Consider the following 55,443-nt stretch of genomic DNA (forward strand, 5'->3'; position numbering starts at 1 on the left):
GGGTGGGCGCGTCGACGCCGCTGTGACCGTGGTCGTGGGCGGAGTGCGCGTCGTGCCCGGCGGCCTGGTGCCCTCCGTGGTGGGCCGAGGACCGCGAGGCGGCCACTCCTGCTGCACCCTCTCCTTCTCCATCCTCGGAACTTTCCTGACGCACCGTCAATTTGATGGTCGGCCGGTCATCGGGGATCCCGAACAGGTCGCGGTACTTCTTGGCCACCGACACGTTTGCCGTGTACTCGCCGGCCGGCAGGTCCACCACCGACTCGTAGTCCCATGCGGTGGTGTTGGACGCCCAGCCCTTCTCGACGCCCCACACCGAGCCCAGCGTGAACGCGTTGGTGGGGCAGCTCTGCGGATACTTCGACGTGGTCGGGGCGTCCGGCCGGATCCGCCCGGAGGCGTTGTTCGGGCAGAAGGCCTGCTTGGCCTTCGACACCTCTTCGCCGGCCGCGTTCTTGACCGACACCTCCAGGAAGCCGGGCAGACCGGAGAAGTCCTTCACCAGCCCGGCGGGCAGCTTCTTGGTCTGCGTCTTCGTTCCGTTGCGGATGATCTGCTGGGCGACGACGGGGTCCTTGTACGACTTCCGGGTCACCTTGAACTCCAGTGGCGCGCCGTCGACCGTGACGTACGTGCCGAGGTCCAGGAAGACCCCGCCGTCCCCCTCCCAGCGGTCGAGCGTCACGGAGTTCGACGCGGCGATCAGCTTGAGCTTCGGCTTGCCTGCCGTGCCCGCCTCGGCCGCCCCGGCTCCGGGAGCGGCTCCCGCCCCGGCGACGGCGACGGTGAACGCGGCGCCTGCGGCTAACGCCGAACGCTGCAGGCGATTGCGGTGCTGCTGTCTCGTCATCTGTTCCTCGTCTGTGAGTGCCCTGATCAAGTCTGTGAGCATCCTGTGAGAGAGGTGAACAGGGTGTGTGGGTTGCCTGTGCCGACATATGCGTCGTGGCGGGGAACCGGCATCAGGCGGGGCGGAGGGCATACGACAAGGGCCCGCCAGGCGTAGGTGGTCTGTGCCAGGGTTCCGGAGCAGTTCATCAACAGGCCCAGAAGCGAGGCGAGTTGGGTGAGGAGTGATGCGGCGGTGCCGCACCTCAGGCGGGTACCGGCCTCATCGGACTGGCCGACCGCGTGGCCGTGGCGGACGGCAGACTCCGCATCTTCAGCCCTCAGGACGGGCCTACCCTGATGCACGTGGTCGTCCAACGCGCCGCAGCCGCCCTGCGCCAGGAGTGCCCCAGCACCGTCGGACGACGCAGCTCGGTCAGGTCTGCGAGAAGCGCCGCCTGATGCTCCCGGCGGCGCCGACGCGCTCAGCTGGAACTGTCGGGCTCTTCCTTCGCGGCGCGGCGGTACTCGGCGTTGATGCGCTGCGCTTCCTCGAGCTGGTCCTCAAGGATGACGATGCGGCAGGCAGCCTCGATCGGGGTCCCCTGGTCGACGAGTTCGCGGGCGCGGGCGGCGATCCGCAGCTGGTAGCGGGAGTAGCGGCGGTGCCCGCCTTCCGAGCGGAGCGGAGTGATCAGACGGGCCTCACCGATGGCCCGGAGGAAGCCGGGGGTGGTGCCGAGCATTTCGGCGGCCCGACCCATCGTGTACGCGGGGTAGTCGTCGTCGTCCAGACGACCGCTGAGCGGAGTATCTGCTGTCATTTACACCTCGTTGTACGACGCGTCGAGGGGCCCTGGTGCCGTGCGGCACCAGGGCCCCGAAGGGATTGAACACCATCCGTCGGCCCTACTGCTCTGCCGACCTGCTGTTTCCGCTACCCGGCCCGGGAGAGGGCCGGGAGTGCGGGGATCGCGGATTCGTGACCGGGGACCACCTTCCAATCCGGGTCTTGCGGTACCCAGCCGGATGATGCTTCCCGGGCCGGGCGATCCTGATGGCGTCTGCTCCCTCCGTGCTTCCTCTGAGTGATGCGAACTGCTGGTGTTGCTGTCGGCGGCCCCTCAACCTGCGAGCCGCCCAGTGCGACTGTCAGTCCCGTCACCGACCTGCGAACAACCTGGCTTCGGAACTCCACAGTCACCCTGACCTGCGAACTTCATGTACCGCTGCCCGGCAGTTCGTGTCTGCCGGGCCTTCTTGATCGTGTCTACGAAAGGAACCTTAACCAGATCACCAGCCAATGTCTACTCCGGCCAACACAGATTTCAGTGCTCTCGAGACGTAAGTATTTTGCGCCGGCCGACCGTGGCGGCACGGTGGGCCATGCGCCCCAGCGCCCGGTCCCCACCGCTCCGGTACGCCGGCATCGCGTCGGCGCCAGGGGGCACGTACAGGAGTCGGCGCCAGAGGTCACGTACAGGAAATGGGCACAGAGGACCGACCGCTGCATAAAATCAGCTCTCATGTCGAAACCTGACGACCTGCTCGCGGACATCGCCGCCAAGGTGGAGTCCGCGCAAAGCAATCAGATGTCGCTGACCGTGGTGGTCGGCGGAGCTGTCATCACCGGCCGGCTGGCGCCCGAAGCCGTGTGGAGGGAGCGAGTGTCGGAGGTGCTGAAGGACTCGGACCGTCTCGGCCAGTTCTCCGGTGTCTTCGCTGCCGAGTGGTCAGAAGACCGAACCGACCGCCGTGAGACACCCACGCACCTGCACTTCCATCTCGCCCGGATCCTGCAGGGCAGTGTCGGGATCCCCGAGACGGGGGGAATGTACCGAGTCGCGATCAGCGACGTCAGTGCCTGGACCGTGGGCGACTTCAGTTACTCCGAACCCTGAGACGCTCATGACGAGAGCCCTGCCGACGTGTGTCGGCAGGGCTCTCGTCGCTGCTGTGAGGCCGGCTTCCGCCGGTCCTCATGGCTTCAGGAGGCGGGCGTACCAAGCAGGGCCGATGCGGCCTGCAGCGGTGTGAGGGCGGGTGCGGCGGGTGCGCTCTCCTCGCCGTTGCGGCAGGTGAAACCGAGGCGGCTCATGGCGCGGGTCACTTCCCCGCTGGTGAAATCGCGGCGGTCCTGCCGGGTGATGACTTCGCCCACTTGCTTGACGGGATAGTGGCGGCGGCCGATGAGCACGGACTCACCCGTGATGACCTCGGGCTTGATGCCCTTCATGGCGTCCACTACCTCTTGCTTGGAGAACTCGAACGGGAACCGGGCGATGACACAGCGCATGATGCCTCCCAGGGGATGACAGGGGATGGAGTACGAGTACGGGGCTGACCGGCTGAGGCGGGTCAGAGGGAGCGGGCGAGCACGCGCGAGCACGCCCCACGGTCCAGCGGCGCCGAGGATGTCTCGTAGACGACCCGATCCGGTCCGTGTACGGGGAGCTGTCGGTCCTAGGCCGCCGGGTTGGCGGCGGACGGCCCCTGTGCCGTGCGGCGTGCCGCCTCGCCGGTGGGCCGGCCCTGGGCGGGGCGGCCACGGCGGCGGCCCCGGGGCGGGGACGAGGAAGAGGCGCCGCGCCGGGGGCGTTCCGCGGCCGGCACTGTGATGGTGACCGGGACGCCCGAGGGGGCCTGAGCGCCTGTGATGCGGGTCAACTCCGCTTCTCCTGAGTTCACTTGGGTTGTCTGCGGGGTGATGCCGGCGGCGGCCATCAGCCGGCTCATGTCGCGGCGCTGGTTGGGGGTCACCAAGGTGACCACGCTGCCGGACTCGCCGGCACGTGCCGTACGGCCGCCACGGTGCAGATAGTCCTTGTGGTCGCTGGGCGGATCGACGTTCACGACCAGATCGAGGTTGTCGACGTGGATTCCGCGTGCCGCGACATTGGTCGCCACCAGCACCGTCACGTGCCCGGCCTTGAACCGGTTCAGGGTCCGTGTGCGCTGCGGCTGGGACTTGCCGCCGTGCAGGGCGCCGGCGCGGACGCCGCTGTTCAGCAGATGCTCGGTCAGCCGGTCCACCGCGTGCTTGGTGTCCAGGAACATGAGCACCCGGCCCTCGCGTGCCGCGATCTCGGTGGTGGTGCGGTGCTTGTCCGCACCGCGTACGTGGAGTACGTGGTGCTCCATGGTCGTGACCGCACCCGCGGACGGGTCGACGGAGTGGACCACCGGGTCGTGCAGATAGCGGCGGACCAGCAGGTCGACGTTACGGTCCAGGGTGGCCGAGAAGAGCATCCGCTGCCCCTCGGTACGCACTTGGTCGAGCAGCGCGGTGACCTGGGGCATGAAGCCCATGTCGGTCATCTGGTCGGCCTCGTCGAGGACGGTGATGGCGACGCGGTCGAGCCGGCAGTCGCCGCGGTCGATGAGGTCCTTGAGCCGGCCCGGTGTGGCGACGACGACCTCCGCACCGCCACGCAGTGCACTGGCCTGCCTGCCGATCGACATCCCGCCGACCACGGTGGTCAGTCGCAGCCGCAGAGCCCGGGCGTACGGAGTGAGCGCGTCGGTGACCTGTTGGGCGAGCTCGCGCGTGGGTACGAGGACGAGGGCCAGCGGCTGCCGGGGCTCGGCGCGCTGACCGGCCGTACGGGCCAGGACCGCGAGGCCGAAGGCGAGGGTCTTGCCCGAGCCGGTGCGGCCACGGCCGAGTACGTCGCGGCCCGCGAGGGAGTTCGGCAGGGTCGCCGCCTGGATCGGGAACGGTGCGGTCACGCCTTCGTGGCCGAGTGCGGCCAGCAACTGCGCCGGCATGGCGAGATCGGCGAACGTCTCGACGGCACCGAGTGCCGGGGTGATCGTCTTCGGCAGTGCGAACTCGCCCTGAGGCGCGGCCTGTCGGCGTCCGTGACCTTCGGGACGGCGCGGAGCACCGGAGCGGCCGGGCACCGCGGTTCCGGCCCCGGCTCCGTAGCGGCTGCCGCCCCTCTTGGAGCCGGAACCTCCGGCGCGTGTGCGGGCGAAGCGATCGTTTGTACGGGTGCGGTTCATGCGGAACCTTCCTTGATGTGGCACGAATCAAGGAATTCCCGCAGCAAAAGAGCAGCGCAGAGAATCGCGAGAACGAGCCGAAGACAATGCGGGATCGAATGGGATCCCGAAGGGAATGTGCAGGAAATGTGCGGGGGAATTCGCAGGGTGTGCGTGGGATTTGTCTCTCACGAGAATAGTGAGATCCCGGCAGCAGGGGATGCAGCGGGGGATCAATGGATCCATGCCCTGGGCCATGCCCCTGGATCACGCTGCGGCTGAAAGGTACGAGGAGGACGGTTTGCCAGATGGTCCGCGTCCCGAAAATCGATCAGCTGGGGCCCGCACCCCAAGGTGCGGGCCCCAGCTGCGAAGTACGTATCAGCGTCAGGCGGGAACGATGTTCTCGGCCGTCGGGCCCTTCTGGCCCTGCGCGATGTCGAAGGTCACCTTCTGGCCTTCCGACAGCTCACGGAAGCCCTGAGCGGCGATGTTCGAGTAGTGAGCGAAGACATCGGCGCCGCCGCCGTCCTGCTCGATGAAGCCGAAGCCCTTTTCCGCGTTGAACCACTTCACGGTGCCGGTAGCCATATTGAATCTCCTTTGGGGCGGTGTTCGGAGTCCACACTGTGCGGTCTCCGCGTCGTCGCGATGATCACCCCGCCGGAAATTAACCGGAGATGTAAGGGGCTCTACCGGCGTATGAAACCGGCGAGGACACCCCAAGCGTTCGGGAACCACAACTGCAACTGGGATCGACAGTATCACGGTGCGATCGACCGTGTGCGTTGACTAATTCTGCTCCGCCTGCCGAGTGAGGAACCTTCATCGAGCGTGACGTCTATTTCTCATTTCGCGGCCACAGATATTGGCTCACCAGGACCCCAGCGTTTCTGGCCGACGGGCGGCGCACGGCGAATGCTGTAGTGGTCGACGGCACGGCGTACCGCTGGCGGCTGCGGCGCAAACCGACCTCCTTCCAGGGCCTGGCCTGGTCAGCGCACCAGTCCGTCGGCTTCACACCCGCCTATGTCGTTCTGCGGCCCTTGCGCTGTGACAGCCACCGGGCGACCGCCTCCGAGATCGGCTGCCCGGTCTCCAGTTCGACGAAGCCGAACTGGCCGCCCTGATTGCACTCCAGGAACCACCAGATGCTCTCCTCGTCCTCGGCGAAGTCGAAGGCGGCGTACGCCAGTCCGGCAAGGGTGACGTACTCGTGTACCGACCTGCCGATGCGTACGGGCACCGGGACCGCCTCCCAGGCGTGCCCGGTGTCGCCGTAGCGCCCGTCGACCTGGCCGGGTTCGGCGGCCTTCCGCGCGGCGAACAGCTGGGTGCCGACACAGGTCAGACGAATGTCGGCACGCTTGGGTATGTACCGCTGCAGCAGCGCAGGACCGGCTGCGACGGCGGAGAAGTCCGGGTCGGGGCCGACCAGGGTGGTGGGCAGCGCCAGCGCGGGATCACCGGGCGGCGGTCCTGAGGCGGACTTCACCACCACGTCCCCGTGCTCCTTGGCGAACTGCTGTGCCAGGCGCGGGGAGGTGGTGATGGCAGTCGGTGGTACGGCGAAGCCGCTGAGATGAGCCGTCCTCAACTGCCATGGCTTCAACCGGGCTTGGTCGGCGTTGCGCGGATGGTTCATCCATCGCGCAGAGGCGGAGTAGAGCATTCCGAACAGCGCCTGATGGGTCTCGGCGGTCAGCCACACGGATGGGCGGGGCGCGTGAGCGGCCGGTTCGCCGGGCCTGCGTACCCATACGGAGTCCAGGCCTCCCATGCTGAGCACATGTCCGTTCACCGACAGGTGACCCTCGAAGTCGCCACGGGCGTAGTCCGCGGACATCAGGGCCTTGCCTGGCAGGTCGGCAGGGTCGAGCCGCATCACGGCCACCCCCGTCTCGTGCAGCTTGGTCACCACCATGTCGGCGGTGACGTCCTCTTCGGACGTGAGGATCAGTACGGTCATTCGGTTACGGATCGTCAGTCGTCGAAGTGTGTCTGGGAACCGGCGGTGGATGTCGTCGTACCGGCAGCCAGGAGGAGGTCCGGGTCACTGACGGCCGGACGTCCGTCGGGAAGCACGTTCAGTTGAAGCGACTCGTCGAAGCGGTATGGCGTCACCACCGTCGGAAGCGCTCTCGGGAGGGCGTAGTTGAGGGTGAACGGTCGCACTCGAAACCTCCAAGTCGGCACGCTGCCTGCGCGCAGTCCCTCACACGTTCCTTGCGCGAGGAATTCATCACTTCTGTCATCTTTCAGGAAGATCGTCACATCACCCGCTGCCTCACCTGCCTCATCCACATCACTGACATCACGAACACTCAACTTCCCCATGACTTACACATCGAAATGGGTGCTGGAAACGTCACAGGGGCATGCCTGGGGTTGCTGACTCACGTGAGGTACGAGGCCCCGGAGGCGAGGCATCGCTCGCGCGCAGTCCGGCGAACGAATCCGGCAAAGGCGACCGGTCGTATCGGGGCGACCGCCGACGGAGTGACTCGACGTCGACTCCATGGGCGGCGCGGATGAGGCCGTGCGCCCTTGGCGCGACGCCGCCTCGCCCTCAATGGCTCCGCTGGAAGAGCGACACCGACGGCCATGCCTTTCCGACCTGTTCGGCACGCTTTCCCGGCCGGAGTGCGGGCGCTGACATGGTGGCCGGACCATGACGCGGGCACCACGACGGGCGAACGGGACCATCACGCCCCCGAACGGTGAGTGGCCCGGCCGACGGGCGGGTCTACTGGCCCTTCCCGCCGCTTGCCTGGCCGTTGCCGGCCCCATTGTCCGCGCCGTCGGCGTCGTTGGCGTCGTTGCCGGGATTCCCGTTGCCCGACGTGCCGGTGTTCCCTGACATGCCGGTGTTCCCGGACGTGCCGGTGTTCCCCGCCGTGCCCGTGCCGGCGTCCGCGGCGCCCTCGCCGGGTTTGCCCGTGTCGCCGGATCTGCTCGGTGAGGTCGTCGCCCGCGCCAACTGCGCGGCGCAGTACGCGGCGACCTTTCCCTCGCCGCCCGCCGCCGCGACGAGTTGCTGCCAGGCCGTCGCGTCGAGCGCCTCACCGCGGTCCTTGACCTGCTCGTAGGCGCGGCAGTGGGCCTCGGTGTCCTGGGCGGCGGCCGAGCCATCCGTCGGTCCGGCGCCGCCGGAGGAAGCCGACGATGTCTCACCGCCCGGCCGGGCCGGGGCGGACACCGAGGGGTGCGCGGTCTTCCGGTCGGCACCACCGCCGCCCGTGGACGAGCCGGCCGAGCCGATGGCCGCGACCGCGACACCGCCGAGGGTGAGGCTGGCGAACACGGCGGCGAACGTCGTCTTCACAGGGCGCCCGGTACGCCGCTCCGCGGGCAGCCGCCAGTCGTCCCGGCGCCGGGTACGCGCCCGATGCGCGCCCCCGCCGCGGGCGGCCCGGAAGGCGGCCACGGCCCGCTGCTCGGCCTCGGGGGCGAGATCGCCTCCGCGCAGGACGGCGGCCAGCACCGTCTCCAGCGCGGTGTCGTCACGCCGGTCCCACGGGCCGGACACGGCGTCGTCAGGGTGCACACGTCGACGGCCCGGTACTCCGTCGCCGCTCAGCCGTTCACCCATGTCCGCTTCCGTTCCTGTCCGACATGTTCGATTCACCTGGCGTTCCGGGCCCTGGTGCCTGTCCGCCGGCCCACTGCCGCGGGCATCGTTCATTTCGACTCCCCCAGCGTCCGGGAAGTCTCATCCGTCACACCTGCCACCTGGCCCTCGACGCCCAACTGGTGGGCGAGGCGTTTCAGACCTCGGTAGGCGGCGGTGCGCACCGCTCCTGGGCGCTTGCCGAGGACGCGCGCGGCGGCGGTACCGTCCAGGCCGACAACGACCCGCAGGAGCACGGCCTCGGCCTGGTCCTTCGGCAGCCCGCGGACCAGTTCCAGGGCCCGCTCGGTGGAAAGGGTCTCCAGCGCCTGGTCGTCGGTGCTGTGCAGGCTGGGCAGGTCCAGTACGTCCTGTTCGGTCCCTCCCGACCGGGGCCGCACGCGCTGGCGGCGCAGATGGTCCAGTGCCCGGTGCCGGGCGATGGTCGCCGTCCAGCCGCGGAAACCGGCCCCGTCCCCCTTGAACCGTCCGAGGTCACGGGCGATCTCCAGCCAGGCGTCGGACGCCACGTCCTCCGCGTCCTCGCCGACGAATCCGCGCAGATAGCCGAGCAGGCCCGGCTGCACGATCCGGTAGGCGACCGCAAAGGCGGTCTCGTCCCCCTCCTGGGCCAGTGCGACTGCCGTGCCCAATTCCCCGTCGTACGTCTGTACGCGGCGGGGTTGCCGTGCCTGGCCCAAGACTGTCCTCGTTCGTACCTGGTTCACAGCGAGTCCGTTTCGTCCGACGAGCCCGTTGGCATCGACGGCCCCATGGAGACCAGCGCGCGTTCGCACAGAAGTGTCACAACGCATCACGCGTCCCTCACGTCGTCGCCGGCGCCCCTGTCGCCTGGCCGACGAAGCCGCGAGGGCCGTCGGCAGCTCCAAGAAGACGGCGGCGTAGGGACGTTGAGCCGCTCCGTATGCCGGGGCCGGACGGCTTCACGGCTCAGCAACGCCCGGCGGATCCGGCGTTCGGACACCGGTGCGCGATCCGCGTCGTCCCGGCCGGGTGACGTATCGCTCCGGCCGTGCGCTGTGTGAGTGCCGAGTCCACGCCGGACAGGCCGAGGGTGATCGCTGATCGCCAGGCCGGACGTCGGTGCCACGACCACTCCCGGAACCCTCTCCGTGCCGCTCTTGACTCCCCCGGAGAGCGACATGGAGAGGGACGGGGCGGCCGGACCCCAACCACTGCACGGGGCTCCGGCCGCCCCGCACACCGTTCGGACCGACGGCGGGCGGTCGGGCGCGAATCGCGGAGCTCCGGAACGCGGCGTTCGCCGGGCGGCGTGATGCTGCGGCGTCCCCGTGCGCTCCTTCTGGTGATGAGCATCTACTTCCATCTGCGAGCGGTGCCGCCCCCGGCACTGCGCAACAGCGCGACCTGGCTGGAACGGCTGTTCGGGGACGGCTGGGATACCGTCCGGCACGGCCTCGATCGGCACCACGAGGAGGTGCTGGACAAGCGTTATCTGGATCAGGAACTCCTCTACGCAGGCGGCGCTTCCCCGCATCGCGCGGGGGAGCGACCCCAGGCCCAGGTGGTGCTCGGTGGCCGGCCGGTGTTCCACCCCGATCGGTACAAGCCGCCGTTCCTCGTGCTGACGGCGGGCCAGGCGCACCGGGTGGCCAGGTTCCTGACGATGGTCGACTTCGATGCGCTGTGGGTCTTGTCCCGCGACGAACTGCTGCCGCGCTACGGCGGCGTGACCGCAGAGCCCGACACGCGGGGCATTTTCGCGGCGGCGCACCGGGAGCTGACGGAGTTCTATACGCAGACGGCCGAGTGCGGAGACGCGGTGGTGAAGTGGCTGCCGACTTGAGGCACGTGGCACGCGGAACCTGCTGATCCTCAGCCGGGGGCGCGATGTGGGCCCACGACCACTCCTCCCGAGGCAACTCGCACGGGCACTCGCCCAGGGGTTGGGAAGTGGAAGCCGGATCGCGCCGCCTTCTGGCGGAAGCCTCCGCGCATCAACTGGCTGAGGCGCCGCGCTAGGTCGAGGCACTCGGCGACAGGCCGGTGCGGCGGCCAACGAGCGTGCGGTCCCAGTCAAGCCCTCGTGCCCTCCGCGTGCCCGGTCTCCGGCTGCGCAGCAGCGCGAAAAGGGCGCTGCGGGAGTTCGGCCGGACCGTTGGGGCGCCGTCCTTCTGAGTGAGCGGCCATGGGCATGCTCACCTTGGGGCTTGACTCGGCAGCGTCAGGACGAAGCGCGCGGGGCGGTCTCCCACCGGCCGGTCAGCCCTGCTCCTCAGTGCTCACCGGCCGGTCGTTCCTCAGCTCGTCGAAGAGCTTCTGCGCCTTCCTCTCGTCCCACTTCACGGCATCGCCCTTGGACGTGCGGAACTCACCGGCCACGGGGACATTGAGCTGTGTGCCCTGGCCGGACGCCACGCCCCGCATCCCCTGGAACAGCGACACGAGGGTGCGTAGATCCATGTCCTCGTCCACGACGAGCGTGCCCAGCCCCGCGTCCAGGGCGGGATAGGCGCGGAGCGGATTGAGCGCGGTACCAGGTGCGGCGGCCTTGCGGGCGAGGGCGGAGAGGAACTTCTGCTGGTTCTTGGAGCGCCCCAGGTCGCCCTCGGCCTCCTGGTGCCGCTGGCGGACGAACGCCAGCGACTGGGCGCCGTCCAGGTTGTGACAGCCCTTCGTCAGGTCCAGGTCCGACTTCTTGTCCTTGATGTCCCTGTCCACGCACATCTCCACGCCGCCGACCGCGTTCACGACGCCGACGAAGCCTCCGAAGCCGATCTCCGTGTAATGGTCGATCCGCAGGCCCGTGTTGCGTTCGATGGTCTGTACGAGCAGTCGGGGGCCGCCCATGGAGTAGGCCGCGTTCAGCTTGTCCTTCTGCGCCCGGTGCACCTTGCCCGTCTCGGGGCGGACGAACTCCGGGAGGGTCACCCACGAGTCACGCGGCAGACTCACCATCGTGGTGCCGTGGGCGCCGGTGTGCAGGAGCATCATCGAGTCGGTGCGGCCGCCGGCGCCGGCGCCGGTGTGCAGGTCCTTCTTCTCCTCCTCTGACAGACCGTCACGGCTGTCGGAGCCCACGATGAGATACGTGGTCCCCTTGCCCGGCGGCGGACGGTCCGCGACCTTGCCGAGGTCGACCGATCGATCGAGTTCGACCTCGGCCCAGGCGTAGGTGCCGCCGCCGAGGACGAGCAGCGCGCAGAGCAGGACCGCCACCCGGCGCACGATCCGGCGGAACCGGCTGGGGGGCACCCAGGGAGGCCGGATGCTGCGGTTGTGGCTGCCGATGTCCTGCGGGACGGTACGCCTGTCGCTCTGCGGGACGGTACGTCCGTTGCGCGGGCGCGGGATGCTCGCGTACTCCGGAGCTGGAGGGGCGTTGGATGTGTCCGTGTATCCCGGATTCGGAGGGGCATTGGACGCGCCCGTGTATCCCGGGGCGCCGTAGAGGGCCTCATAGGACATGTCCGTGTATCCCACGGCGCCATAGGACGTGCCCGTGTGTCCCGGAGTGACAGCGGACGTGTTCAAGGGAGGTCCGGAGGACACCTGAATCGGATATGGGCTGCCCGGCTGCCACACCTGTCCCGAGACGACGCGACGCTCCTGGGCGTCTCCGGCCTGCCCGTTGTTGTCGGGCCACGTGCCTGGCCGGTCATTCATGGGTTGAACCACCCCCTGATCACCTCGATGTCAGTTCTCGTGCGGTGACCGGCTGCCTGAGCTGCGCGTCGCCGGCCGTCCCGGAGCGCTGCATGCGGTGCCACTTCAGCCGGGTGCCGCCCAGGAGGGCGACCACGGACTGGAGGACGACCAGATACATCAGCTGCCGGTAGACGAAGAGCTGGAACGGCATTGACCACAGGGTCCGCAGCCGTTCGCCGTCGAGCCGCAGTGCGTATGCGGCGCAGAACAGCTGGATGATCAGGAAGACGAACCACACCCCCGCCGCCCTCACCGGGTCGAGGAACAGCACCGCGTACACCGCGAAGAGGTCGACGACCGGCGCCATCAGCGGCAGGACGAGCTGGAACAGAGTCAGATAGGTCAGCCCGCGGCGGGCGAACCGTCCGGCCGAGCCCACTTCGCGGAGCGCCCCGCGATGCTTCCACATCGCCTGGAGCGTGCCGTAGCACCAGCGGTAGCGCTGCCGCCACAGCTGGCGCAGCGTGGTGGGCACCTCGGTCCAGGCGACGGACGACTCCTCGTAGACCACCCGCCAGCCGGCGCGCCACAGGGCCATCGTGAGGTCGGTGTCTTCGGCGAGGGTGTCCTCGCTGACCCCGCCGACGCCCATGAGCGCGTCCCGGCGGAAGGCGCCGATGGCGCCGGGGACCGTCGGCATGCACTCCAGCACCTCGAACATCCGCCGGTCGAGGTTGAAGCCGAAGACGTACTCCAGGTGCTGCCATCTGCCAAGGAGCCCGCGCCGATTACCCACCTTGGTGTTGCCGCTGACGGCGCCGACGGCGGGGTGCGCGAGCGGCTGGATGAGCCGGTGGATTGCGTCCGGCTCGAAGACGGTGTCGGCGTCGACCATCACCACGATGTCGTTTCTCGCGTATCCCAGGCCCGTGTTGAGCGCTGCCGCCTTGCCCGAGTTGGGCTGCCGGATCACCCTCACCCGGGGGTCGTCGATCCAGGTGGCGAGGTCCGCCGTCTGATCATCCGACCCGTCGTCGATCACGATGATCTCGAGGTACGGGTGCGTGGAGTCGAGCAGCGAATGGATGGTCGACTCGATGCCGGCCTCTTCGTTGTAGGCGGGTATGAGCACGGTCACGGGTGCGTTGACCTCCCGCAGCCGGGGCGCGCTGGGGCGGTGGCGGGTGAGGCGCCGGACGTGGGTACGGGCGAAGACGACCAGCATCAGCAGCCGCAGCACGCCCAGCGCTCCGCCCACGCCCAGCACCCAGATCATGGCGTTCGTGAACGCGTTGCCGGCGGCGGTGGCCCAGATCAGCCCCCTGCCCAGCCACCGCTCTTCGGCGGACACCCGTGTGTCGGCCGGAGCCATCTCGACGGCGGCCGACACGGTGGTGAACTTGTCGGCCTCCGGGTTCTCGAGCAGCTTCTTCATCTCGTGGTACGCCAGGTCCGTCTGGCTGAACTGCCGGACCAGCCCCCGTGCCGGACTACGGCTCGGATGGTCGCCGGCGACCACCACATAGCCGTCCGCGGCGGCGTTGCGGGCCGCTTGCCACTCGGCGCCGCACAACGTGTCCACCTGCGTGGTCAGCGGCATCCGCAGCAGCTTGGTGTGGATGCCCGCCGTACCCGCGAGGGTCTTCTGAGTCAGCGACAGTTCCATCGCGGAGCGCACTCTCGACGCGGCGCCGAGGTCCGCTCCGGTGTACGTGTTCGAGCCGATCTCGTGGCCCTCGTCGCGGATCCGCCGCATCAGGTCCGGATGGCGGGCCGCCTGGGCGCCGTACACGAAGAAGGTGGCGTGCGCTCGGTGCTTGCGCAGCAGGTCGAGGAAGCGCGGAGTCCACACGGGATCGGGGCCTCCGTCGAAGGTGATCGCGACGGTGCCCTTGGGCATCCTGTCGGACGTCACCTTGTCCCCGCTGATGCGCAGGACGGGGCCGCTGTCGCGCACGGACTCGGGCGCGGGTCTCGTGCAGTCGCGCCGCGTCTTGGCGGCGTCGACCTCATGGGTCGTCCAGCCCTCGAAGAGCAGGACGGCGAAGACCACGGGGAGGGTCACGGTCAGCAGGAGCCAGTGCCCGCGGGGTTCGCGGGAGCGCGCGTGCCGACGTCGCGCTGCACGGCTCACGCTGCCACCTCGAGGGTGACATCAATCACAGCGAATTCGAGGTCTATTCGGGGGGAGCGGGGAACGGCCGTGAACGCTCCGAGCCCAGTGCGGTCCGGCGAAAGGAGGGCACCGACGGGGGTGGCCGCCACGGTGCCCGGCCGCGTCGACACCTGTGCGGGTCTGCCGGTACGCCCTCGCTGCACGGCTGCTGTCCTGTGGACTCCCGTACTGCGCCCGAGGCTCTGTCCGGGGCCGTACCCCAGGCCACGTCCAAGAGCGCTCCCAGGCCCGCGCTCAAGCCCGCATGCACGGGTGGCGGGCGTAGGCCCGGCAGTGCGGGCGGAGTGTGCGGCCGCATGCCACACGGTCTTCACAGGCTCATCGAACGCGTTGAGGCCCGGTGAAGGGCGAGGGGTTTTCTCCTGGTTTGTGTTCTGGTCGAGCTCATGCATGGGCGGCGAGTGTAGCCACAGCCGATACCGCGGGTGTGTCCGAAACAGACCGAGCGGCCACCGCGCCACGACGCTGTGACGCTGGGCCCGGTCCGTGCGCTGGACCGAGTAGATATGGGGAAGTGTGCCTTCACGCGCCCTGCTTCCCGGAGCGGATCGGCCGGGCCGCACCCTCCCCTGTCCGATGGTTTTAAGCCATCCGCCCCTGTGTACGGTGCGGGGGCGCCAGGGCAAGCAGAGGGAAGATCACCCTTGACGGCGATCCAGCACTTCCCGGCCGCTGAGGCGGGCTGATCGCCGCGACGGACCTGGTGAAGTGGGCCAGCAAACTCGTCGACAGGACCAACATCGGCCCCCAGAAGATCAACATCGCCAACTGGACCACTCCCGACGTCGAGAAGGCCCAGCAGGTCATCACCATCGCGGGCCCCGACGCCACCCGCTGGACCGCCACCCGGACGATCCTCACCCAGGTCGCCGACCAGGTCCCCTATGTCCCGCTCTTCACCGAGGTCGAGGTCTGCGCCATCGGAAAGGGCCTCGCCTTCGAGAAGTCGGGCATCGCGTCCCTCGGCCTGTCCAACGGCAGCTGGATCTTCTCGCTGAAGTCGACGGCCTGACCCCGGCGTCTGTCTCACGGCATCGCTCCCCGCAGCGCCGGGCCGGGAGCGATGCTGTGATCCCCGACGGGGCACGCACTCGCCGGACCTCGCTGTCACGCAGTCAGACGCGTCACTCCTTCTCCCGATTGAAGTTGTGGAACATGTCCATTGAGGGGTGGGGCATATCGAGAGGCAACGCTGATGCACAGGTCTGCATACGAGCAGATGGAACTCTGCGTGAAGGAGTACATGCCGACGAATAGGCAGCACCGGGTCGTGGATCTGGGGTCGCGTGTGTCAGACAAACAGAGTGTCACGCATAAAGACATGCTGGGGCAGCACGACATCGACTACGTGGGCGTCGATGTGCTCGACGGACAGAATGTGGATGTGGTCATGGTCAAGCCGTACCGCATTCCAGTGAAGTCCAGCAGTGTGGACTTTTTGCTCTCGGGTCAGGCATTCGAGCACATCCCGTTCTTCTGGGTAACGATGATGGAGATCGCACGTGTGCTGAAGCCCAGGGGAATGGCATTCATCACGGCACCGTCGCGCGGCCATGTGCACGATGCACAGGATTGCTGGCGCTATTACCCAGACGGGTTCCGGGCCATGGCTGCGTACTCGGGACTCGAATTGTGTGAGGCCTACACCGATTTCCCGCCGATGACGGGAATTCGGCACAATTACGCGGCCATTGACGCCACACATGCGTACTGGGGTGATTCCGTCGGGGTCTTTCAGAAGCCCCGCCGCTACCGGCGACTGACGATGTTCTTCGTACGCGAACTGACTGTGTGGTGGGCCAACCGCGTTGGAGGCGTCCAGGACACGCCCCTGCTCAAGCCGGTCGAAGGGCGCGCGCTCTGCGGCCGCCCCGCGGACGAGCCGTAGAGATGGCCGCGGTGGAGGTGAACTGGCGGCCGAAGTTCTCGCAGAGCCCGGCTCCTCCCGAGGGCGTGGGTCTGCCCTCGCACGGGCGGCGGGTTCCCGGGGTGCGGCGCGAGAAGCCGGCGCAACTGGCGGGCCAGAGCGATTCGACCGCCGTCGGTGGACGGTCTCGGCCGAGGCGATGGCCTGGGCCGGCGCCAGGGCGGCCGTCACCCGTCTCATGCTGGCGCCGTGCGACAGTGAACTGGGCCGTGAGCTCACCGACGTACGGGCCTCCAGGGTGCGGCTGGTCGATGCCTTCGACGCGGAGCGGCGCCGGATCGAGCGGGACCTTCACGACGGGGCGCAGCAGCGGCTGGTCTCTCTGAACGTGATGCTCGGCCTGACCGCCCTCGACACGGAGCCGGACTCACCTATGGCCGGCCAGCCCGCCAAGGCACAGGAGCAAGTGGCGCTCGTTGTTGACGAGTTGCGTGAGCTCAGCCGCGGCGTCCATCCGAAGGCTCTCACCGACCACGGTCTGGCCGCCGCGGTCGAGAACCTGGCGGGGCGCTCCGCGCTGCCCGTCACGGTCGACATCCGCCTGCCTCGTCGTCTGCCACTCTCCGTGGAGACCACGGCATACTTCGTGATCGCCGAGGCTCTGACCAACGCCGTCCAGCACAGCCATGCCGGGGCCGACCCGCAGGCCGCCGTCACCGTGTGCGTGGCCGTCCTGGTGGTGGCGTGCCCGTGCGCGCTGGGGCTGGCCACGCCGACCGCGCTGATGGCCGCCACCGGGCGCGGCGCGCAGCTCGGTGTCCTGGTCCGGGGCCCGCAGGCCCTGGAGGGCTTGCAGCACATCGACACGGTCGTGCTCGACAAGACCGGCACCCTCACCTCCGGCCACATGACCGTCGCCCGGGTCACGGCCGTGCCGGACGGGCTTGGGCGCGAGGCGGTGCTGCGGCTGGCCGGTGCGGTGGAGCAGGGCTCGGAGCACCCGCTGGGCCGGGCGATCGTCGCGTACGCCACGGGGGTGTCCCCGCGCGACCGTGTTGGAGCGTCGGGTGATGCCCTGACCGGGCAGGGCACGCCGCCGGAAGGCACTCTGCCGGAGGTGAGTGGCTTCGCCGCGACGGCGGGCGAGGGCGTGCGCGGCCAGGTCGAAGGGCGGTTGGTCGAAGTCCTCGCGCCGGACGGCGAGTTGCCCGCCGCCCTCACCGACGCACCGCGGGCGGCGGAGGCCGGCGTCAACACCCCCGTCCTGGTCCGTGTCGACGGGGTCGCCGAGGCGCTGATCGAGGTCGGGGACGTCGTACGCCCCGGCAGTTACCGGGCCGTGGACCGGCTGCGGCGCCTCGGTGTGCGCCCGGTGCTCGCCACCGGCGACCGGGAGGCACCGGCGCGGGCGGTCGCCGCCGCGCTCGGCGCGAATGCCGTAGACGCGCCTACGGCGTCATCCAGCGCAGCCGCGCCTGGGGCGACCTCATCGCCGAGCACCACCCCCGCGCCGTACGCCTGTCCATCCACCCCCAGCCCATCGGCGCCGCCAAGTTCGGCATCCGCCTCCTCGACGCACCCGACGCCTGGACCACCCCCTGGCACTCAGCCGCCCTACGCGATTCCGACGGCAGGTGGACGCTCATGCCGCGGGCGAGGGCGGAGCGGCTCGGCCGCCTGGTCCACCGGAACGGCAGACCGAGTCACTTCGAGGAGGGCTGACATACGCGCCCGTCTCACGACACGGCGTCAGGAACCGGATCCGGGATCGACAGCGCCCAGGCGGACATGGCTTCGAGGACCTCGCGCAGTCCCTCGCCGACAGGAGTCAGCGCATACTCGACGCGCGGCGGGATCTCGGCGTACGCGGTGCGGGTGACGATGCCGTTCTCCTCGAACTGGCGCAGCCGGCTGGTGAGAGTGTGCGGGCTGATGCCGGTCAGAGCGTCACGCAACTCGGTGAACCGCCTGGGGCCCGCGAGGAGTTCCCGCACGATCAGCGTGGCCCACGGACCGTTGAGCAGGGTGAGGAACCGGGAGACCCCGCACTTGTGATCGCAGAGCTTGTTCATTTTTTGAGCGTAGCCCATTAGTGCAGTTGATGTAACCGATGCATCCCATGCACTAATGGAACGCATGACCTACGTGATTCATGGCGCCACCGGCGCCCAAGGCGCCCCCGTCGTCGCCGCCCTCGCCGCTGCGGACAAGCCCGTCGTGGCCCTGACCCGCAATGCGGAGGCCACCGTCGTCGGCGCGCGCGTGGTGGCCGCCGACTACTCCTCCGCCGAAGGCCTGACCGAGATCTACCGTGACGCCGAGGGGGTGTTCGTCCACCTGCCCATCGTCGCGGAAGAGGACCGCCAGGCCTTCGCGCGCAACGTCGTCACCGCCGTCCGCGCGGCCCGGCCAGCCCGCGTGGTGTTCTCCACCAGCGGTTTCGTCGTCGACGGCCCCGGTAGCGGCGATCAGGACGGCACGGCCGGGAATGCGGTCGCGATGCTGGCCGGCGGGCTGGCGGACAGCGGCGTGTCCTACGCGGTGATCGAGCCCCGGCTGTTCTTCGAGAACCTGCTCATGCCGCACGTGGTCGACGCGGTCCGCGAGCAGGGCGTGCTGCGTTATCCGCTCCCCGTCGGCTTCCGCGTCTCGTGGGCCTCGCACCTGGACATCGCCGACGTCGCCGCCGCGCTGTTCGGGCAGCCGGATGTCACCGGTGTGGTCTCCGTCGGGCAGTACCCGGCCATCACCGGACAGGAACTGGCCGAGGCGTTCGGTACCCGGCTCGGGCGGAACGTGTCCTACGAGGCGATCACCCCCGACGCCTTCCGCGCCTCCCTCGCGCCCCTGCTCGGGGAGGGCCCCGCCGCGGACGTCGCGGGCGGCTACCAGGCCATGCAAGCGCTGCCGGACCGCTCGATCGCTCCCGAGCGCTCCGCCCAGAAACTGCTGGGCATCACTCCCCGGACCGCGATCCAGTGGCTGACCGACATCGGTGTGGCATAGCACGCGCCGAAGCGGTGTGTGACGTGTGTCACGCCACCCCATTGGTTACGTTGAGGTGACTGGTTACTGATGGTGAGTATGGAGGTGCAGCGCAGGTGAACCCGTAACGGTAAGGCGTACCGCCTCTACGTCAGGGGCGTAAGGAGTGTTGTCATGACCAGCAAGCACGTCGACATCGCGAGTGAGTACTTCCAGGCCGTGCAGAAGGGCGACCTGGCCAAGGTGGGCGAGCTCCTGGCCGAGGAGATCGTCTGGCACCAGCCGGGCGCCAACCGGTTCTCCGGTGAGCACAAGGGGCGCGACGCCGTCTTCGCGATGCTCGGCGGGATGATGGAGGCCAGCCAGGGCTCCTTCGCCATCGACACGGTCCACACCCTGATGGGCAACGGCGACATGGTGGCCGCCTCCATCCACTTCGCCGGCCGGCGCGATGACGCCTCCATGAGCATGGACGGCGTGGATGTCCTGCGCCTCAAGGACGACAAGATCGTCGAGATGTGGCTGTTCTCCGGCGACCAGGTCGCCGAGGACGCCTTCTGGGGACAGTAGGCCGCCCGCATCCTTCCCAGACAGAAGCCGTCCGGCACTGCGCTACCGTGCCGGACGGCTTGTTGCGTGGGTCGCCGGGCGACCGGCGGCAGGATCTCTCGACTCCGGTACGACTCCGGGCGCGAGTTCAGGACGCCGCCCGCTTACCTTTGGTGACCAGTCACAGTCACTGGCGGGCGTCGTAGCTCTCGCGTGCCGCGAGCACTTCGGTGATGTGGTCCTCGGCCCAACTGCCCAATGCCTGAAGCGGGGCGTGCAGGGTGCGACCCAGTGCGGTGAGCTCGTACTCGACCCTGGGCGGGACCTCCGCGTACACGTGCCGGGTGACGAGTCCGTCCCGTTCAAGGTCCCGGAGGGTCTCGGTGAGGACCTTGGCGCTGATGCCGTCGACGGTGGCGCGCAGCTCGCGGAAGCGCATGCGGCCGGCACTGAGGGCGATGACCACCATGGCCGTCCACTTGTTGGCGATGCGAACGAGCGAGGTGCGGGACGGGCAGGTCGCCGTCATGACGTCGAAGGCCGGCAGTTGTGGCATGCGTGACATCCCCTCATCGGTTACGTGGAGGCGACTGGTTACCGATGGTGAGTATAGGACCCCAGCAGGCAGTACTCGACTGATCCCGGCTGAACTCGACATCGCCGGTAAACCCTCCACAACAGCGCCGGGAACTACCGGTGGGGCCGAGCCGACCAGTGAGCAGAGAGTTCTCACTGGGAGGTAATTAATCCATGGAACGTCGTACTTTCTTGCAGGCGTCCGCGTTTCGGGGTCTGCACGGGCGTGATGGCCTTGTCGGCGGCCGGTTTCACGCGCGGCAGGCCGGCCACCACCCACTCGGACACCAGGGCCGCACTCGCCGCACAGGGCGCGAAGGTGGTCAACGCGCGCGTGGTCGATGACGGCGACCTCGTCACGACCGGTGGTATCACCTCCGGCCTGGACGGCGCGGTCTGGCTGGTCGAGCGGTTCTTGGGCGCGCAGTTCGCCAACCAGGTCGAGACCGTATTGGAGTACGAGCGCCGCGGCACGGTCTGGCGCAACTCGTAGCGCAGGTCAGGTCATCCCTGAAGGAGCGGGGCTGGTCAGGTCAGGACGCGATGATCTGCCATTGCTGCCGCGTCTGTGACGCGTACGGCTGCTGCTCGACGTTGGCTCCGTCGGTGGTGCTGCCCTCGTCGACGCCGAGGGAGAGCCCGCTGTAGCGGTTGATGAGGAGGTAGTTTCCGTCACCGGTGGGCGTGACGGCCCAGTGCTGCTGGGGGGCGTCGGCGTCTTTCCAGATGCCGACGTTGCCGCCGCCCGCGCGAGAGAGGCCTGCGACCTCCAGGAGCTTGCCGCTGGCCACGCCCTTGATCTTGTAGTAGCCGTCGCCGGTGCTGGTGAAGGTCCACTTCTGGTTCGCCCGGTTGAGCCATGGCCACTGCAGGACGCTGGTGCCGTTGGCGGTGCCCGCGCCCTCCACGTCGGCGACCTTGCCGCTGTGCCGGGCGACCAGCCGGTAGACGGTGCCGTCGCCGGGGAGTGTGGTGGACACCAGCGCGGGCTTGGCCGTCCGGCCGCCGATCCGGAGGCCGCCGATGTTGGCGTAACCGCCGGTGGCCGCATTGACCCGGATCCGAACGAAGCCCACGTTGCGGGCGGGCCACTCCACCAGCTTGGTCTTGCCGTTGCCGGCCCAGGTACCGGTGGCGACCTGAGTGAAGGTGACCCCGTCGGTGCTGGTGGAGATGGTGCAGGAGGTGATGTCGCCGTCGGTGGAGTTGCTGCGGTTCCACTGCTTGGGCAGGTACTCCAGGGTAGAGACGTTGCTCCACACGCCGCCCAGGTCGATGGTGATGGACTGCGGCAGCGACAGGCTCCAGGTCGACCAGCAGGTCTCGTAGCGGACGTCGCTGAGTCCGTCGATGGCGTGGAGCGGTCCCTCGCCGGTGTGGAAGGCGGTCGCATACGCGTTGACCGGTGTGACGGGGTGCTCGGCGCGCAGCAGTTGGGTGGGCAGCGGCGGCCGGGAGGTGTCGGGGCTCCATGCGGCGCCGACCTCGGCGAGGCGGTTGACGATGTTGGTGTCCAGCAGGCCGTTGCGGTTGGGCGGGCAGTTGAGGATGAACGAGGTGTACTTGGGTTCCAGGTCGGTGAGGTGGGAGAGGATCGCCGACTTGCTCATGAGGCTCTCGGTCGGGGTAGAGGGGTGCCAGAACCAGCCGTTGCTGATGGTCTGCCCCTGCATTCCGGCGTAGGTGTTGCCCGCCGGCGCCGTGATGCCCAGCGGCTCCTCGAAGAAGATCGCGTCACTGAGGAAGGGCTCGGTCAGTCCGCCGATGTCGATCATGACGCAGTCCGGCTGCAGCTGTTTCACCAGCGAACGGATCCTCTGGTACGAGACGGCCTGCTGCCCCATCTGCCATGCGTAACCGTCGGTCATGAACATATCGATCGTGCCGTAGTTGGTGAGCAACTCGGTGATCTGACCGAGCATGAAGGTCATGTCGCCCGGCTGGATGGCATCGGTGATTTCGAGCCCGGACACCTTGTGCCGGCTCTCCCATGCCTCGACGCCGAAGGTGCGGTCCCAGATCGAGTAGTAGAACCCGACCTTCAGCCCCTTCGCCCGGAAGGCGTCGCAGTACGCCCGCACCACGTCCTGCTTGTAGGGGCTGTTCGCGACGTTCTGGGTGCCATGGGCGCTCGGCCACAGGGCGAAGCCGTCATGGTGCTTGGTGGTCAGGATGCCGTAGCTCATCTTCGCGGCAGCCGCCGCGTCGGCCCACTGTGCGCAGTTGACGCTCGGGGGAGCGAAAAGGGTGGGGCTCTGGTTGGGTTCGGCCCACTCCTGGTTCGTGAACGTGCCCAGGCTGAAGTGGTTGAACATGCCGAACCGCATGTCGACCATCTTGCTCAGGTTGGTCTGTGTGTCCGCGGCGGCCGCCTGCGACAGAAGGCCGGAGAAGCCGGGGACGATCGGCAGGGCGGTCGCGGCGGTTGCCGCACCCGCGGCGCCGAGAAACGTACGGCGATTCATTCTTGATGAGGACATGGCCCACTCCTGTGGATCGATGGCATTGGCTGCGGCGGCGACGTCCCAGGTGGCAGCCGACGTCGGCCTGGGTGCCGGAGGCACGGACGGAGGGCAAGAGAAAGGCCACCCGCACGGCGTGTGTTTCGCCGGAGTGACATCGGACCTATTAAGGGGCTTCAGTGCAGGGTGTGTCTAGAGGGTCGACAGAAGCCTCGCGATCACAGCTGATGACACATCCAAGCTTGAGGATCAAGCAACCAAGGTGCAGGATGCGAAGGCTCGATAGGTCGGGTGAATAGGTGCCTGAGGCTCTTGCTGACGCACCTTCAGACAGGTCAGGCGCGAGCAACACCAGGACCGCCGCCACGCGCCGCCCGCCCGTCCGTGCGGCACGGCCCCCCCCGGTGGTGCGGACGTGGTCACCCCGAGGATGCGAGCCTCTGCCGCAGGGAGTCGTTGTCGTCGTGGTGGACGACCTCCTCGAAGCGCAGCCGCAGACCGTGTTTGTCCAGCAGCTCCGCCACGATCGCGTCGAGCTGTTCGCGATGCTCCTTCGTCCGCGCCTGGACGTACGCCTCGCGGACGTCTTCGGGCTCGTCGGCGAGGACCTGGTCCATGCGCTCGCGGATGTACCGCTTGAGGTTGATGTGCTCCATGAACACCTCACCGACTCCCGCGTCGACGAGCCGGCCGAAGAGGTCGTCCAGGAGCTCGGGCTGGGTGGCGAAGTGGGGCAGGAGCGGACCGACGAAGGCGTAAGTGGGGATGCCTGCCTCTTTGAGTTCGGCCAGGGTGCGCAGGCGGCGGGAGGCGAGCGGGGCGCGTACCTCCAGCCAGCGGCTGACCTTGTCGTCGGTGGTGGTCACGGACATGCCGACCTCGGCGCGGGGCAGGCTGGTGAGCAGGTCGATGTCGCGGGTGACGACAGGTGACTTGGTGAGGATGCGGACCAGGCCCGGGTACTCGACCGCTTTGAGTTCGCGCAGAATGCCGCGGGTGAGCCGGTACTTCGTCTCGTGGCCCTGGTAGGGGTCGGTGACCGAGCTGAGCAGCATCGTGCCCCGCCGCTTGTCCTCCGGCATCTTCGCCAGCTCCTTGCGGGCGAGCTCGACCGCGTTCTTCTTCACGTACAGGTAGTCGCCCCACTCCTTCACCGACCGGCCGAACTGGCGCCCGGCGAAGCTGGCGAAGCAGTAGGCACAGCCCAGCACGCAGCCGGTGTATGGGTTGATGACGTAGTCGTTCGACGGGGTCTTCGACTTCTGGATCAGGGTCTTCGCCTCGATCTCGACCGGCTCCATGACCGCTTCCTTCCTGCCGGCCCGGCCGTCCGCGTCCGACGTGCCGGGTTCCTGTGCTGTCCAAGAAGGGTCGGACGGCCGAAGACCACCGAACCCATACACGGGGAACAATAATCTATGGAAGTTGCTTCCATGGAATGTAAATGCTTTGCTGGGCGTCACCGGGCCGGTTCAGGGTCCGCCGTCCCTGCCCGGGTTCTCGGCCGGGGCCTCGCGAGGTCCGCGGGGTGGTGGTCACTGCCTGGATTCAGCCCTGCCTCCCGCCGGAGCGCGCTGGAGGGCCACGTACCACTGTTTCCCCCGACCAGGAGGCTCCCCTGATGTCAGGCGTCAGCGAAAAGATCCCCGTCCGCGTCTACGGCGGCCCCACCGCCCTCTTCGAGTACGGGGGACTCAGGTTCGTCACCGACCCGACCTTCGACCCGCCCGGCGAGTACCCCATGCCACTCCCCGGCGACCACAAGCTCGTCAAGACCGACCCCTCGCCGGTCACTGCCGCCGACCTCGGCCGCATCGACGCCGTCCTGCTCTCCCACGACGAGCACGACGACAACCTCGACAACGCAGGCCGTGCCCTCCTGCCCGAGGTGCCGGTCGTCTTCACCACGGTCAGCGGCGCCGGCCGCCTGGGTGGCAACGCCCGCGGCCTCGCCTTCTGGCGGACCGCCGAGCTCAAGCGGCCGGACGGCGGAACCGTGACCGTCACCGGCATGCCCGCCCGGCACGGCCCCGTGGGCTGTGAACCGGTCACCGGTGACGTCATCGGCTTCTTGCTCACCTCCGACGACCTGCCCTCGGTCTACGTCAGCGGCGACAACGCCGCCCTGGAGCACGTCGAGGAGATCGCCGAGAAGTTCGCTCCCGTCGACACCGCGATCCTCTTCCTCGGCGGCGCCCGCATGCCCTTCGCCTTCGACAACGCCCTGCTCACCCTCGACAGCGCCCAGGGCGCCGAGGCCGCGAAGACGCTCGGCGCCCGCCGGGTCGTCCCCGCCCACTTCGACAGCTGGGCCCACTTCAAGGAAGGCCGGGCCGAGATCGAAACCGCCTTCACCGAGGCCGGCTTGGCCGACCGCCTCGACTTCGCCCGATAACCCGCCCCGCACCAACCACCCAAAGCCGTATGGGAACTTGGGAACTGTCGTGGCCCACGAGATCGAGCGACCTGGCTGCTTCGGCGACTGCGTCGCCGGCACCGGCGTCTACCCCGCGGTCTTCCGCTCCGCGTCCAGAGCACGTCCGGCTGTCCGCAGCGCACTGAGGACGGCGGTCACCTCCCGCACGGACTGCTCGGGAATCACTGACCCGATACGCAGCTCCAGCTCGTCCTCGAACACCTTCACCGCCCTGTCCACCAGCTTCCGCCCCTCAGGCGTCAGCTCGACGATCGAGGAACGACGGTCGTTCGGATTGGCCCGCCGCTCACACAAGCCCGCCGACTCCAGACGGTCGACCACCTTGCTCGTGCCGCCCACCGTGATGGAGAACTCCTCGGCGATGTCCTGGATACGCGGCCCGGGCCGACGCAACAGCAGGTGCAGCACCTCGAACGACGTCAGAGGCAGGTCGTACTCCGCACGCAACCGCCCCTCGATGCCATTCCACAGCTCGATCTCCAGCGAGACCAGCTCCCGGTACAGCAGCTTCAGATCGGCCATCACTCATCTTCCAAAGAACTATCTTCCAGAGATAATTAATTCTATGTCATGGCGGCCCGCAGCCGAGGGCGGCGGACGCACTCGAAGCCGGAAGGGGACGACCAGCGCGCCCTCGCCTGGGCCGGAAAGCCAAGTGCGGTAGACGTTGATCAGCGTTCAGGTGACGTCGGCCCCCGTCGATCGGCGGGGGCCGGTCGGCCGATCGGCGGGGCACCTCCCGAAGCCCGTCGGATGGTTGACCGCCCCCGCGCTCCGGCAACGTCGTCCCAGTGACTGAGATCGACAGCGCCAAGAAGGCGCCTCCGCGTTCCTTATCCGCACCCGAGTCCGCCACGGCGCATTCCTTATCCGCACCCGCCACAGTGCGTTCCGCACCCGAGTCCGCCACGCCGATGGAACGGCCGACGCCGATGGCACGGCTGGTCGGGGTGGACCTCGCCCGTGCACTGGCCGTGTTCGGAATGTTCGCCGTGCACGTCGGCCCCTTCCCCACGCCCGGGGGCGGCGTCGGCGACTGGTTCCTGGGCCTGGCGAGCGGCCGGGCGTCGGCGCTGTTCGCCACCCTCGCCGGGTTCTCGTTGATGCTGATCGCCGGCCGCCGCGAGCCGAAGACCGGACTGGCCGGCCGGCAGGCGAAGGCCCGGATCGTGATCCGGGCCGTGATCCTGCTGGTGCTGGGCAGCGCGCTGGCGATGACCAACTTCGGCGGCGCCGGAATCCTCAACTTCTACGCGCTGTACTTCCTGCTGGCCCTGCCCCTGCTGCGGTTGCGGGCCAGGACGCTCGCGATCACCGCGGTCGCGCTCGCGGTCCTCACGCCGCAGCTGGCGTTCGGCCTCAAGGCACTGCTCAACGAGTCGATCGTGAACACCATCGACTCGTACGACCCGATCGCGCGACTCTCCGGCGTGGGCGTACTCGACCTCCTGCTCACCGGCCTCTACCCGGCGATCACCTGGATGACGTTCGTGGTCACCGGCATGGCGTTGGGCCGACTGGATCTGACCTCCGGTGCGGTGCAGCGGCGGCTCGCCGTGGTCGGTCCCGCGCTGATCGGGTTCGGATACGGCGTCTCGTGGCTGGCACTCCGCTTGTCCGGCGGCGCTCAGAAGATCACGGCCAAGATGGCTGCCATGAAGGACCCCGGTGCCATGAAGGACCCCGGCATGGCGTCAGGATCGGCATCGGGATCCTTCGACATGCCGGTCGGTGGTGAGCTGTGGGGCCCCGACGCATGGTGGCTGCTGGCAGCCGAGCCGCACACCGGTTCCACGTTCGACCTCATCGGCAGCATCGGCATCGCGATCACCGTGCTCCTGTGCCTGACGGTGGCGCTGGACCGCCTGCCGCGGCTGCGCCGGCTGGCAACTCCGATCATCGCCGTCGGCACGATGTCCCTGACCCTCTACGTGGCCCACATCCTGGTCATCCTCGCCCTGCCCGGCGAAGCGGCCACCCCGCCGCAGTCCGCCTCCGCCGCGCTGCTGCTCTGGTTCATCGTCGGGGCCACCCTGTTCGCGGCGATCTGGTCTCGCCTTTTCCGCCGCGGACCACTGGAGTACCTGCTCAACGGCGCCACCAAAGCGGCGAATTACGTCCGATGAGCCTCGGGCGGGTACCCCGGGAGGGGCCGGCCCGAGGTCGCAACGACACCCTCCGACAACGGGTCTGACTCGGAGACAGGCCTACTTTCTCCCGATCAGGGCCCGCTTCGCGTAGCGGGGCGGCAAGCACCACCCGGTGGGGAACGCTTCGGTCGATGCCGGCACAGTCGGGGATGCCGGGGGTACGGGGAGGTCGGCCGTACACGTGAACCGGGCCCCGTGGTCATGCTCAAGACTCAAGGACACGACGGTCCGTGCCGGGCACTCCTCTGAGGGCTGCGCTGATCACTACGGACCGCAAAAGGGCCCAGGTCACTGACCTGGGCCTTAGTCATGGAGCGGGTGACGAGAATCGAACTCGCGCTCCTTCGAGCCTACCGGCGGGCCTCGCCTGCCGGACTGATCTGAAGCGTCCGTCGCGATCGCAGATCCGACGTTCAGATGCGGCACCGTCAATGTTGGTGACCATACTCTTCTATGTACATCACCAACATTGTGTGGGAGGTGCCACATGTCTGTGACCCAGATCGACATCGATGACGATGCCCTGGAACGGGTCATGGCTCTGTCCAAGGTCAGGACCAAGAAGGAAGCGGTCAATCTCGCTCTGCACTTCTACGCCGAGCAGCAGGAACGTGCGGCGCGCATCAGCCGCCACTTCGAGCGTGCGCGCGAATGGGGTGCCGTCGAGGACGCCGAGCGCCTGCACCAGGCGGAGAAGCACAGCCGGTGATCTACCTGCTCGACACGTCCGGCCTGGTCCGGCTGCTCCGGGACCCAAAACTGCAAGTGGCCTGGCATGACGCCATCGATGCCGGGACCATCGCATCCTGCTACGTACAGCGAGCCGAGTTCCTGTACAGCGCCCGGAACGGCCGCGAGTACGACGAGATCGCGGAGATGTTCACCGACCTCTATCCCGATGCGGCGGTACCGAAGAACGCGGGGCGCTGGATCAGCTCGTGCAACACCGTATGGCCCAGGCCGGGGAGCATCGCAGCGCCTCGGCTGTGGACCTCGTCATCGCCGCCACCGCCGCCCACCATGGTTTGGCCGTTCTCCACGACGATGCCGACTACCGGGCCATCGCCCGGCACGCAACCGACCTGCTTGAACACAACGTCCACGACGTCACCTGAAATGCTTTTCCCCACAGGTTGTGGACGGGAACTCGCGAAGGCCGGCTGTCGGGACTCGAAGCATCACCTCACGTGCGTGGCGGACCGGCGCGCGCCTCGCTGAGCCGACCGTCAGTCCCCGCAACTCGGCCGTGGCGGCCACCACGAGGTCGGCGGCCCCGGCGCTGCGGTGCTGTCCGCGCTGGGTGAGGACTTCCTGGCCCCGTCAGGCGCGGTCGTAAGTGCGGTTGTCGACCGGCACCCAGCCGAAGAGCAGGCGCATGTCCTGGATGCCTCGTACGCGGTCGGCGGCGGAACGCGCGCTGGAGAAGAACTCCAACCCGGTGATGGACGGGCGGCCGTGACCGGGCGACGAACGCGTCAACCACCGCAACGGATACCGCCCCCGCGAGTGGGACACCCGCGCCGGCACCGTCGAACTCGCCGTCTCCCAGCACAGGTCCGGCACCTACTTCCCTCACTGGCCAGGCCCTCGGCGTCAACCAGCTTCCGAAATCCCAGGGACGCGCGAGAAGACCGACCCGCTCGCGGTCGCCAGGACAGATGCAGATCCCGTGGGACCGGCGAGGGCAGTCGGCCTCGCGGCACCACCAGCGGCCTTGTGCCGGCGGAACTCCAATCCGCTCGCGCCGTAAGGGAGATCGCGCGGCCGGGTCACCGCCGAGCCCTTCACCCGGGTGGCGAACACCCCGCAGGCCGGGCAGGCCCTGGCCCTCTCGTCGGCCGTGACCAGGTGAACTCGGCGCCTTCCGTCGGCCAGCCACTCAACCCGCGCGACGGACACCCCGTCGAGGTCGAGCAGCAACGTCGTATCGTTGACCAAGCCCGTGACTCCTGCATGATCGTTCTGCGTCGAGAACAGAGATGATCACGCAGGCCCACGGGCATCCCGCATCCGGGGCCGTACCCGAATACGTCATGACAATCGGCCGGGTGTGGTTCGCTGCTGGGGTGACTCAGGACTTGGAGATGGTCGCATTCGCATCCGCCGAGGCGTTCGAGGCATGGCTCGGTGAGAACCACGCCGTCTCGCGGGGCATCTGGCTCAGGCTTCGCAAGAAGAGCCCCGGAATCGTCGCGCTGGACTACGCCCAGGCGCTCGACGTGGCACTCTGCTACGGCTGGATCGACGGCCAGAAGGCCAAGTTCGACGATCAGTGGTGGCTCCAGCGGTTCACCCCGCGCAAGCCGCGCAGCAAGTGGTCCAAGGTCAACCGGGACAAGGTGGCCGCCCTGATCGAGCAGGGCCGGATGCGTCCGCCGGGGCAGGCCGAGGTCGACCGTGCCAAGGCGGACGGCCGCTGGGAGGCGGCCTACGACGGTGCGAAGACCGCCACGGTGCCGGACGACCTCGCGGCGGCCCTGACCGCCGACCCGGGCGCGGCGGAGTTCTTCGAGACACTGGACCGGCAGAACCGCTACGCGATCCTGTACCGGATCCAGGACGCCAAGAAGGCCGAGACCCGGGCGCGCCGGATCGAGAAGTACGTAGCGATGCTGGCGAAGGGCGAGAAGCTGTACCCGTAGTCACGGAAAGCGGACCATGGCCGTGTCGTGCCCCGGAGTCCCGGCGCGCCTGCGGCCCCGGCAGCAGCCACCAAATGCCCTCACCGAGCGTAACGAAACGTCGGAGGCCCCGAGCAGGCGCACCGCTCAAGATCGAAGACCCAGTTATCCGAAGATGAGAGGGCCTGGCAGCAGCGGTGACTGAAGACCAGCAGGGTGCGCCGACCCACGGGCATGACGATCTCATCAACCCTGGCCAAGCCTCGATTCCGAGTGCTTTGGACCTGGATGAGGGTCTTGGTCTGACGGATCGCTCGCTGTCCTCGACGTCGACGGCTACGGGCCCGCCGACGTGCCTGCGGGATCACGGGATCAGGCGTGTCTTCCTCGTCATCGAACGTGACGATCGGCTCGTCGCAGGTGAGCAGGGATCCGTCGATTCAGCTCGATCACGGTCAGGGCCTCTGAAGCAGGTGCTCGGAGAGCGCCGAACTGAACTAGACAACAAACAACCCCCGGGTCAATGACCTGGGGGTTCAAAGTGGAGCGGGTGACGAGAATCGAACTCGCGCTCTCAGCTTGGGAAGCGATGGCGCTTGCGTGGCTGCATGGCTGTTGACCTGCGCGGCTTCATTGCGTCGGCGCCGCTGCGCAGGCCGGATCGCATCGCTGGTGACCGTGGTTGTCCGCCCTTACGGGCACGCTGTGGGCACGGCACCGGACCAAGTGGTCTGGGAGGGGTTGGCGGATCCTCAGGGGCGTCTGCCGCAGCGCCTTGAGTGACCGAGTGAGATGCGTGGTTGCGGATGTGTACTGAGCGGGTCTGCGGTTGTTGCTGTCTGGCAGCCGAGCACAGGTGGGGGAATGCGGCGGTACAACTCGGAGGACATGGGCCGGATGTTCGGGCCGACGACCTCCCCTCTGAGGCGAAGTTCCCCGCGCCGAAGCGTCCGCTGCCAAAGGGACTTGGCTTCTGCTGCTACTGCTGCGTGCGAATCGCTGTTGGTGCCATTGAGCGGGTGGCCGTGACGGCAGAATGCTTTCCCTGTGTTTCAGTCGCGTTCTTCCCGCTCTTCCATGAACCGAATGCCCTCATGGGTCAGCGAGACGGTCGCGGGTGTCTTGTGCGATGTCCAGTCGACGGTGATCAGGCCCTCGCCGGCCAGGTAGGCACAGGCTGCGGACAGGTCCTCGTCGGGTATACGAAGCTTGTCGCGGAGTGTGGCTCCGCTGACCTCCGGGCGATTGCGTTCGACGGCCTCGTACACAGAATTCATGACCCTCTTCCGGTAGGTCTTGCGTTCACGCAGTGTCGCCATGGCTGTTGTTCTCCGGGTGGGGGCCGCGGTGCGGGCGCGGATGTGGGGCTGGGCTTCTGCGGCCTTCACTGTCCTGTCACGCTTCGTCCGAATATTGGTGGTCCTCGAAGGACGACTGGCTGGTTGCCGGCCAGGACCGTGCAGGCTCCGCGGCGTGCGTCGTGTCGACGGTGAGATACAGACGGGTTGCGCCCTCGCCGCCGGCGGGGTGGCTGCGCTGCTCGTCGAGGAGAAGCAGCGGCGGGCACTTCGGCGACGTGACGAGCGGCCTCCGGCGTCGCCGCGATGGTATGGACCTCGGCGCGGTCCGCGGAGGGCAATGGCTTGTGATCCATGGCGTACCTCCTGCAGGGCGGCGCGCTGAGGATGAACGAGGTCGCCGCTTCAGACGTCTGGGGTCGAAGCGCAGCGCTTTCACAAACGCCCCCTCCTGCAGCGTATGCCCCGTCCTATGGTCCCTGCCCACCGAACCGGGCGCTGGCGTCACGGTGATACCGGGGGGACCGACGCTCGCCGGCACGTGGAGTGACGTCGTAGGGACCGATCCTGGATCTCCGGCCCGGCGCAGACTGGACGGGCTGTGCGGCTGAGGCGGTCGGCCCGCGCCGCGCACGCCCAGCCAGGGGCCCTCCTCGCCCTGTGTTCCCCGGTCGCCCCGATCGAGCGCCCATGTCCGCAACAGGCCCGCGTCGAGACTCGGCAGGACTGCCACCGTGACCGTCAGCTACGTGCGTCGGTGAACCGGCTGGTACGGGGGTGTTATGGGAGCGCCAGACGCCAGATACGCGCCCAGGTGGAGGCGTACTGCCGCAGCAGCGGGCCAGTGGTGTAGGGGATGCCGTATTTCTCGCACAGCTTGCGCACCTGGGGAGCGATCTGGCCGTAGCGGTTGCTGGGCAGGTCGGGGAAGAGATGGTGCTCGATCTGGTGGCTGAGGTTGCCGGTGAGGATGTGCAGGAGAGGGCCGCCTTCGATGTTCGCCGAGCCGAGGGCCTGCCGTACGTACCACTCGCCGCGCGACTCGCCCTCGATCTCGTCCTCGGTGAAGGATTCCGCGCCGGCGGGGAAGTGGCCGCAGAAGATCACGGTGTGTGCCCAGATGTTGCGGGTGAGGTTGGCCGTGAGGTTGCCGAGCAGGCAGGGCAGGGCGGACGGGCCGGCCAGCAGCGGGAAGAGGACGTAGTCCTTGGTGAATTGCCGTGCGCCCTTGCGGGCCATCCCGGCGAGGTCGCCCAGGAACGCGCGCACGGACTTGCGACCCTGGACGACGGCCTCGGGCTCCAGGTCGTACAGGGCGATGGCCCACTCGAAGACCGGGGCCAGCAGCGGCCCGCCGTAGAGGGGCTGGAGGAGATGGACGGGGTGCCAGGGCTGGTCCTCGCTCATCCGCATGGCCACGTAGCCAAGGTCGCGGTCGCGGCCCACCACGTTGGTCCAGGTGTGGTGCAGGTCGTTGTGGGTGTGCTTCCAGGCGGCGGCCGGGGTGGGGAAGTCCCATTCCCAGGTGGTGGAGTGGATGGCCGGGTCGCGCATCCAGTCCCACTGGCCGTGCAGGATGTTGTGGCCGAGCTCCATGTTCTCCAGGATCTTGGCGGTGGTGAGCATCGCCGCCCCGGCCGGCCAGGCGGGCGGGAGCAGGGAAACCGCCAGGGCCGCCCGGCCGCCGGCCTCCAGGGCGCGGTGCACGGTGATGAGGGTATGGATGTAGCGGGCGTCCTCGGCGCCGCGCTCGGCCAGCACCTCGGCGCGGATGCGGTCCAGTTCCTGCCCGAAGGCGTCGGCTTCGGACGGCGCAAGAGCAAGCGCAGCGGCCACTGGTTCTCCCTTCCCAAGGGCTCGAGGCCCGACAGGCATCGAGCCTCGACAGATGTCTCTACAGGTCGATGTGCGCGGGTGGTCTCTACAGGTCGAGGTGTACGGGGCCGCAGGCGGCCGACACGCAGGTCTGGATCACATCGCCCGGTTCGCCGTGTACGTCGCCAGTCCGCAGGTCGCGGACCCGGCCGGCGGACAGCGGGCTGAGGCAGCTGCGGCAGATGCCCATACGGCAGCCGCTGGGCATGACGACACCCGCCGCCTCACCGGCATTCAGCAGGGACGTGGCCGGGCCGGCGTCTGTCTCGACACCGCTGCGGGTGAAGCACACCCGCCCGCCGTGCCTGCCCGATCCCCTGCCGGGCACGGCCGGTGACGGCGGCCGGAACCGTTCCAGGTGCAGCCGGTGCCGGGCATCCGCGTCGCGCCAGGCCCGCTCGGCGAACGCGAGCAGCCCTTCCGGCCCGCAGGCCCAGCTCTCGCGCTTCTCCCAGTCAGGGCACAGCGCGTCCAGGCGTACCCGATCCAGCCGCCCTTCTTGGCGGGTGTGGTGTTCGTGCAGCGTCAACCAGCTCTCGCGGGTGGCCATCGCCCGCAGCTCACCGCCGAAGACGACCCGGTCGGCGTCCGGCGCGCTGTGCACCAGCACGGTGTCCGGACGGCGGCCCGTGCACCCGGCGAGCGCGCGCAGCATGGCCACCACGGGAGTGATGCCGATACCGCCGGTCAGGAACAGCAGGCGCGGAGGCGGCGGGCCGGGCAGCACGAAATCCCCCTGGACAGGACCGAGGCGCAGCCTCTCCCCGCGCCGGACCCGGCGGGCCAGGTGCGGGGACACTCGCCCGTCCGGGACCGCCCGTACGGTGATCGCGAAACGCCCGGAGCCGTCCGGAGGGGTCGTGATCGAGTACGTCCGCCAGTGCAGTGCGCCGTCGATGCCCACTCCCACCGGCACGTACTGCCCGGCCGCGCGATGCCCCGACCAGCCGCGCCCCGCCCGCACCACGAGCGTCGTCGCGTCCGCCGTCTCCGCCCGTACCCGCTCCACCCGGCCCGCCGGCCACCTGGCCGACCACAGGGGATCGACGACGGCCAGAAAGTCGTCAGGCAGCAACGGGGTGGTCAGCCGCCCGGCGCCCTGCCAGACGGGCCGCGCCAGGTGCCGGAGCACACCGACCATTCCGCCTCTCCGTTCCTCGTCACTGTCCGACCACCTACGCTCACGCAGCCGTGGACGACCGGCAAGCCGGGTTGCTCCATCCCTGACGGGCATGACCCTGGCGCGGGCCGGCGGCTGACCCCGCGCTCTGCGCGGCGGCCCGGCGGCCACTCGACATCGAACCCGAGGACGCGGGCGATTCCGTCCGCCCAGCCCTGGCCGAGGCGCCGGCCGAGCAAGTCGTACGGACAACCGACCGCTCGACTCGGTGAGGAGCGCTGCTGGGTGGGGCCTCGCCTCCCGGGACGCCGCGGGATCATCGCAGTGGCCTGCGGATCCACACCTCCCGGGCAGCCGTCTCCCGGTCGGCACCGGCACCGTAATCCGAACCGGAACCAACGTCTGAAGCGATTCGAGGGCCGAGTTCGCCGAGTTTCGACCATCCCCAGGCGCGCAAGGTCCCCTCCGCCGCGGTCTTCCGGCCGCCTTCGCCGGGCCGGTCCACGGCCGCGACGACCAGATCGGCGTCGAGGCGGGCCAGCAACCGCTCGCCGAGGCGGGTCGCGATGCCGCGGCGCCGTTGGGACGGCAGCACCATCAGTTCGGCCAGCAGGAAGGTCCGGCCCGAGGCCGTGAGTTCCTCGATCTCCGTCGGCAGCTCGTCCCGGAAGCCGGACCACCACTCGCCGGTACGAGCCACGCGGAACCCGTAGGCGCAGCCGACCAAGCCCGCCGCGTCGGCGACCACCATGTCGAAGTCGGTGCGTTGCACATCCTGCTCGAACCGGTTCAGAAAGCTCTGGCGGTCACGGTATTCGGCACCCGCGGCACCGCGGTACGCCGTGACGTGGACGTCCGCGACGACGTCCCGCTGCTGCTCGGCCTGCCAACGGGACAGTCTGCGCAAGTACACGTCTGTCATACGAGCCTCTCCCGGCCGTGGGACGAACATCCCCGGATTCGGCATGGTGACAGCAGGAGCCGACGAGGTAAACCGGGCGTCAGGACAGGGGGTCGATCGAGTGTCGGGATCAGGAGTGTGACGCCCTGCCGCTTACGCCTTGGCGCTGTTGCCGCAGACGACTCGGCAGGGCACCGCCCTCGTACTCCCACCCTTCTTCACAGCTCCGTTCGTACGCGTCGTCGTACTCGGCGGCGGTCCGGTGGTCCTCGGCGGCCATGAGAGCGTTCGCGGTGATGCGGTGCCGCGGGTCGGTGGCCGCAGCCATGAGCCGGGGGCCGAGGCGGCTCGGTGGCCGACGGGATCACCAGGAGGTCCCGGTGACCGACGCCGCCTGGCCAGTGTCCGACGGACCGTTGTGAGGCACCGGCTACCGTCGCGAGGACACCTGCCGAACAGCTCAGGCACCGCCGCCGTCGTCGTCAGCGGACGGGACGCCGCCCGGCGCGCCGGAACCCTCGCACCGCGACGACGGCCACAGCGACCGCGAAGAGCACGATGCCGATGACCAGCAGATAGCCCAGACCGTCCGCTGCCGAGCCGATGATTCCCAGTACGACAGCCACAAGGACGAGCAGCAGGAAGAGCACCATCACCCGAACCACCTCCTCGCCGTACTGCGTGCTACGTGTTGGACGGTCAGCGGCGTGCGAGCTTGCGTTCGCCATTGGCGCCCGGCTGGTACGCCATGCCGTAATGCCGGAAGATCGCTTCTTCCTGCTCGGCGGGCAGTACGTCGTCCGTCCCGATCGATGGGGCGTCCCGTACCTGTCCCTTGGTGTAGGAGACCTTGACGTAGTCCGGCCCGAGGACTGCCTCGTCGAGGGGGACGAAGACCAGCCGTTGGCGGGTGGGAAGCCCGGTCCTGACGGTGGCCACGGCCGGTTCGTCGGTGGTCGTGTCCACATAGACGGCTTCGAGCATGCCGATCTTGTGCTGCTTCGGGTCGACCACGTCATGGTCGCGCCACTCGCGGATGTCGGCTGAACGGATCATGTCCCGCTCCCTGTCTGCGCGCCGCCGGTGGTGCAACGGCCCCGGCGTATACACACCGGGGCCGCCCTTCCGGGCCCTTGCACGTGAGCGTGCGCCGACCCACTTGTCATCGTATGACCGAAACGTCCTTCTGGCATAGGCGGTTTCGGGCAATACGGCCCCTGGCTCCGGTGTCCTGAAGTGGCACTGTCGCGTCAGTCGCGTTTCTCCTCATCGGCCTCCATGAGCCGAATCCCCTGATGTGTCAGCGTGACCATCGCGGGTGCATTTCCCCGGGTCCAGTCGGCCGTGATAAGCCCTTCGCCCACCAAATATGTGCAGGCCGCGGCCAGATCCTGCTCGGGGATCCCCAAGTCGTCACGCAGCTTCGCCCCGGTGACGCCGAGGAGGCGATTGCCTTCCGTGGCCTCGTACAGGGTTTTCATGATCGTTTCGCGGTAGTGCTTCCGCTCGTGCAGTGTTGCCATGATTGCCGCCACTCGCGCCGAGCACCGACGAAAAGTCAGCTGGGGTACGAGGAACTCCTGGTATTCACTGTACTCCGGGCCAGACCCCGAGCACCTGCGTTGACCAGCGATTTTCTCGAGTACCGGAGCATTGGGCGGCAGCGTCCGGGCGAGCTTCGTCGTGGCCGGTGCGGAGTATCGTGGACCCAGGAAGCGTCTCTGCTTCCCCGGCGGTGACGCCGACATCGCCCCAGGCGGTCGGCGAACCGGCGAACCCGCAGACAGGCGATGACGATGCCCGACCCCGATCTCTCACGTGAGGCGAAGCTCCTGCCGGACGCGATCCACCAGGCCGTCCGGCCCGGAACAGCCATCCTGCGGTTGCAAACGACACACGACCGCGCGGGAATCCTCGACGGTGCGTGGTGGCCACGGTCCCGCGACATCGGCGCCGAGCTTCCCAGCCTGATCGCCGCGGTGACCGAACACCTCGGGCCTGTCACGCGCGTCGGCCTGGACTCCAGTGCCTGGGAAGAACTGCCGACGCGGTTGATCATCGACGACCGTGTCGTGCACATCGACTCCTCTCCGGTCGGCGACGACACCGTCCTCATCAGCCGGGGCGATCAAGATCTCTTCTCCCTGCTCGTGGTACCGCCGCACGCGACACCCGACGCGGCGCGCGACGCGATGGCCAGGGCCGTCCGCGCCGACAACCTCACGCAGGCGGCGCAGATCCTCATCGACACCGGTACCGGTCGAGTGCTTCCGATCGCCACGGAAGCCTCGTAGCCCGGCCAGGATCACCACGACCCGCGTGCCGTGTGCGGCGTGCGGCGCCCGTGATGCGGTGCGAGACGCCCGGCGACCGGCAGCGCGAGCCGGGTCCGCCTCCTTTCGCGGCAGGCAGGAGTACGGTGGAGCAAGCGAGGCCCCTTCGTATGCCGGTGCCAGGCCGGTTTCGGCCTCGCGGTTCCACGACAGCGGGTGCTCGCGCTCGAGGCAGGTTCCGCCCCATGACCGCCGAAGCCCCTCCGTTGCCCGACGGGCCGTCGGCCGAGGTCCGATTCGTCTCCCCGTACCCGGAAGTGACACGACAAGTCGCCGATGCGCTCCGCTGGTTCTTCGCCTTCGACGAAGGCGGCAGCTACCCGGCAGGCCTCAAAGCCACGGACCTGCGCCAGCGCCTGCCCCTGGCTCCCTCGTACTCCCCGCGCTCGTAATCATCGCGCTCCTCGCGCCCATTGCCGCCCGTATCGAGACCAGCAGGCGGCCGACGGACCGTACGCATGCGAACGAGAACACCTGACCGTCCCTGAGCAGCAAACCACCCGTCCACACAGGAGCAGCCCCGGACCCCGGCCGCGCCACCCGCACCGAGGTCAAGGAGCTCCGCATGTCGCTCAGTTCCGCCAAGTCCATGGCCGAACCCCCTTCAGCGGCCCTCCCGTCGAACGCCGTCCAGCCGCCGTCATCCGCCTCCTCGAACGCCTCGGCTGGGTGACGACGTCCGCTGGCCGGCACCGGACCGCGTCGCCGCCCGCCGCGTGTGGACCCGGCCTTCCCCTTTTCTCGCGTTTCTCATGGCAGTTGACAGGAGCCTTCATGACGACCGCACTGCAGCCCCCGCTTCCCTCGCCCCCCCTCCTCCGTCTGCGTCTCGCACCCCGCTCCGGCATGCCGCGCCGCATCGACGGAGTGTGGTGGCCTCGCTCGTACGACCTGCTGGTGGAACTCCCGCGGTTGCTCGCCGGGTTGCCGCAGGCCTGGGGACACATCAGCAGTGTCACGGTCAACGGGGCGACGTGGTCCGTGACCCCCGGCCGGATGCTCGTCTTCAACCAGGTCGTGCGCCTGCGCAGGTCCACCACTATGTCCGCCCCAGACACGGTCTGCCTCCTGGCCCCCAGCCGGGGGCGCTGGGACCTGCTGGTCGTACCGCCCGACACCCCGCCCGATACGGCCGAGCCGCTCATGGCCGCTGCCACGGGCGACGACACCATCTGATCGTGAGCGGTGCGCGGGGAGTGCCGGCCGTATGGCGAAGCTGCGCGATGGGCCTCGCCCACCCTGGCCGGCTGTGGTTGCCTGAGACAGCACCGGCCGCCGCTGGTCATCCTCGCCGAGACGGAGCACCATACGGCAGCTTCCCGCCAAGGTCGTCCCAACAGCCCGTTCTGCGGCGGTGGGTGTATTCGGGCCGGCCGCCGTCCGGTTGTCGCGCCGGGGGCCGGAGCGCGGCAACGATCAGGTTCACGGTCACATCCCTGTGATCAGTCGCCTCGGCCCGGTCGGGGTGGCCGGGTGACACGAGGAAGTGCCCTCCCTGCCCTCCCACGCCTCCTCAGGAACCTGTGCTCAGGAACCTGTGCCCGATAACCGTCGGGCTGCCGTGGAGGGCATGTTCCGTCGCCATGAGCTCGCTCGCGGTCATAGGAGGGCCGGAGCCGCTCGCGGCGGCCATCAGCCGGGCGGCTGCCGGGGGGCTGACCTCCGGCGGTATCACCAGCAGGTCCCACCGGCCGGCGGTGTAGGACAGCAGCATGATCTTGTACGGGTCCAGCTCCCGCGCGAACCAACCGACCTTCACCACATGACCGTTGACGGGCAGCTTGCGCGGGATGACCGGCCAGTACTGAGGGTTGACGGCGATCCGGGTGATCCGTCCCCACAGAGGATCCAGCACGTCGGCCAGAGCGGACAGTTCGTCCGACAGGTTCCGCGATCGGGGCCACCAGGCGCCGTCCAGGCCCTGTCGGGACGTGCTCATAGGCTTCAGCGCGAGGCGGGTGCTCGGAACCCTGAAGGGCACCATCCGCAGCGGGGCAAGGTCGGTGGTCGCGGACATCGCGCGAACCCGTCTCCAGACCGCTGCCACAGGCTCGGCCCGGTGTCGTCACTCGCCGAGAACGACACCGGCATGGAGGCCGGTGTGCGAAATACTCTCGATGCCTTCACGCTACTCCGCTGGGACGTCGAACGGGCCCCGGTGAGGCGCGGGTTGTGAACACTGCCCTGCACACCTCTGATGAGGGGCCATGCCGACCTCTGTGAGGAGAACGCTCAGACCTCGTCCGTCTGCTCGCGGTCGTTCTCCGAGGACTGACTGGTCACCAGCCAGGACCGGGCCGGCTCCGCCGGGCGGGTGGTGTCCACGGTGAGGTGGAGACGGGTCCCACCCTCGCTGCCCGCCGGGTAGCTGCGCTGCTCGACGGAGGCGAAGCAACGACGGAGAACCTCCGCGACCCTACGGGAGACTTCGGGGGACGCAGCCAAGATGCGTACTTCGGCGTGCCCGGCAGAGGGGACTTCCAGTGGCTCCATGGTGACCTCGTTCTTCAGGACGACGTGACGATGGTGACTATGGGCGGTGGTGGTGGCGGGCGATCCTGCAGGCCCCGCCGACTGCCGGGTCCTCCGGCTTCGTCGGCCGATCCACGGCAGGGCTCACGGTAGTGGAATGCCGCGATCCGCTGGTTGTGCCTGACTTTCAAGCCAACGCCATCAACCCGGACGCCACCCGGGACGGGTGAGCCGTCCCTGGGCGACCACACCCGTCTTGCGGCCGGACGCGTTACGCCGTGTCGTTGAGGCGGCCCATCACCTCGTACAGCTGCTGCGAGGTCAGCGGGCCGGTGGGGAGCGGGTGGGCGGCTTCGGTGCGTAGGCCGTCGAGTATGAAGGCGACGCCGCGACGCCAGGCGTCGGGGGCGGTGTCCTTGGCGGCGCGGGAGCGTTCTGCTGCGAGCCCACCTCGGCGAGGGCGAGATCGTCGACGACCCCGACACGCTGGTACGGCCCGGTCTCAGCCGGCCGGTTCGCTCTGCGCAGGGACCAGTGCACGGGGTGGCCGAGGCGCATCCGTCGTCTTTCCGGAACCGGCCCTCCGAACCATGCGCCGCCACAGCCGTCCCAGAGCCCGGTAGAAGCGGTCCGGAAGGAACACCGCGTCCGCGATGATCATCGCACCGGAGAACAGGGGCAGTCCCATGAGTACCGCGATACCCAGGTGCATGCCCAACAGCATGGTCAGGACCGGGTACTTGAGCCGCCCGAACAGGACGAACGGGAAGGCGACCTGCAACAGCACCGTCAGGTAGCAGGCGATGGCGATCAGTAGGTCGTGCTCGTCCGCCATGAGGGAGAGTCCGGGCCAGGGCCGGAACAGGTCGAGGTTCAGGGCGTAGTGGAGAGCGGTCCCGTTGCCCCAGGACCCGCCCTGCACTTTGTACAGGCCCGCGGACCCGTACACGAAGCAGACCTGGGCAGCGATGACGAGCATCCCGCAGTTGTGCAGCACGGCGGTCAGCGTCCGCCGGGAAGCGCGGAGGTGATGCCGGAGCCCGCCCGCCTTCCCGCCCACCGGCAGGTGGTGGGACTTGGCCTCGGCGGCCGTAGCAGCCGCGGATGCGCGAAGCCGGGTTCTGCGCGCGTCCAGGGACCAGCGACGGCCGCACGCGGTGAAGACGAGGTAGACGGTCATGAGGAGGATGAGGTTGTCTCCTCCGTCGGTCATGAAGATCGCCCTGCCGTGGAACGACACGACCACGACCGCGAACAGCACGGACACCGCTCTGGTCCGCCAGCCGAGGGCGAACAGTGCCGATACGCAGACGGCCAGTGCGTAACAGGCCTCGAAGTAGGCTCGATCGTCGGACAGGGTGAGGATGCTGACCCATCCCGTCTGGTCGAGCAGTTGCCTCGCCAGCTCCGGCGTCCACGGTGAGCCCGGACCCCAGATCTCGTCGCGGTGCGGAAACTCGCGCAACAGGAAGACGAGGTAGACAAGCCCGTATCCGATGCGCAGGACCGCCGCGGCGTACAGGGAGACAGGCCGTTCGGTCAGCACGCCGAGGCCCGCATGCCTCCGGTCGGGTGCGCGATGCGGCGCGCGCGCCGCCGCCCTCTCGGCTGCACGCGGGTGTGGTGCGGGTAGCCGCTCAGTTTCCATGGGAGTCCGCCTTCACCTTCCACCAGGGCAGATACCGCGTTTCGGCAGGCCTGGGCGCGGCTGCAGCCGGGGCCGGGCCGCCTGCCGGGGCGGGCGCGGCGATGGGCAGGGTGACCACCCGTAGCTGGATGGCCCCGAAGTTCCCGCCACGGTGGGCGGCGACGCGCTTCGAGGCGATGTTGGTCAGATATTGCTGCGTCATCAGCGCCCGCTGCGAGCGCGGCTGGTCGTCGTCACCGTGGGTTTCGAGGTAGGAACTCCAGGCCCGTCGCAGCATGTTCTGCGCCGTATGGCTCGGGAAGGGGTTGTGCTTCACCGCGGAGTTGTCCACGGCGGTCAGATCGAACCAGCGGCTCACCCGCGTGGCGCCGTCCGGGGCAGTGTGCTTGGTCCTCACCGAAATCTGTCGGTTGACCGACTCCGGATCCGGGGCGAAGAGTCGCCAGTTCTGCTCGAACAGCGGGTGGACCCATGCATTGACTTGCCGGCTGTATTGCTGGGAGAGCGAGTTCGTGGGCGCCACGTGCAGAAACACCAGGAGTACATGGACCAGGGCCGTCGCCAGGCAGAGGGCCGCGGCAGTACTCGTCAGCGCTTGCAGGAGGATCGGCGGAGGCTCCGATTGTTCCGGGGACTCTTCCATGGATTCCTGCTTGAATTCGTCCGCGGTTCTGCCTGCAGATTCGTTCGTAGATTCGCCCGCACCCGTCGACACAACGCCATCCAGCACGGCCCCACCCGGCCTTTCGATCCCGGCTTCTCTCACTGCTTCTCCTGAAGCTGTCATCGGCGGCGCGCGACGGAATCGACACCGATCCGCCGCGCGCCGCCCGTCCCCTCAGGGACGCACGCAGGACTCAGCTACGAGCGCTGTCGTAGCCGTCGTCTTTGCGGGGCTTGTCGCCGTGCCCGCCGTAACCGCCGTGCTCTTCGGGTTTTCCGCCGTGGTCGTGGCCGTCCGGCTTCTCGTGGTCGTGACCGTCCGGCTTCTCGTGGTCGTGACCATCCGGCTTCTCGTGGTCGTGACCATCCGGCCTCCCGAAGTCGGGGGCACCGGGGACGTCGCCATCGACGCCGCCGGTGAGACCGCCCAGGAGGCCGCCGTCAGTCGCGCCGGTGAGGCCGCCGTCGGTGGTGGCGCCGGTGAGGCCGCCGTCAGTCGCGCCGGTGAGGCCGCCGTCAGTTGCGCCGGTGAGGCCGCCGTCGGTGGCGCCGGTGAGGCCGCCGTCGGTGGCGCCCGTGGTGCCGCCGTCGGTGGCGCCCGTGGTGCCACCGTCTGTGCCGGCAGTGGTGGTGCCACCAGTGGTCCCGGTCCCGCACGACCCCACGGAGATATTGTTGGTGTCCATCGTCACGGAACCGACTCGCGCCAGCGCCCGCCCATTGATGTCCGCGCCGTTGTTAAGCGTGATCGAGGCCAGGGCCATGATGGTGCCGACGAAATCGGTCTCGGTTCCGAGAGTGGCGGAGCTTCCGACCTGCCAAAACACGTTGCACGGTGAAGCACCGTTGATGAGGTTGACGTTGCTGCCGGATGCGGTCGTCAGCGTCGAACCGATCTGGAACACCCACACAGCACTGGGGTCGCCCTGGGCGTCCAGAGTGAGGTCGCCTGTGAGTTGGGCGGAGCTGCTGAATCGGTAGACACCGGGAATCAGTGTGAGGCCACCGAGGTCCTGCCCGGTGAGGTCAAAGTCCGGGGCTTGGCCCGCAGCACTGTTGTACGCAGTTCTCAGATCGGCTTTTGCTCGGGCGGCGTGGGCGTCATCACTATGGATTGTGCCCAGCACCGTACCGGGCGGGAACCCGGTGATAGACGATCCGGGACTGACTCCCAGATCTCCGGAGACTAGAGACGGCCCGGTGTTGGTGACCGACTGCCCTCCCAGCACGGCGTAGCTCTGCGCGTCGCCCAGAAGCACGGGGTCGGCAACGGCGTGCGCGCGTGTCGGCGTCAGAGCGAGGACGGCGGCGACCACCACGGCCGTCACCGCCGCGATCCACACCGAAATTGTGCGCCGTACAGGCGCGTCAGGGATATGTAGCGTCATCGAGGGGCCAACTCCTTTGGGGGAATGATCTCGGTGATTCTCGGCCGCGCGGAATCTCCAGATTCTGCGGTTGGCATATTACGCAGATAAGAAATCCGTTTACGGCTTCTGCGGGCCGGTTTCGCTGAAATGGAAGAACTCTGGACAAGGTCTGTACAAATGATTAATGGGCCGAATGGTGCTGTTATCAATCCGGCCCGATGGCAGGCCGACGGCCCTCACGGCGCCGTTTTCCCCGCAGGCCCGAGCGGCTTTGGGCGGGGGCGGTGTGGTGGTGGGGATTCGACGGACCACTCCCGGGCCGGCGGCAACCCGACTGCCTCCTGGGGATTGCAGGAGGCAGTCGGGCCGAGGCTGCTCCTGGCTGCCTGCGGAAGAACTCGGCTCCGCAGCAGTCGTCAGCGGAGGGGGCGCCGCATGATGCGCCAGGACCCTCGCGCCGCGACGAAGGCCACAGCGGCAGCGAAGAGGACGATGCCGATGGCCGGCAGATGGCCCCCGCCCGGTGCGCGCGTTCCGCTGTGCCGACGCGCACCTGGGGCTGCTGGGCGAGCAGGCCGCTGTCCGTAGGTGATCAGGGCCCCCGCTTTCCAGAGTGAGTGCTCCCCGGCTGGCAGCTGGGAGGGCGAGGAGAAGGGTGCCCTCGCCGGCGTCATGGCTGATCAGGTCGAGCGACCGCTCCCGACTGGATCACCCCAGGTCGAACGCGTTCGGCAGGCCGGCCTTGAAGCGGAAGTGGTCGTGGCGCTTGAGGCTCTCGAGCTCCGGCGGCCGGAACAGCGGGGTGACCGTGCAGCGCGGCGCACTCGAACCTGCTTGATCCAGAAGGGCATTGACCGCCTGACGGGCCGAGGCGTTCGCGCCCTCCATGGTGGCGAGGTCGATGTCCACGGCGACGTAATCCCCGGACAGGAAGAAGTTCGGGACCGTGGTCCTGGCCGAAGGGCGGTTGTGCAGCGTGCCCACGGGGTGGATCAGCAGCTCGTCCTGGTTGGTCGGGTGCGGGGTGCCGATCCCGTCCACTCCGGGGTCCAGGAACCACGAGTGCAGCGTGCTGTCGCGCAGCACTGTCTTGCCGGTGTCGTTGAGTGCGTCCTTGAGCTGAGCCCACACCTCGCGTGCGACCTCCTCGCGGGTGCACTTTTTGGCCGTTTTGCCGTACAGGGCGCCAGGCTTGTCCCACTCGGAGATGTCCACCGACAGACACTCCTTGGCCACGCCGTTGCCGTAGTCGGCGGCGAAGTCACGCCCTGGCCAGTGCCGGGCCTGGGCGATCGCGGTCAGCGACCATGGCGAGTCGATGCAGTTGAAGTGGCCCTGTACCACGGGCGGCGTCTCGGTCAGATAGAACTGAAGGCCCGTCATCCAGTCCGTCTGCAGCTTGTCGCAGCGCGCCAACTGTGGGTCGGCAGCGCGTAATCCGGCACTCCAGGTGCGCCGCGCGTGCTCCACCGGCATGGCGGAGACATAGTGATCGGCGGTAATGGAGCGACGGACGCCGTCCGCATCCTCGATGACGGCCTCGGAGACCCGCCCGTCTCCGCCCAGCCTCACCTCGTGCACGGTCCAGCCGATACGGAACTCCACGCCCAGGGAAGTGAGATGAGCCACCCAGGGGTCGATCCAGGCCTCATTGGTGGGTGCGTTGAGGATCCGGTCGGGTGGGCCGTCCGCACCCCGGCCGAGCGCGTTGAAAACGAAGGCCTCGCCGAGGGTGCCGACCGTGCGGGTGCTGGCCTCCTCAGCCTTGGTGGCGACGATGTTGCGGGTGACGCCGACCGCGAGGATGCGCTGGTACTCCTTCGACATCTGCCCGGCGCGTACGAAAGTCCACCAAGGGGTGGCTTCCCAGGTGGAGTTGCGGCGCGCGTCGCAACTGGTCAGGAAAACGACGGCGCGGTTCACGAAGTACGCGATCTCATGGAGAGGAAGATTGAATCCCGTCTCCAGGAGACCGGTGAGGGCGCGTCTGATGTCGTCGAGGGTGAGCTCGGCGGGCCCCTTCTCCCCGGGGATGGGTATCCGCAGATCCTCGCGGCCGTTGTTCCGCGCGAACATCATCTCCTTGGGTGCGATCAGGTTGTCCCAGACGCCGCCTGCGTTCCCGGGAAAGGGGATGCGCCGCATCGTGTCGGGGAGGTTGTGGTAGATCCCCGGGATGAAGCGGAACCCGTGCTCCGCGGGCAGTGGCTTGCGGCTTCCCTTCGCGCTGTCCGGTACGTCCATGGAGCGGGCCTTGCCGCCGAGCGCCCGGCGCTCGTAGACGGTCACCGCGAAGCCCCGCTCGGCGAGTTCATGCGCCGCGGTCAGCCCGGCAACGCCACCGCCGAGCACGGCGACGGCCTGCTGCCGTCCCTGCGCCGGTGCCGCTGAAGCCGCCGTGCCGGTGCCCAGCGCCACCGTCCCGCCTGCGGCCGCGGCCCCCACGACAAAGGTGCGTCGCGTGCTGCCCGTTCGCCCCATGACCGGTCTCCCCTACCGTCGGTAACGCCTGCGGTCCGGCGAAGGAGCCTAAGGGAGCACCCCTCGACGCGGAAGGCATGGACATGACTGACGTGGGCATGCGCTCGAATGTGGCGCGTTTGCGTTGCCGGAGAGTCGGTCGTATCACCGCCAGGGGTGATCGAAGTGGCGTAGACGGCATGCCGTATCGCACGCCGCACAGGAACCGAGAAGCGTCGTCGACGGTGACGGAGCCGGGTGGCCAAGAGCCGGGTAGCGCAGGGTGGGGGATCGCACTCGGGTTCGTCCGGGCGCGGGGCGATTACGCCGAGGCCGTGTAGGGCGCGGTTCACCTCGGGGTACTGGCCGCGCGACTCTTCCAGACGCCGTTGGAGTCCGCGGTGCTGTCGCGGGCCTTGTCGATGGATTCGTAGATCGCCGTGGTCCGCTGTTCGAACATGGGAGGGCGCCGCCGGTGTCGGCGGTGCCCTGCTGAGCACGTGGACAGACGTCCGGCAAGGTGCGGCACCGGAGGATTCCGGCGCCGCACCTTCCGTTGGCGCGGTTGTGGCAGGCAGCGTTTCGATCAACGTTCTTCAACAATGAAAGCCCCAGGTCACTGACCTGGGGCTTTCATTGGAGCGGGTGACGAGAATCGAACTCGCGCTCTCAGCTGGGGAAGCTACGGCGCTTGTGGGGTGACATAGCTTCTGGCCTGCAGGGATACCGTCTTGGTGGCGCAGTCTCGCGACTTGGTCGCACCGCTGTTGACCGTAGCCGTCAGCTCTTACGGGCACGCGGAGGGCACGGCGCTGCGGTCAGTGGGAACGTGGAGTGAACGCGGCCCTCGTCGCGCTCGGACTGCATCGACTCGAAGGAATGCTCTGAGTGCGCCGTTGCGGGTGCACAGGCGAAGTGCCGGTCATCTTCGTGGAAGTGGGCAACAGGCTGTCCCCGGTCTACACATACGTCAATCCGGCCATGGCAGCGGGTGCGCTGTTCCTGGACGAGCTGCTCTCCCCCGGGACCGTCGCGCGGGCTGTCCGGCTGGGATCTCATCAGCGTTGACGTTGCCGGTCGTTGTTCGAGTCGGTGCGGGGCCGTGAGCGGAACGTGCGGCGGTAGGTGTCGGGAGGCACGCCGACCGTGCGGTTGAAGTGTCGGCGCAGCGTCGTGGCGGTGCCCATGCCGGTGGCTGTCGCGATGGCGTCGACGACGTCGTCGGTGGTCTCCAGCAACTCCTGGGCGCGGCGGATCCGTTGGGTCAGCAGCCATTGCAGCGGGGTAGTGCCGGTCACCGCCCTGAAGTGGCGGCCCAGATTGCGTGAGCTCATCCGTGCCTGGCGTGCCAGGTCCTCCACGGTGAGCGGGTGGTCGAGGCGTTCGATCGCCCAGGGGAACAGCGTGGCGAGCGGGTGGTCGTCCCGGGTGGGCACCGGGGCGGCGACGAACTGGGCCTGGCCGCCGGCTCGGTGAGGCGGCACGACCAGGCGGCGGGCGACGGCGTTGGCGACGGACGAACCGTGGTCGAGACGGACGAGGTGCAGGCACAGGTCCATCGCGGCGGCCTTGCCGGCGGAGGTGAGCACGCTGCCGTTGTCCACGTAGAGCACGTCCGGATCGACCTCGACGCGCGGATAGCGGGCGGCCAGGGCCTCGGTGTGCGCCCAGTGCGTGGTCGCGCGCTTGCCGTCCAGCAGGCCGGCGGCGGCCAGGACGAACGCGCCCGTGCACAGGGAGGCCACGCGCGCACCTGCTTCGTGGGCCGCACGCACCGCGCCGACGAGATCGGCGGGTGGGTCCTCGTCGGCGTCCGCCCAGCCGGGGACGATCAGAGTGCCGGCATCCTGGAGGCGGTCGAGCCCCTGGTCGGGCTCCAGCCGGAACCGGCCGACCCGCACGGCGTGCGACCCGCAGACCTCGACGTCGTACCAGGGGACGTCCACGCCGACCGGAGCGGCGCCGAACACCTCGTAGGCCATGGACAGTTCGAAGTGCAGCATTCCCTCGGTGAGGGCCAGCGCGACGGTACCCATGTCCGAAAGTGTACGGGGCACGTCGTTCCGGACACTCACGGTGGGACGCCCGCACTCGTCAGGATGTTTCACAGCGCAACAAGTACATCAAGCGGATCAATCGAGACGGGGAGAACCCATGGGATCGGGAGCGGGACAGATGGTGACGGTGTTCGGCGCGTACGGACACACCGGACGCTTTGTGGTGGCACAGCTGCGGGATCGCGGGTTCGTCCCGGTTCTCTCCGGCCGCGACGCCGGCAAGCTGCGGGCGATGGCGGCATCCGCCCCCGGACTCGAGGTCCGGCCGGCGTCGGTCGACGACTCCGCCTCGCTCGACCGCGCCCTGGACGGTGTCGACGCCGTGATCAACTGCGCCGGGCCCTTCGCGATGACTGCCGCTCCTGTGATCGAGGCGGCACTGCGCGCCGGGATCCCGTACGTCGATGTGGCGGCCGAGATCGAGGCCAACCTCGACACGTTCACGCACTTCGCGGACCGCGCCCGCGCGGCGGGAGCGGTGGTCGTTCCCGCGATGGCCTTCTACGGCGGCCTCGGTGACCTGCTGGCCACCGCCGCGATGGACGACTGGACGGCGGCCGACGAAGCGAACATCGCCTACGGGCTGAGCAGTTGGCACCCCACCCCCGGGACCCGCACCGCGGGCACGGTCTCCGGAGAGCGGCGAGGCGGCCGGCGTGTCCGCTACACGGACGGGCGGCTGGAGTACCACGACGACGAGCCGACGCTCCTGAAGTGGTCCTTCCCCGACCCGATGGGCACCAGTGAGGTCGTCGGGGAGTTCACGATGGCCGACGTGGTCACCATCCCCAGCCACCTCTCCATCCCCGAGGTGCGCACCCACATGGCGACCGAAGCGGCCAGAGACCTCTCGGCCCCGGACACGCCGGCGCCGACCGCGGCCGACGAGAATGGTCGGTCCGACCAGACCTTCCTCGTCGACGCCGTCGTACGCTCCGGCGGCATCGAACGGCGCGCCGTGGCAAGCGGCCGGGACATCTACGCCGTCAGCGCACCGCTCGCGGTGGAGGCGGTCCACCGCATCCTCACCGGCCAGACCCGCACGGTCGGTGTCGCCTCCGCCGGCGAAATCTTCGACGCGCCCGACTTCCTCCGCGCACTGTCCCCGCACATCTCCCTCGAACTGCTCCAGCAGCGGACAGTGTCCTGACCGTCGGGGTGGGCCACCTCGGTGCTGCGGCCAACGCCCACGGACGCACCGTCACCTTCGTTCGTGCCACATCTTGGTTGAGGTCCGCGACGCGGGCCGCCGTGAGACGGGCTCCGGACCCGCCACGTGATCATCGTGATTGCGCGTACGTCCGGCTTCCTGACCGCCCCGACTCGACGCACCCGGAGCACGGGCCGCGAATGAGGCGATCACGGCTGCCGGGTCCCTGGTCATGTCCCCGCTCCTGCTGGCGGACATGCATCACGCCGCGAGGCTCGAGCGCCGCCCCGTCCGTTTCCGCTACCACGCGATGGCCTCGACCCCGCGGATGCCGTGAACGTCGCACTCCGGGCGCCTCGGCGGCGCACGTAACCTCGTTCAGCCCTACTGAAGGAACAGCAAGCAGAGGGCTTCTGACGCGGGGAAGCCGCGACGCTCCCTTCCGGCGCAGCACCTTCGGGCGGAAGTGGCGGAAGGCGCGGGAGATCGTCGGCCTGCCCGAGGGCTTCCGGTTCTACGACCTCCGGCACACCGGGGACACTCTGTCGACCCCCGGCGATCACCTGGATGACGTTCGTGGTCACCGGCATGGCGTTGGGCCGACTGGACCTGACCTCCAGCGCGGTGCAGCGGCGGCTCGCCGTGGTCGGTCCCGCGCTGATCGGGTTCGGATACGGCGTCTCGTGGCTGGCGCTCCGGTTGTCCGGCGGCGATCAGAAGATCATGGCCGGGATGCCTGACATGAAGGGCCCCGGTGCCATGAAGGACCCCGGCATGACATCGGGATCGGGATCCTTCGGCATGCCGGTCGGTGGTGAGCTGTGGGGCCCTGACACATGGGGGGCTGCTGGCAGCCGAGCCGCACACCGGTTCCACGTTCGACCTCATCGGCAGCATCGGGATCGCGATCAACGTGGTCCTGTGCCTGACGGTGGCGATGGACCGACTGCCGTGGCTGCGCCGGCCGGCAACTCCGATCATCGCCGTCGGCACGATGTCCCTGACCCTCTACGTGGGCCACATCCTGGTCATCCTCGCCCTGCCCGGCAAAGCGGCCATCCCGCCGCAGTCCGCCTCCGCCGCGCTGCTGCTCTGGTTCATCGTCGGGGCCACCCTGTTCGCGGAGCTCTGGTCTCGCTTCTTCCGCCGCGGACCGCTGGAGTACCTGCTCAACGGCGCCACCAAAGTGGCGAATTACGTCCGATGAGCCTCGGGCGGGTACCCGGGAAGGTCAGCCCGAGGTCGCAACGACACCCTCAGACAACAGGTCTGACTCGGAGGCGGGCCTACCTCCTCCCGACCGGCGGACGGCCGGGTGCGCGCGGACAGTCATCGGTCCTTTGCCGCAGGGCCGGGCGGGGCAGGCAGACGCGTACATGCTGCGGCTTCTTCACCCCCGGTGCCGCTCTCCGCCTCGGCGTCACGGGTCCCAGGTCTGCCCTTGGAGGTGGCGCAGAGCTCGTGCGGCGGCGTGGGCTCCGCACATTCCGTGTGCGCCGGGGCCGGGCGGGGTGGCCGCGGAGCACAGGTAGTGGCCGGGCAGACCCGTGTCGTACGGGTGCAGGGTGGGCCGCGGGCCGAACAGCAGCTGGGGGATGTCCTTGGCGCCGGTCATGATGTTGCCGCCGACGTAGTTCGGGTTGTACGCGGCGAATCCGGGGGTGGTGCGCACCGCGGTGCCGACGATCCGGTCCCGGAATCCCGGGGCGAACCGCTCGATCTGGGCGGTGATCGCTCCTGTGGCGTCGCTGGACCAACCGGCTGGTACGTGGGCGTAGGTCCACACCGGGTGCACGTCGCCGGCCGACCGCAGGGGATCGGCCAGATACTGCTGGCCGACCAGGACGAACGGCCGATCGGGCATCCGTCCGGCGTGGATGTCCCGCTCCGTGGCGGCGATCTCGGCGTACGTGCCGCCGACGTGCACCGTGCCGGCCCGCCGCGCCGCTTCGGCGGTCCAGGGCACGCCGCCCTCGACCGCGAAGTCGACCTTGAACGCCCCCGGGCCGTACCGGAACCGCCGGTAGGCACGGGCGACCCGGGGCGGCAGCCGGTCGCCCAGGATGTCGGCCAGTGCGGTGGGCGCCACATCCCAGAGGGTCACGTCCGTGGGCGGCAGTTCGGAGGCCGACCGCACCCGTACGCCCGTCTCGATCTTCCCGCCGAGGTCGGTCAGCAGCGCGGCCATGGCGTCGGTGATGCGGCGTGATCCGCCGACGGCCACGGCCCAGCCGTGCCGGTGCCCCGCGGTGAGGATGCCGAGTCCGATGGCGGCGCTCAGTGGCCGCTCGAGAGGGTGGAAGGCGTGTGCCGCCACCCCGCCCCACAGCGCCCGCGCCTCCTCGGTCGCGAACGCCTTGCCCAGCAGCGACGCGGGGGCCAGCGCGGGGACGCCGAAGCGGGCGAGTCGGACGGGGTGCCGTGGGACGCGGAGCAGCGGGCCGAGGATGTCGGCGCCGAAGGTGTCGTATGCCGCCGACGGGCCGTCGAACAGCCACCGCCAGCGTCGGCCGTCGGCACCGAGACCGGCCGCGGTCTCGGTGACCGAGCGGTGCAGCACCCCTGCCGCGCCGCTGTCCAGTGGATGTACGCAGTCGATCTCCGGCAGCGCCCACCGCAGCCCGTAGCGGTCCAGGCCGAGCCCGCGCAGGAACGGTGAGCCGACGGTCATCGGGTGGACGGCCGAGCAGTGGTCGTGCAGCAGCCCGGGAAGGATCGCCTCACCGGAGCGGGTGCCGCCTCCGATCTCGTCGGCCGCCTCGAGGACGGTGACCTCTACGCCTTCCCGGGCCAGTGCGATGGCGGCGGCCAGCCCGTTGGGGCCGGCACCGACCACGATTGCCTTACTCATGTCGCCAAGCTTTCCACCGTGCCCTGCCCCACCACCGGCGACGACTGCCCGCGGGTCCAGGTCACGTCGAGCGGGATCGGGCCGTTCGGCAGCCACGGCTGCTCCTTGACCGCGTCGGCGACCTTCCACGTACCCCGCTCGATGACCCCCAGCGCGGCGTCGATCACCTGGTAGTGCTGCACCTTGCGGTGAATGGCCTGCGACTCCACCCATACGACGATCCACTCGCCCGGGGCGAACCCGACCCGGGACTGCACGGCGTTGACGAGGTCGATGTTGTGCAGGTGGCCGTCGCCGAAGTTGAACCCGATCAGCGAGTTGCACGCGAACTCGGCTTCACGCACGGTCCGTTGGTCGAGGTCGGGAAGGTTCTTCATGAGGACGGAGAACAGGCCGCGGCCCTGGCTGTGCATCGACCGCCAGGCGATCGTCTGCTGCATGGTGATCTCGGCGACAGCCGCCGGGTAGCCCATCGCCTGGAGCTGGTCGACCTGGTTGGTGGTCGGGCGGTGCGGCAGCGAGTTCAGCTTCTGCTCCGCGTCCGGCGCGAAGACCCACAGTGCGGAGGCCCAGTTGCCCGCGTACTGACGCATCGAGGGCAGGAACGACACCAGGTCCGGGCGCAGATTGCCCAGGACGGGAAAGAACAGAAGTGCGGCGGCGATCCCGGCGGTCAGCCACGGCGAGGACATGTCGCCGACACCGTAGCCGTCCTGGGCCGGGAAGCCTAGGAACAGGAAGACCGACAGGTACGCGAACAGGATGTTCCACTCCAGCGGCACCGCCAGCGGGAACGTCGAGACGATGAAGAGGTGGAAGACGACCATCAACGCAACGCCGGCGACGGTCAGCCAGCGGTTCGTGGAGAAGAGCAGCACCAACGGGATGATGATTTCCACGGTGGTGCCACCGACGTGCGCCATGAGGGTCGCGACCTTCGACGGGCGGATGTCATGGGGGAAGTCGCGGTAGTGGAGGAACTTGATCCGCTTCGACGGGACACAGGGGCTGTTGGAGACCATCGGCGACACCACGTGGGTGAAGTGAAGGCCGAACTTCGACACCCCGGCGCCGATCCACACCACGCAGATCAGCAGCTTCGCCGCGACGATCATGTCGGTGAGGGACAGGGCGGCGCAGAACACCAGCGCGGGCAGGTACTGCTCCCCCCGGGCAGCCAGGAAGAGCGTCTTGTCCCGCAGGCCGCACGCGACGTACAGCGCGATCGGCGCGATCAGCAGGGCCGGGCGCACCAGTGAGTCGGTGGGCACCGCGACCGCTGTCAGCAGGGACGCCAGGAAGGCCAGGTAGAGGACGACGTCGGCCGGCGTGCGGCGGTCACCGTCGGTGAACGGCACCCGCTTCCAGGGACGCAGCCGGATGGTGCCGGGCCGGGCCCAGAACAGGATGCCGCCGGTCATCGGCTTGAACTTGCCCGCGATCGGGCCCCAGGAGCCGGCCACGCCCAGCGCCTCCAGGAAGACCGTCCAGAGCAGAAGCTTCTGGTAGACGTCCGGCTGGTCCCACCAGTGGGCGACGTCCCAGAACGGTCCGGCGTCCGAGGTCCAGGTCACCAGGGCCGTACCGGCGAGGACGTACAGGAAGAGGACCTTGACCACGTACGTGGTGGGAATCATCTTCGGCGAGCCGAAACCGTACTCCACCCAGTGCAGGGCCAACGTTCTCATGCGTACCTGAAGAGGCTTGTCCAGGAATGTTTCCGGATCGACCGGCGGGAAGTCACCTGTTTTGAACCCCATTGTTCTCGCCTTTCTCGTACCGATTTTCGGGCGTGCTGATCCACACCGGAAATGCGCATGGAAATGTCCGGGTGATGTGGGGCGGTTATGTGGGTGTGATGCGGGGTGATTGTGCTTTACGAGCTCACGGTGAATGAGCGCAGGCGGGGTTTGTCGATCTTCCCCACCGGGTTCTTCGGCAGCGACTCGGTGACCACCACCGACACCGGTACCTTGACGCGGGCCAGCGAGCCGCGGCAGTGGTCGACGAGCTCCTCGGCCGTGGCGGAGGCACCCGGCAGCAGCGCGACGTACGCGACCGGCACCTCACCGAGCACCGGTTCGGGCGCGCCGACCACCGCCGCTTCCAGCACCGCCGGGTGGGTGTGCAGGACGTTCTCGATCTCCTTCGGGTAGATGTTCTCCCCGCCCCGGATGATCATGTCCTTGATCCGGTCGACCAGAACGAGATGGCCGTCCGTGTCGAAGCGCCCGACGTCGCCGGTGTGCAGCCAGCCGTCGACGACGGTCCTGGCCGTCTCGTCCGGCAGCCCGAGATAGCCGCGCATGACGTTCGGGCCACGGACCACCACCTCGCCCACCGACCCGGCGTCGAGGAGATGGCCCTCGGCGTCCATCACGGCGACCGTCTGCCCCGGCAGCGGGAGCCCGACCGTCCCCGGCCTGCGCGGCCCGGCGAGCGAAGCGAGATGGGGGTCCCCCCGGCCGGAGGCTGGGGGAGGGTTCAGCGTCGACGCGCAGGTGCCCTCGGACAGCCCGTAGCCCTCGACGACCGGCACCCCGAACCGGTTCTCGAACTGGGCGATCAGCTCGGCAGGCATCGGCGCGGCCCCGCAGATCGCCCGGCGCAGCGACGAGGTGTCCGGGCGTACGTCGTCCGGCAGCGAGACGAGCATGGCGTAGATCGCCGGTACCGCAGAGAAGTACGTCGGCCGCGCGGCCTCGACCGAGGCGAAGAAGGCCGGCGCCCGGAAGCGCCCCGCGATCGTCGCCCGCCCACCGGCCAGCAGGGGCGACAGCACGCTCACCACGATCCCGTTGACGTGGAACAACGGCAGAACAAGCAGGCTGTGATCGGTCTCGTCCAGACCGATGCCGTCGACGATCATCCGGCACATCGCGGCGATGTTGGCGTGGTCGAGCATGACGCCCTTCGGGCGGCCGGTGGTCCCGCTCGTGTAGATGATCAGGGCGAGGGCGTCGGAGGCGGGGGAGACGGCGTCCGGGGACCGGTCAGCGGGAGTGTCGGCGAACGCGGTCACGTCCAGGGTTCCCATGCCGCGGCCGTCGGTGATCACCACCTTGGCTCCGGAATCCTCGATCTGGTGGCGGGCCTCGGCATCGGTCAGCCCGGGATTCACCGGCGTGACCGCGGCGCCCAGCCGCCATGCCGCGAACATGATGACGACGAGTTCCAGACGGTTCGGAAGAGCCACCGCGATCACATCGCCGATACCGATTCCGTGCGTGCGGAGAACACTCGCCGCGGACCGGACCCGTTTCAGAAAAGCGTCATTTTCCAGCTGCTCGCGATCATCCGCGATGCAGGGTCCGGTGGGATTCCGGCCGGCCCGGACGTCCGGCAATTCGGCGATGTGCTGCACGATTTC

The 55,443-nt window shown here is 68.7% G+C and carries 51 protein-coding genes, 1 tRNA gene and 8 pseudogenes (1 of these 60 only partly in view); 24 read left to right on the forward strand and 36 right to left on the reverse strand.

Annotated elements, in window-relative coordinates:
• Together G6048_RS07320 and G6048_RS07325 are read right to left on the reverse strand one after the other, a co-directional pair.
• Positions 1-850: pseudogene (locus G6048_RS07320) on the reverse strand (lysyl oxidase family protein); the annotation flags it as partial.
• A 463-nt stretch (positions 851-1,313) separates the two neighbouring features.
• Positions 1,314-1,652, reverse strand: a complete 339-nt coding sequence (locus G6048_RS07325; protein ID WP_165338633.1) for a helix-turn-helix domain-containing protein — start codon at positions 1,650-1,652, stop codon at positions 1,314-1,316.
• A gap of 702 nt (positions 1,653-2,354) precedes the next feature.
• Here G6048_RS07325 and G6048_RS07330 point away from each other — a divergent pair.
• Positions 2,355-2,729, forward strand: a complete 375-nt coding sequence (locus G6048_RS07330; protein WP_165338634.1) for a hypothetical protein — start codon at positions 2,355-2,357, stop codon at positions 2,727-2,729.
• A gap of 86 nt (positions 2,730-2,815) precedes the next feature.
• On the opposite strand, the gene G6048_RS07335 is transcribed toward G6048_RS07330, so the two are convergent.
• The 7 genes from G6048_RS07335 to G6048_RS07365 all read right to left on the reverse strand — a co-directional run bounded on the left by G6048_RS07335 (position 2,816) and on the right by G6048_RS07365 (position 9,123).
• Complete coding sequence (locus G6048_RS07335) at positions 2,816-3,124, reverse strand: SCO5918 family protein (protein ID WP_165338635.1); 309 nt, start codon at positions 3,122-3,124, stop codon at positions 2,816-2,818.
• Between the two features lie 167 nt (positions 3,125-3,291).
• Positions 3,292-4,833 (reverse strand): DEAD/DEAH box helicase, encoded by a 1,542-nt coding sequence (locus G6048_RS07340; RefSeq protein WP_165338636.1) that lies wholly within the window; start codon positions 4,831-4,833, stop codon positions 3,292-3,294.
• A gap of 366 nt (positions 4,834-5,199) precedes the next feature.
• Positions 5,200-5,403 carry a cold-shock protein gene (locus G6048_RS07345; RefSeq protein ID WP_165338637.1) on the reverse strand — a complete coding sequence of 68 codons (204 nt, stop codon included), beginning with the start codon at positions 5,401-5,403 and terminating at the stop codon, positions 5,200-5,202.
• Positions 5,404-5,839: 436 nt separating this feature from the next.
• Positions 5,840-6,781, reverse strand: a complete 942-nt coding sequence (locus tag G6048_RS07350; protein ID WP_206341293.1) for an MvdC/MvdD family ATP grasp protein — start codon at positions 6,779-6,781, stop codon at positions 5,840-5,842.
• Between the two features lie 14 nt (positions 6,782-6,795).
• Entirely contained in the window at positions 6,796-6,987 is a 192-nt protein-coding gene (tgmA, locus tag G6048_RS49255; RefSeq protein ID WP_155059574.1) for a putative ATP-grasp-modified RiPP, read from the reverse strand.
• A gap of 571 nt (positions 6,988-7,558) precedes the next feature.
• Entirely contained in the window at positions 7,559-8,404 is an 846-nt protein-coding gene (locus G6048_RS07360; RefSeq protein WP_165338638.1) for a hypothetical protein, read from the reverse strand.
• A gap of 89 nt (positions 8,405-8,493) precedes the next feature.
• Positions 8,494-9,123: an RNA polymerase sigma factor gene (locus tag G6048_RS07365; protein WP_165338639.1), complete on the reverse strand. Its 630-nt coding sequence runs from the start codon at positions 9,121-9,123 to the stop codon at positions 8,494-8,496.
• Positions 9,124-9,752: 629 nt separating this feature from the next.
• Here G6048_RS07365 and G6048_RS07370 point away from each other — a divergent pair.
• Positions 9,753-10,250 carry a DUF1877 family protein gene (locus G6048_RS07370; protein ID WP_165338640.1) on the forward strand — a complete coding sequence of 166 codons (498 nt, stop codon included), beginning with the start codon at positions 9,753-9,755 and terminating at the stop codon, positions 10,248-10,250.
• A 416-nt stretch (positions 10,251-10,666) separates the two neighbouring features.
• On the opposite strand, the gene G6048_RS07375 is transcribed toward G6048_RS07370, so the two are convergent.
• The gene (locus G6048_RS07375) at positions 10,667-12,070 is read right to left on the reverse strand and encodes an LCP family protein (protein ID WP_235989529.1); all 1,404 of its coding nucleotides are present in this window, start codon (positions 12,068-12,070) and stop codon (positions 10,667-10,669) included.
• Between the two features lie 19 nt (positions 12,071-12,089).
• A complete protein-coding gene (locus G6048_RS07380; RefSeq protein WP_165338641.1) occupies positions 12,090-14,186 on the reverse strand; it encodes a glycosyltransferase in 2,097 nt (698 codons plus the stop codon).
• A 745-nt stretch (positions 14,187-14,931) separates the two neighbouring features.
• On the opposite strand from G6048_RS07380, the gene G6048_RS07385 reads away from it, so the two are divergent.
• From G6048_RS07385 to G6048_RS07400, 5 genes and pseudogenes are all read left to right on the forward strand, one after another.
• Positions 14,932-15,240 carry a hypothetical protein gene (locus G6048_RS07385; RefSeq protein ID WP_165338642.1) on the forward strand — a complete coding sequence of 103 codons (309 nt, stop codon included), beginning with the start codon at positions 14,932-14,934 and terminating at the stop codon, positions 15,238-15,240.
• A 183-nt stretch (positions 15,241-15,423) separates the two neighbouring features.
• On the forward strand, positions 15,424-16,116 hold the full coding sequence (locus G6048_RS07390; RefSeq protein WP_165338643.1) for a methyltransferase domain-containing protein: 693 nt from the start codon (positions 15,424-15,426) through the stop codon (positions 16,114-16,116).
• 217 nt (positions 16,117-16,333) lie between these two features.
• Positions 16,334-16,609 (forward strand): annotated as a pseudogene (locus tag G6048_RS49260) (histidine kinase); the annotation flags it as partial.
• Between the two features lie 174 nt (positions 16,610-16,783).
• Positions 16,784-17,542: pseudogene (locus G6048_RS07395) on the forward strand (HAD-IC family P-type ATPase); the annotation flags it as partial.
• Positions 17,518-17,817, forward strand: a pseudogene (locus G6048_RS07400) (L-tyrosine/L-tryptophan isonitrile synthase family protein); the annotation flags it as partial. The pseudogenes G6048_RS07395 and G6048_RS07400, both read left to right, overlap by 25 nt.
• A gap of 14 nt (positions 17,818-17,831) precedes the next feature.
• Here the strand turns inward: G6048_RS07400 and G6048_RS07405 are convergent.
• Positions 17,832-18,167: a winged helix-turn-helix transcriptional regulator gene (locus G6048_RS07405; RefSeq protein WP_165338644.1), complete on the reverse strand. Its 336-nt coding sequence runs from the start codon at positions 18,165-18,167 to the stop codon at positions 17,832-17,834.
• 64 nt (positions 18,168-18,231) lie between these two features.
• Between G6048_RS07405 and G6048_RS07410 the strand changes: the two genes are divergently transcribed.
• Positions 18,232-19,101, forward strand: a complete 870-nt coding sequence (locus G6048_RS07410; RefSeq protein ID WP_165338645.1) for an NmrA family NAD(P)-binding protein — start codon at positions 18,232-18,234, stop codon at positions 19,099-19,101.
• 153 nt (positions 19,102-19,254) lie between these two features.
• Entirely contained in the window at positions 19,255-19,650 is a 396-nt protein-coding gene (locus G6048_RS07415) for a nuclear transport factor 2 family protein (protein ID WP_165338646.1), read from the forward strand.
• Between the two features lie 166 nt (positions 19,651-19,816).
• Here the strand turns inward: G6048_RS07415 and G6048_RS07420 are convergent, their stop codons facing one another.
• Positions 19,817-20,185, reverse strand: a complete 369-nt coding sequence (locus tag G6048_RS07420; protein WP_165338647.1) for a winged helix-turn-helix transcriptional regulator — start codon at positions 20,183-20,185, stop codon at positions 19,817-19,819.
• A gap of 186 nt (positions 20,186-20,371) precedes the next feature.
• On the opposite strand from G6048_RS07420, the gene G6048_RS07425 reads away from it, so the two are divergent.
• On the forward strand, positions 20,372-20,698 hold the full coding sequence (locus tag G6048_RS07425; protein ID WP_328825700.1) for a DJ-1/PfpI family protein: 327 nt from the start codon (positions 20,372-20,374) through the stop codon (positions 20,696-20,698).
• 40 nt (positions 20,699-20,738) lie between these two features.
• On the opposite strand, the gene G6048_RS07430 is transcribed toward G6048_RS07425, so the two are convergent.
• Together G6048_RS07430 and G6048_RS07435 are read right to left on the reverse strand one after the other, a co-directional pair.
• A complete protein-coding gene (locus G6048_RS07430; RefSeq protein WP_165338649.1) occupies positions 20,739-22,685 on the reverse strand; it encodes an RICIN domain-containing protein in 1,947 nt (648 codons plus the stop codon).
• A 401-nt stretch (positions 22,686-23,086) separates the two neighbouring features.
• Positions 23,087-23,968: an SPL family radical SAM protein gene (locus G6048_RS07435; protein WP_165338650.1), complete on the reverse strand. Its 882-nt coding sequence runs from the start codon at positions 23,966-23,968 to the stop codon at positions 23,087-23,089.
• A 320-nt stretch (positions 23,969-24,288) separates the two neighbouring features.
• Between G6048_RS07435 and G6048_RS07440 the strand changes: the two genes are divergently transcribed.
• Positions 24,289-25,062 (forward strand): MBL fold metallo-hydrolase, encoded by a 774-nt coding sequence (locus G6048_RS07440; RefSeq protein ID WP_165338651.1) that lies wholly within the window; start codon positions 24,289-24,291, stop codon positions 25,060-25,062.
• Between the two features lie 108 nt (positions 25,063-25,170).
• On the opposite strand, the gene G6048_RS07445 is transcribed toward G6048_RS07440, so the two are convergent.
• Positions 25,171-25,626, reverse strand: coding sequence for a MarR family winged helix-turn-helix transcriptional regulator (locus G6048_RS07445; protein ID WP_165338652.1), 456 nt, complete (start codon positions 25,624-25,626; stop codon positions 25,171-25,173).
• A gap of 269 nt (positions 25,627-25,895) precedes the next feature.
• On the opposite strand from G6048_RS07445, the gene G6048_RS07450 reads away from it, so the two are divergent.
• Positions 25,896-27,230, forward strand: a complete 1,335-nt coding sequence (locus G6048_RS07450) for a DUF418 domain-containing protein (protein ID WP_328825694.1) — start codon at positions 25,896-25,898, stop codon at positions 27,228-27,230.
• Positions 27,231-27,564: 334 nt separating this feature from the next.
• Here G6048_RS07450 and G6048_RS07455 read toward each other — a convergent pair.
• Positions 27,565-27,621 (reverse strand) — tRNA-Ser (locus G6048_RS07455).
• Positions 27,622-27,741: 120 nt separating this feature from the next.
• On the opposite strand from G6048_RS07455, the gene G6048_RS07460 reads away from it, so the two are divergent.
• Together G6048_RS07460 and G6048_RS07465 are read left to right on the forward strand one after the other, a co-directional pair.
• Positions 27,742-27,963, forward strand: a complete 222-nt coding sequence (locus tag G6048_RS07460) for a type II toxin-antitoxin system VapB family antitoxin (RefSeq protein ID WP_206341295.1) — start codon at positions 27,742-27,744, stop codon at positions 27,961-27,963.
• Positions 27,960-28,369: pseudogene (locus G6048_RS07465) on the forward strand (PIN domain-containing protein). The gene G6048_RS07460 and the pseudogene G6048_RS07465 overlap by 4 nt, the downstream one beginning before the upstream one ends.
• 106 nt (positions 28,370-28,475) lie before the next feature.
• Here G6048_RS07465 and G6048_RS07470 read toward each other — a convergent pair.
• Positions 28,476-28,697, reverse strand: a pseudogene (locus G6048_RS07470) (PIN domain nuclease); the annotation flags it as partial.
• Between the two features lie 28 nt (positions 28,698-28,725).
• Between G6048_RS07470 and G6048_RS07475 the strand changes: the two are divergent.
• Positions 28,726-28,848, forward strand: a pseudogene (locus G6048_RS07475) (transposase); the annotation flags it as partial.
• 490 nt (positions 28,849-29,338) lie between these two features.
• The gene (locus tag G6048_RS07480) at positions 29,339-29,896 is read left to right on the forward strand and encodes a YdeI/OmpD-associated family protein (RefSeq protein ID WP_235989530.1); all 558 of its coding nucleotides are present in this window, start codon (positions 29,339-29,341) and stop codon (positions 29,894-29,896) included.
• A gap of 1,031 nt (positions 29,897-30,927) precedes the next feature.
• On the opposite strand, the gene G6048_RS07485 is transcribed toward G6048_RS07480, so the two are convergent.
• The 8 genes from G6048_RS07485 to G6048_RS07525 all read right to left on the reverse strand — a co-directional run bounded on the left by G6048_RS07485 (position 30,928) and on the right by G6048_RS07525 (position 36,592).
• Positions 30,928-31,194 carry a hypothetical protein gene (locus G6048_RS07485; RefSeq protein WP_165338653.1) on the reverse strand — a complete coding sequence of 89 codons (267 nt, stop codon included), beginning with the start codon at positions 31,192-31,194 and terminating at the stop codon, positions 30,928-30,930.
• Positions 31,195-31,953: 759 nt separating this feature from the next.
• Positions 31,954-33,009, reverse strand: coding sequence for a fatty acid desaturase family protein (locus tag G6048_RS07495; protein ID WP_328825695.1), 1,056 nt, complete (start codon positions 33,007-33,009; stop codon positions 31,954-31,956).
• Between the two features lie 85 nt (positions 33,010-33,094).
• Complete coding sequence (locus G6048_RS07500) at positions 33,095-34,189, reverse strand: ferredoxin reductase (RefSeq protein ID WP_165338655.1); 1,095 nt, start codon at positions 34,187-34,189, stop codon at positions 33,095-33,097.
• Positions 34,190-34,484: 295 nt separating this feature from the next.
• On the reverse strand, positions 34,485-35,090 hold the full coding sequence (locus G6048_RS07505; protein ID WP_206341296.1) for a hypothetical protein: 606 nt from the start codon (positions 35,088-35,090) through the stop codon (positions 34,485-34,487).
• Between the two features lie 109 nt (positions 35,091-35,199).
• Positions 35,200-35,397, reverse strand: a complete 198-nt coding sequence (locus tag G6048_RS07510; RefSeq protein WP_165338656.1) for a hypothetical protein — start codon at positions 35,395-35,397, stop codon at positions 35,200-35,202.
• Positions 35,398-35,551: 154 nt separating this feature from the next.
• Positions 35,552-35,722: a hypothetical protein gene (locus tag G6048_RS07515; RefSeq protein ID WP_165338657.1), complete on the reverse strand. Its 171-nt coding sequence runs from the start codon at positions 35,720-35,722 to the stop codon at positions 35,552-35,554.
• Positions 35,723-35,768: 46 nt separating this feature from the next.
• On the reverse strand, positions 35,769-36,125 hold the full coding sequence (locus tag G6048_RS07520) for a PRC-barrel domain-containing protein (protein WP_165338658.1): 357 nt from the start codon (positions 36,123-36,125) through the stop codon (positions 35,769-35,771).
• Between the two features lie 194 nt (positions 36,126-36,319).
• On the reverse strand, positions 36,320-36,592 hold the full coding sequence (locus G6048_RS07525; protein ID WP_165338659.1) for a hypothetical protein: 273 nt from the start codon (positions 36,590-36,592) through the stop codon (positions 36,320-36,322).
• A gap of 273 nt (positions 36,593-36,865) precedes the next feature.
• On the opposite strand from G6048_RS07525, the gene G6048_RS07530 reads away from it, so the two are divergent.
• From G6048_RS07530 to G6048_RS07540, 3 genes are all read left to right on the forward strand, one after another.
• A complete protein-coding gene (locus tag G6048_RS07530) occupies positions 36,866-37,363 on the forward strand; it encodes a DUF5994 family protein (RefSeq protein ID WP_165338660.1) in 498 nt (165 codons plus the stop codon).
• Between the two features lie 224 nt (positions 37,364-37,587).
• Positions 37,588-37,794, forward strand: coding sequence for a hypothetical protein (locus tag G6048_RS07535; protein WP_165338661.1), 207 nt, complete (start codon positions 37,588-37,590; stop codon positions 37,792-37,794).
• A 382-nt stretch (positions 37,795-38,176) separates the two neighbouring features.
• Complete coding sequence (locus G6048_RS07540) at positions 38,177-38,578, forward strand: DUF5994 family protein (protein ID WP_165338662.1); 402 nt, start codon at positions 38,177-38,179, stop codon at positions 38,576-38,578.
• A 337-nt stretch (positions 38,579-38,915) separates the two neighbouring features.
• Here G6048_RS07540 and G6048_RS07545 read toward each other — a convergent pair whose 3' ends face one another.
• From G6048_RS07545 to G6048_RS07570, 6 genes are all read right to left on the reverse strand, one after another.
• Complete coding sequence (locus tag G6048_RS07545) at positions 38,916-39,341, reverse strand: DUF5994 family protein (protein ID WP_206341297.1); 426 nt, start codon at positions 39,339-39,341, stop codon at positions 38,916-38,918.
• 293 nt (positions 39,342-39,634) lie between these two features.
• Complete coding sequence (locus G6048_RS07550) at positions 39,635-39,895, reverse strand: hypothetical protein (RefSeq protein ID WP_165338663.1); 261 nt, start codon at positions 39,893-39,895, stop codon at positions 39,635-39,637.
• 481 nt (positions 39,896-40,376) lie between these two features.
• Entirely contained in the window at positions 40,377-41,522 is a 1,146-nt protein-coding gene (locus tag G6048_RS07555) for an HTTM domain-containing protein (RefSeq protein ID WP_165338664.1), read from the reverse strand.
• Positions 41,512-42,165, reverse strand: coding sequence for a DUF5819 family protein (locus tag G6048_RS07560; RefSeq protein ID WP_235989531.1), 654 nt, complete (start codon positions 42,163-42,165; stop codon positions 41,512-41,514). The genes G6048_RS07555 and G6048_RS07560 overlap by 11 nt, the downstream gene beginning before the upstream one ends.
• 214 nt (positions 42,166-42,379) lie before the next feature.
• A complete protein-coding gene (locus tag G6048_RS07565; RefSeq protein WP_165338665.1) occupies positions 42,380-43,573 on the reverse strand; it encodes an ice-binding family protein in 1,194 nt (397 codons plus the stop codon).
• A gap of 690 nt (positions 43,574-44,263) precedes the next feature.
• Positions 44,264-46,036: a hydroxysqualene dehydroxylase gene (locus G6048_RS07570; protein ID WP_165338666.1), complete on the reverse strand. Its 1,773-nt coding sequence runs from the start codon at positions 46,034-46,036 to the stop codon at positions 44,264-44,266.
• Positions 46,037-46,951: 915 nt separating this feature from the next.
• On the opposite strand from G6048_RS07570, the gene G6048_RS50840 reads away from it, so the two are divergent.
• A complete protein-coding gene (locus G6048_RS50840; protein ID WP_268978635.1) occupies positions 46,952-47,083 on the forward strand; it encodes a hypothetical protein in 132 nt (43 codons plus the stop codon).
• Here G6048_RS50840 and G6048_RS07575 read toward each other — a convergent pair.
• Complete coding sequence (locus tag G6048_RS07575; RefSeq protein ID WP_165338667.1) at positions 47,074-48,051, reverse strand: helix-turn-helix domain-containing protein; 978 nt, start codon at positions 48,049-48,051, stop codon at positions 47,074-47,076. The genes G6048_RS50840 and G6048_RS07575 overlap by 10 nt on opposite strands.
• A gap of 118 nt (positions 48,052-48,169) precedes the next feature.
• On the opposite strand from G6048_RS07575, the gene G6048_RS07580 reads away from it, so the two are divergent.
• The 3 genes and pseudogenes from G6048_RS07580 (at position 48,170) to G6048_RS51310 (ending at position 50,429) form a co-directional block, all read left to right on the forward strand.
• Positions 48,170-49,222 (forward strand): saccharopine dehydrogenase family protein, encoded by a 1,053-nt coding sequence (locus G6048_RS07580; RefSeq protein WP_165338668.1) that lies wholly within the window; start codon positions 48,170-48,172, stop codon positions 49,220-49,222.
• 407 nt (positions 49,223-49,629) lie between these two features.
• A pseudogene (locus tag G6048_RS49270) lies at positions 49,630-49,773 on the forward strand (tyrosine-type recombinase/integrase); the annotation flags it as partial.
• Positions 49,774-50,036: 263 nt separating this feature from the next.
• A complete protein-coding gene (locus tag G6048_RS51310) occupies positions 50,037-50,429 on the forward strand; it encodes a DUF418 domain-containing protein (protein WP_328825696.1) in 393 nt (130 codons plus the stop codon).
• 213 nt (positions 50,430-50,642) lie between these two features.
• Here G6048_RS51310 and G6048_RS07600 read toward each other — a convergent pair whose 3' ends face one another.
• The 3 genes from G6048_RS07600 to G6048_RS07610 form a co-directional block, all read right to left on the reverse strand.
• On the reverse strand, positions 50,643-52,073 hold the full coding sequence (locus tag G6048_RS07600) for a phytoene desaturase family protein (RefSeq protein WP_033328184.1): 1,431 nt from the start codon (positions 52,071-52,073) through the stop codon (positions 50,643-50,645).
• Positions 52,070-53,833: a DUF3556 domain-containing protein gene (locus tag G6048_RS07605; protein ID WP_165338669.1), complete on the reverse strand. Its 1,764-nt coding sequence runs from the start codon at positions 53,831-53,833 to the stop codon at positions 52,070-52,072. Before G6048_RS07605 ends, G6048_RS07600 begins: the two co-directional genes overlap by 4 nt.
• Positions 53,834-53,949: 116 nt before the next feature.
• Positions 53,950-55,377, reverse strand: coding sequence for a class I adenylate-forming enzyme family protein (locus G6048_RS07610; RefSeq protein ID WP_328825701.1), 1,428 nt, complete (start codon positions 55,375-55,377; stop codon positions 53,950-53,952).
• On the opposite strand from G6048_RS07610, the gene G6048_RS51315 reads away from it, so the two are divergent.
• Positions 55,297-55,443: the 5' portion of a hypothetical protein gene (locus G6048_RS51315; protein WP_328825702.1), read on the forward strand. The gene runs 48 nt beyond the window's last position; 147 of the gene's 195 nt are visible here — the first part of the coding sequence; the start codon lies at positions 55,297-55,299; the stop codon falls past the right edge of the window. The two genes, G6048_RS07610 and G6048_RS51315, sit on opposite strands and share 81 nt — an antisense overlap.

This window comes from Streptomyces ureilyticus, assembly GCF_011045025.1.
GTDB classification, from domain to species: Bacteria; Actinomycetota; Actinomycetes; order Streptomycetales; family Streptomycetaceae; genus Streptomyces; species Streptomyces ureilyticus.

Coding starts and splice junctions, on each gene's coding strand:
- G6048_RS07505 (WP_206341296.1), bottom strand. CDS start 35,090: ATGACAGACGTGTACTTGCGCAGACTGTCCCGTTGGCAGGCCGAGCAG.
- G6048_RS07360 (WP_165338638.1), bottom strand. CDS start 8,404: ATGGGTGAACGGCTGAGCGGCGACGGAGTACCGGGCCGTCGACGTGTG.
- G6048_RS07460 (WP_206341295.1), top strand. CDS start 27,742: ATGTCTGTGACCCAGATCGACATCGATGACGATGCCCTGGAACGGGTC.
- G6048_RS07500 (WP_165338655.1), bottom strand. CDS start 34,189: ATGGTCGGTGTGCTCCGGCACCTGGCGCGGCCCGTCTGGCAGGGCGCC.
- G6048_RS07430 (WP_165338649.1), bottom strand. CDS start 22,685: ATGTCCTCATCAAGAATGAATCGCCGTACGTTTCTCGGCGCCGCGGGT.
- G6048_RS07510 (WP_165338656.1), bottom strand. CDS start 35,397: ATGGCTGCGGCCACCGACCCGCGGCACCGCATCACCGCGAACGCTCTC.
- G6048_RS07435 (WP_165338650.1), bottom strand. CDS start 23,968: ATGGAGCCGGTCGAGATCGAGGCGAAGACCCTGATCCAGAAGTCGAAG.
- G6048_RS07485 (WP_165338653.1), bottom strand. CDS start 31,194: ATGGCGACACTGCGTGAACGCAAGACCTACCGGAAGAGGGTCATGAAT.
- G6048_RS07570 (WP_165338666.1), bottom strand. CDS start 46,036: ATGGGGCGAACGGGCAGCACGCGACGCACCTTTGTCGTGGGGGCCGCG.
- G6048_RS07375 (WP_235989529.1), bottom strand. CDS start 12,070: ATGAATGACCGGCCAGGCACGTGGCCCGACAACAACGGGCAGGCCGGA.
- G6048_RS07525 (WP_165338659.1), bottom strand. CDS start 36,592: ATGGCAACACTGCACGAGCGGAAGCACTACCGCGAAACGATCATGAAA.
- G6048_RS07480 (WP_235989530.1), top strand. CDS start 29,339: ATGGTCGCATTCGCATCCGCCGAGGCGTTCGAGGCATGGCTCGGTGAG.
- G6048_RS07605 (WP_165338669.1), bottom strand. CDS start 53,833: ATGGGGTTCAAAACAGGTGACTTCCCGCCGGTCGATCCGGAAACATTC.
- G6048_RS07350 (WP_206341293.1), bottom strand. CDS start 6,781: ATGACCGTACTGATCCTCACGTCCGAAGAGGACGTCACCGCCGACATG.
- G6048_RS07515 (WP_165338657.1), bottom strand. CDS start 35,722: ATGGTGCTCTTCCTGCTGCTCGTCCTTGTGGCTGTCGTACTGGGAATC.
- G6048_RS07550 (WP_165338663.1), bottom strand. CDS start 39,895: ATGGAGCCACTGGAAGTCCCCTCTGCCGGGCACGCCGAAGTACGCATC.
- G6048_RS07540 (WP_165338662.1), top strand. CDS start 38,177: ATGACGACCGCACTGCAGCCCCCGCTTCCCTCGCCCCCCCTCCTCCGT.
- G6048_RS07405 (WP_165338644.1), bottom strand. CDS start 18,167: ATGAACAAGCTCTGCGATCACAAGTGCGGGGTCTCCCGGTTCCTCACC.
- G6048_RS07390 (WP_165338643.1), top strand. CDS start 15,424: ATGCACAGGTCTGCATACGAGCAGATGGAACTCTGCGTGAAGGAGTAC.
- G6048_RS07575 (WP_165338667.1), bottom strand. CDS start 48,051: ATGGGTACCGTCGCGCTGGCCCTCACCGAGGGAATGCTGCACTTCGAA.
- G6048_RS07555 (WP_165338664.1), bottom strand. CDS start 41,522: ATGGAAACTGAGCGGCTACCCGCACCACACCCGCGTGCAGCCGAGAGG.
- G6048_RS07530 (WP_165338660.1), top strand. CDS start 36,866: ATGCCCGACCCCGATCTCTCACGTGAGGCGAAGCTCCTGCCGGACGCG.
- G6048_RS07415 (WP_165338646.1), top strand. CDS start 19,255: ATGACCAGCAAGCACGTCGACATCGCGAGTGAGTACTTCCAGGCCGTG.
- G6048_RS07340 (WP_165338636.1), bottom strand. CDS start 4,833: ATGAACCGCACCCGTACAAACGATCGCTTCGCCCGCACACGCGCCGGA.
- G6048_RS07410 (WP_165338645.1), top strand. CDS start 18,232: ATGACCTACGTGATTCATGGCGCCACCGGCGCCCAAGGCGCCCCCGTC.
- G6048_RS07420 (WP_165338647.1), bottom strand. CDS start 20,185: ATGCCACAACTGCCGGCCTTCGACGTCATGACGGCGACCTGCCCGTCC.
- G6048_RS07545 (WP_206341297.1), bottom strand. CDS start 39,341: ATGAGCACGTCCCGACAGGGCCTGGACGGCGCCTGGTGGCCCCGATCG.
- G6048_RS07445 (WP_165338652.1), bottom strand. CDS start 25,626: ATGGCCGATCTGAAGCTGCTGTACCGGGAGCTGGTCTCGCTGGAGATC.
- G6048_RS07345 (WP_165338637.1), bottom strand. CDS start 5,403: ATGGCTACCGGCACCGTGAAGTGGTTCAACGCGGAAAAGGGCTTCGGC.
- G6048_RS07580 (WP_165338668.1), top strand. CDS start 48,170: ATGGGATCGGGAGCGGGACAGATGGTGACGGTGTTCGGCGCGTACGGA.
- G6048_RS07520 (WP_165338658.1), bottom strand. CDS start 36,125: ATGATCCGTTCAGCCGACATCCGCGAGTGGCGCGACCATGACGTGGTC.
- G6048_RS07330 (WP_165338634.1), top strand. CDS start 2,355: ATGTCGAAACCTGACGACCTGCTCGCGGACATCGCCGCCAAGGTGGAG.
- G6048_RS07325 (WP_165338633.1), bottom strand. CDS start 1,652: ATGACAGCAGATACTCCGCTCAGCGGTCGTCTGGACGACGACGACTAC.
- G6048_RS07560 (WP_235989531.1), bottom strand. CDS start 42,165: ATGGAAGAGTCCCCGGAACAATCGGAGCCTCCGCCGATCCTCCTGCAA.
- G6048_RS07370 (WP_165338640.1), top strand. CDS start 9,753: ATGAGCATCTACTTCCATCTGCGAGCGGTGCCGCCCCCGGCACTGCGC.
- G6048_RS07440 (WP_165338651.1), top strand. CDS start 24,289: ATGTCAGGCGTCAGCGAAAAGATCCCCGTCCGCGTCTACGGCGGCCCC.
- G6048_RS07600 (WP_033328184.1), bottom strand. CDS start 52,073: ATGAGTAAGGCAATCGTGGTCGGTGCCGGCCCCAACGGGCTGGCCGCC.
- G6048_RS07335 (WP_165338635.1), bottom strand. CDS start 3,124: ATGCGCTGTGTCATCGCCCGGTTCCCGTTCGAGTTCTCCAAGCAAGAG.
- G6048_RS07565 (WP_165338665.1), bottom strand. CDS start 43,573: ATGACGCTACATATCCCTGACGCGCCTGTACGGCGCACAATTTCGGTG.
- G6048_RS07535 (WP_165338661.1), top strand. CDS start 37,588: ATGACCGCCGAAGCCCCTCCGTTGCCCGACGGGCCGTCGGCCGAGGTC.